Annotated in this window: 45 protein-coding genes and 2 pseudogenes (1 of these 47 only partly in view); 19 read left to right on the top strand and 28 right to left on the bottom strand. The window is 70.4% G+C overall.

Annotation, left to right across the window (positions count from 1 at the left end):
* From HP507_RS10795 to HP507_RS10825, 7 genes are all read left to right on the top strand, one after another.
* Positions 1–2365 carry the 3' portion of a collagen binding domain-containing protein gene (locus HP507_RS10795; protein ID WP_175351792.1) on the top strand. It extends 404 nt beyond the left edge of the window, so the window shows 2365 of its 2769 coding nt (coding positions 405–2769); its start codon lies off the left edge, out of view; it ends in the stop codon at positions 2363–2365.
* 99 nt (positions 2366–2464) lie between these two features.
* Complete coding sequence (locus HP507_RS10800; RefSeq protein ID WP_175351793.1) at positions 2465–2887, top strand: DUF3060 domain-containing protein; 423 nt, start codon at positions 2465–2467, stop codon at positions 2885–2887.
* A 133-nt stretch (positions 2888–3020) separates the two neighbouring features.
* Positions 3021–4397 carry a tyrosine-protein kinase domain-containing protein gene (locus HP507_RS10805; protein ID WP_175351794.1) on the top strand — a complete coding sequence of 459 codons (1377 nt, stop codon included), beginning with the start codon at positions 3021–3023 and terminating at the stop codon, positions 4395–4397.
* A 31-nt stretch (positions 4398–4428) separates the two neighbouring features.
* Entirely contained in the window at positions 4429–5070 is a 642-nt protein-coding gene (locus tag HP507_RS10810) for a sugar transferase (protein ID WP_175351795.1), read from the top strand.
* Positions 5067–6332: a glycosyltransferase family 4 protein gene (locus HP507_RS10815; RefSeq protein WP_175351796.1), complete on the top strand. Its 1266-nt coding sequence runs from the start codon at positions 5067–5069 to the stop codon at positions 6330–6332. Before HP507_RS10810 ends, HP507_RS10815 begins: the two co-directional genes overlap by 4 nt.
* 28 nt (positions 6333–6360) lie before the next feature.
* The gene (locus HP507_RS10820; RefSeq protein WP_175351797.1) at positions 6361–7491 is read left to right on the top strand and encodes a glycosyltransferase; all 1131 of its coding nucleotides are present in this window, start codon (positions 6361–6363) and stop codon (positions 7489–7491) included.
* Entirely contained in the window at positions 7488–8957 is a 1470-nt protein-coding gene (locus tag HP507_RS10825; RefSeq protein ID WP_175351798.1) for an O-antigen polymerase, read from the top strand. Before HP507_RS10820 ends, HP507_RS10825 begins: the two co-directional genes overlap by 4 nt.
* Positions 8958–9416: 459 nt before the next feature.
* Here HP507_RS10825 and HP507_RS10830 read toward each other — a convergent pair whose 3' ends face one another.
* From HP507_RS10830 to HP507_RS10855, 6 genes are all read right to left on the bottom strand, one after another.
* On the bottom strand, positions 9417–10682 hold the full coding sequence (locus tag HP507_RS10830; protein ID WP_175351799.1) for a lipopolysaccharide biosynthesis protein: 1266 nt from the start codon (positions 10680–10682) through the stop codon (positions 9417–9419).
* Positions 10683–10754: 72 nt separating this feature from the next.
* Positions 10755–11936 carry a glycosyltransferase gene (locus HP507_RS10835; protein ID WP_175351800.1) on the bottom strand — a complete coding sequence of 394 codons (1182 nt, stop codon included), beginning with the start codon at positions 11934–11936 and terminating at the stop codon, positions 10755–10757.
* 41 nt (positions 11937–11977) lie between these two features.
* On the bottom strand, positions 11978–13282 hold the full coding sequence (locus tag HP507_RS10840; RefSeq protein WP_175351801.1) for a nucleotide sugar dehydrogenase: 1305 nt from the start codon (positions 13280–13282) through the stop codon (positions 11978–11980).
* A 60-nt stretch (positions 13283–13342) separates the two neighbouring features.
* Entirely contained in the window at positions 13343–14350 is a 1008-nt protein-coding gene (locus tag HP507_RS10845; RefSeq protein WP_175351802.1) for a Gfo/Idh/MocA family protein, read from the bottom strand.
* Positions 14347–15468 (bottom strand): DegT/DnrJ/EryC1/StrS family aminotransferase, encoded by a 1122-nt coding sequence (locus HP507_RS10850; protein ID WP_175351803.1) that lies wholly within the window; start codon positions 15466–15468, stop codon positions 14347–14349. The genes HP507_RS10845 and HP507_RS10850 overlap by 4 nt, the downstream gene beginning before the upstream one ends.
* On the bottom strand, positions 15465–16088 hold the full coding sequence (locus tag HP507_RS10855; protein ID WP_175351804.1) for an acyltransferase: 624 nt from the start codon (positions 16086–16088) through the stop codon (positions 15465–15467). Before HP507_RS10855 ends, HP507_RS10850 begins: the two co-directional genes overlap by 4 nt.
* Before the next feature lie 117 nt (positions 16089–16205).
* On the opposite strand from HP507_RS10855, the gene HP507_RS10860 reads away from it, so the two are divergent.
* Complete coding sequence (locus HP507_RS10860; RefSeq protein ID WP_175351805.1) at positions 16206–17114, top strand: ankyrin repeat domain-containing protein; 909 nt, start codon at positions 16206–16208, stop codon at positions 17112–17114.
* Positions 17115–17178: 64 nt separating this feature from the next.
* Here HP507_RS10860 and HP507_RS10865 read toward each other — a convergent pair whose 3' ends face one another.
* The 7 genes from HP507_RS10865 to HP507_RS10895 form a co-directional block, all read right to left on the bottom strand.
* Entirely contained in the window at positions 17179–18363 is a 1185-nt protein-coding gene (locus HP507_RS10865) for a glycoside hydrolase family 1 protein (RefSeq protein WP_175351837.1), read from the bottom strand.
* Between the two features lie 11 nt (positions 18364–18374).
* Positions 18375–19244: an alpha/beta fold hydrolase gene (locus HP507_RS10870; RefSeq protein WP_175351806.1), complete on the bottom strand. Its 870-nt coding sequence runs from the start codon at positions 19242–19244 to the stop codon at positions 18375–18377.
* Entirely contained in the window at positions 19241–21028 is a 1788-nt protein-coding gene (locus HP507_RS10875) for an ABC transporter ATP-binding protein (protein WP_254701060.1), read from the bottom strand. The genes HP507_RS10870 and HP507_RS10875 overlap by 4 nt, the downstream gene beginning before the upstream one ends.
* Positions 21025–21960 carry an ABC transporter permease gene (locus tag HP507_RS10880; RefSeq protein WP_175351807.1) on the bottom strand — a complete coding sequence of 312 codons (936 nt, stop codon included), beginning with the start codon at positions 21958–21960 and terminating at the stop codon, positions 21025–21027. The genes HP507_RS10875 and HP507_RS10880 overlap by 4 nt, the downstream gene beginning before the upstream one ends.
* Entirely contained in the window at positions 21957–22937 is a 981-nt protein-coding gene (locus HP507_RS10885; RefSeq protein ID WP_175351808.1) for an ABC transporter permease, read from the bottom strand. Before HP507_RS10885 ends, HP507_RS10880 begins: the two co-directional genes overlap by 4 nt.
* Entirely contained in the window at positions 22934–24685 is a 1752-nt protein-coding gene (locus HP507_RS10890; protein WP_217508701.1) for an ABC transporter substrate-binding protein, read from the bottom strand. The genes HP507_RS10885 and HP507_RS10890 overlap by 4 nt, the downstream gene beginning before the upstream one ends.
* A gap of 302 nt (positions 24686–24987) precedes the next feature.
* A complete protein-coding gene (locus tag HP507_RS10895) occupies positions 24988–26091 on the bottom strand; it encodes a LacI family DNA-binding transcriptional regulator (protein ID WP_254701061.1) in 1104 nt (367 codons plus the stop codon).
* Positions 26092–26320: 229 nt separating this feature from the next.
* On the opposite strand from HP507_RS10895, the gene HP507_RS10900 reads away from it, so the two are divergent.
* Entirely contained in the window at positions 26321–26473 is a 153-nt protein-coding gene (locus tag HP507_RS10900; RefSeq protein ID WP_175351810.1) for a hypothetical protein, read from the top strand.
* A 98-nt stretch (positions 26474–26571) separates the two neighbouring features.
* On the opposite strand, the gene HP507_RS10905 is transcribed toward HP507_RS10900, so the two are convergent.
* Positions 26572–27273 carry a GntR family transcriptional regulator gene (locus HP507_RS10905; protein ID WP_175351811.1) on the bottom strand — a complete coding sequence of 234 codons (702 nt, stop codon included), beginning with the start codon at positions 27271–27273 and terminating at the stop codon, positions 26572–26574.
* Positions 27274–27390: 117 nt separating this feature from the next.
* Between HP507_RS10905 and HP507_RS10910 the strand changes: the two genes are divergently transcribed.
* Complete coding sequence (locus HP507_RS10910; protein ID WP_175351840.1) at positions 27391–28536, top strand: MFS transporter; 1146 nt, start codon at positions 27391–27393, stop codon at positions 28534–28536.
* Positions 28537–28600: 64 nt separating this feature from the next.
* Complete coding sequence (locus HP507_RS10915; protein WP_175351812.1) at positions 28601–29641, top strand: NAD-dependent epimerase/dehydratase family protein; 1041 nt, start codon at positions 28601–28603, stop codon at positions 29639–29641.
* Between the two features lie 99 nt (positions 29642–29740).
* Here the strand turns inward: HP507_RS10915 and HP507_RS10920 are convergent, their stop codons facing one another.
* Positions 29741–30898 (bottom strand): baeRF2 domain-containing protein, encoded by a 1158-nt coding sequence (locus HP507_RS10920; protein ID WP_175351813.1) that lies wholly within the window; start codon positions 30896–30898, stop codon positions 29741–29743.
* A 188-nt stretch (positions 30899–31086) separates the two neighbouring features.
* On the opposite strand from HP507_RS10920, the gene HP507_RS10925 reads away from it, so the two are divergent.
* The 4 genes and pseudogenes from HP507_RS10925 (at position 31087) to HP507_RS10940 (ending at position 37535) form a co-directional block, all read left to right on the top strand.
* The gene (locus tag HP507_RS10925) at positions 31087–32451 is read left to right on the top strand and encodes an ABC transporter substrate-binding protein (RefSeq protein ID WP_175351814.1); all 1365 of its coding nucleotides are present in this window, start codon (positions 31087–31089) and stop codon (positions 32449–32451) included.
* Positions 32448–33365: pseudogene (locus tag HP507_RS10930) on the top strand (carbohydrate ABC transporter permease); the annotation flags it as partial. The gene HP507_RS10925 and the pseudogene HP507_RS10930, both read left to right, overlap by 4 nt.
* 249 nt (positions 33366–33614) lie before the next feature.
* On the top strand, positions 33615–34523 hold the full coding sequence (locus HP507_RS10935; protein WP_175351841.1) for a carbohydrate ABC transporter permease: 909 nt from the start codon (positions 33615–33617) through the stop codon (positions 34521–34523).
* Positions 34520–37535 (top strand): annotated as a pseudogene (locus HP507_RS10940) (glycoside hydrolase family 2 TIM barrel-domain containing protein). Before HP507_RS10935 ends, HP507_RS10940 begins: the two are co-directional and overlap by 4 nt.
* Before the next feature lie 25 nt (positions 37536–37560).
* Here HP507_RS10940 and HP507_RS10945 read toward each other — a convergent pair.
* Positions 37561–37983 (bottom strand): DUF3151 domain-containing protein, encoded by a 423-nt coding sequence (locus HP507_RS10945; protein WP_175351816.1) that lies wholly within the window; start codon positions 37981–37983, stop codon positions 37561–37563.
* A 275-nt stretch (positions 37984–38258) separates the two neighbouring features.
* Between HP507_RS10945 and HP507_RS10950 the strand changes: the two genes are divergently transcribed.
* On the top strand, positions 38259–39836 hold the full coding sequence (locus HP507_RS10950) for an ABC-F family ATP-binding cassette domain-containing protein (protein ID WP_175351817.1): 1578 nt from the start codon (positions 38259–38261) through the stop codon (positions 39834–39836).
* A gap of 8 nt (positions 39837–39844) precedes the next feature.
* Here HP507_RS10950 and HP507_RS10955 read toward each other — a convergent pair whose 3' ends face one another.
* Positions 39845–40534: an SDR family oxidoreductase gene (locus tag HP507_RS10955; protein WP_175351818.1), complete on the bottom strand. Its 690-nt coding sequence runs from the start codon at positions 40532–40534 to the stop codon at positions 39845–39847.
* Between the two features lie 134 nt (positions 40535–40668).
* On the opposite strand from HP507_RS10955, the gene HP507_RS10960 reads away from it, so the two are divergent.
* On the top strand, positions 40669–41388 hold the full coding sequence (locus tag HP507_RS10960) for an RNA polymerase sigma factor (protein ID WP_175351819.1): 720 nt from the start codon (positions 40669–40671) through the stop codon (positions 41386–41388).
* Positions 41389–41424: 36 nt separating this feature from the next.
* Here HP507_RS10960 and HP507_RS10965 read toward each other — a convergent pair whose 3' ends face one another.
* From HP507_RS10965 to HP507_RS10975, 3 genes are read right to left on the bottom strand one after another with little or no spacing between them, the layout of a single operon-like run.
* Positions 41425–41907: a DedA family protein gene (locus HP507_RS10965; RefSeq protein ID WP_175351820.1), complete on the bottom strand. Its 483-nt coding sequence runs from the start codon at positions 41905–41907 to the stop codon at positions 41425–41427.
* 47 nt (positions 41908–41954) lie between these two features.
* Positions 41955–42986, bottom strand: coding sequence for a YihY/virulence factor BrkB family protein (locus HP507_RS10970; protein ID WP_175351821.1), 1032 nt, complete (start codon positions 42984–42986; stop codon positions 41955–41957).
* A gap of 3 nt (positions 42987–42989) precedes the next feature.
* Positions 42990–43454: a hypothetical protein gene (locus HP507_RS10975; RefSeq protein ID WP_175351822.1), complete on the bottom strand. Its 465-nt coding sequence runs from the start codon at positions 43452–43454 to the stop codon at positions 42990–42992.
* A gap of 63 nt (positions 43455–43517) precedes the next feature.
* Here HP507_RS10975 and HP507_RS10980 point away from each other — a divergent pair, with 63 nt between their 5' ends.
* Positions 43518–44258, top strand: coding sequence for an MBL fold metallo-hydrolase (locus HP507_RS10980; RefSeq protein ID WP_175351823.1), 741 nt, complete (start codon positions 43518–43520; stop codon positions 44256–44258).
* A 161-nt stretch (positions 44259–44419) separates the two neighbouring features.
* On the opposite strand, the gene HP507_RS10985 is transcribed toward HP507_RS10980, so the two are convergent.
* From HP507_RS10985 to HP507_RS11015, 7 genes are all read right to left on the bottom strand, one after another.
* Positions 44420–45463, bottom strand: coding sequence for a Gfo/Idh/MocA family protein (locus tag HP507_RS10985; protein WP_175351824.1), 1044 nt, complete (start codon positions 45461–45463; stop codon positions 44420–44422).
* 112 nt (positions 45464–45575) lie between these two features.
* Positions 45576–46487: a prenyltransferase gene (locus HP507_RS10990; protein WP_175351825.1), complete on the bottom strand. Its 912-nt coding sequence runs from the start codon at positions 46485–46487 to the stop codon at positions 45576–45578.
* The gene (locus tag HP507_RS10995) at positions 46484–46858 is read right to left on the bottom strand and encodes a lycopene cyclase domain-containing protein (RefSeq protein WP_175351826.1); all 375 of its coding nucleotides are present in this window, start codon (positions 46856–46858) and stop codon (positions 46484–46486) included. Before HP507_RS10995 ends, HP507_RS10990 begins: the two co-directional genes overlap by 4 nt.
* Entirely contained in the window at positions 46855–47196 is a 342-nt protein-coding gene (locus tag HP507_RS11000) for a lycopene cyclase domain-containing protein (protein ID WP_175351827.1), read from the bottom strand. The genes HP507_RS10995 and HP507_RS11000 overlap by 4 nt, the downstream gene beginning before the upstream one ends.
* On the bottom strand, positions 47196–48818 hold the full coding sequence (gene crtI / locus HP507_RS11005; RefSeq protein WP_271207302.1) for a phytoene desaturase family protein: 1623 nt from the start codon (positions 48816–48818) through the stop codon (positions 47196–47198). Before crtI ends, HP507_RS11000 begins: the two co-directional genes overlap by 1 nt.
* On the bottom strand, positions 48815–49741 hold the full coding sequence (locus HP507_RS11010) for a phytoene/squalene synthase family protein (protein WP_175351828.1): 927 nt from the start codon (positions 49739–49741) through the stop codon (positions 48815–48817). The genes crtI and HP507_RS11010 overlap by 4 nt, the downstream gene beginning before the upstream one ends.
* Positions 49738–50796, bottom strand: a complete 1059-nt coding sequence (locus tag HP507_RS11015; RefSeq protein WP_175351829.1) for a polyprenyl synthetase family protein — start codon at positions 50794–50796, stop codon at positions 49738–49740. The genes HP507_RS11010 and HP507_RS11015 overlap by 4 nt, the downstream gene beginning before the upstream one ends.
* 21 nt (positions 50797–50817) lie before the next feature.
* On the opposite strand from HP507_RS11015, the gene idi reads away from it, so the two are divergent.
* Complete coding sequence (idi, locus tag HP507_RS11020; protein WP_175351830.1) at positions 50818–51360, top strand: isopentenyl-diphosphate Delta-isomerase; 543 nt, start codon at positions 50818–50820, stop codon at positions 51358–51360.
* Between the two features lie 59 nt (positions 51361–51419).
* On the opposite strand, the gene HP507_RS11025 is transcribed toward idi, so the two are convergent.
* Positions 51420–52064: hypothetical protein (locus HP507_RS11025; RefSeq protein WP_175351831.1), on the bottom strand; the 645-nt coding region annotated here is incomplete at its 5' end.

Here is a 52064-nt window from a genome sequence, read left to right on the forward strand (position 1 = left end):
AAAGTTTGGGGTTCTTTACCATTACAAGAAGTGCGATAACAACAACGCTGAAAGCCCTCGCCAGTTCAGGATTAACGAAGCCGGGGAGATCGAGAACCGCGCGTACCCGAAGCTGCGGTTCACGCACATCCAAGAGAAGGACGGTATCAACTACCTCGCCAACTCGACGGGCGTGCAGGCCGACCTTGGGGGCGAGTTCGCGCGGAACAAGCTGACGGCGCAGGGTGCGTTCGATGCGGACGTGACGAAGAAGGGGATGATCTCGGGTATTGCCGAGAAGGGTGCCACGGTCGTCATCAAGAACGGCATGAACGAGGCCGGGCGCGTCACGGCCGATGCCACGACGGGCGCGTACTCGATCGAGGTCGCTGCGCCGGACGCCGCTGGCACCGTGAACTACACTGTGTCGCAGATCGTCAACGGCACCGAATCCGGTGACGTCAAGGTCGCGATGAACTACGGTTCCGCGGTCAAGGTCACCTCCCCCGCCGACCAGTCATCGGCGCAGCCGGGTCAGACCACGATCTCGGGCACCGGTGAGAACGGCGGCAAGGTCGAGGTCAAGGTCAACGGGCAGGCGCTGCCCGAGCAGACCGTCGCCTCGGGCAAGTGGTCCGTGAGCGCCGAGCTCCGTCGCGGCGAGAACACCATCACCGCCAAGCAGCTGTCGAAGGGTGCGAACACCACCACCTCGACGGTCACCGTGAACCCGGGCCAGAGCTCCCTCGACCCGGCGACGGTCACCACGGACGAGTACGTCCCGGGTGAGCGGACCACGTTCGAGGGCACCGCGACGGCGGGTTCGACGCTCCGCATCCAGGACACCAACGGCACCGATCTGCTCGGCCGGGACGTGCAGACCAACGCCCAGGGCAAGTGGTCGTTCGAGTACGCTCCTGCAGCAGACTCGACGAAGTTCACCTTCAAGACGGTCCAGAGCCTGGCCGGTGACACCCGCACCGACGGTCCGTTCACCGTCGACGCGAAGCCGGACGCTTTCTCGCCGGTCACCGTCACGCGTCCGGAGACGGTCACGCCCGGTGTCGAGAACGTCTTCACCGGCACCGCCACGCCGAACGCCACCTACCGGGTCCTCAACGCCTCGGGCACCCAGATCGTCCCCGGCACCTTCACGATCGACGCCAACGGCAACTGGACCTTCAACCGTGTGGTGTCCACCGGCGCCTCGAAGCTCGACTTCATCATCGAGCAGACGCTGAACGGCGAGACCCGCAAGTCGCAGCTGTTCAGCATTAAGGCGAACGCCGGCTACGCGCCGATCACGAACGCCACGCAGAGCGTCCGCCCCGGCGTGCAGAACACGTTCACGGGCACCGGTCCCGCCGGTGCGAGCTACCGGGTCCTGAACTCGGCGGGTAACCAGATCGTCGATGGCAGCTTCAAGATCGACGGGAACGGCAACTGGACCTTCGATCGCCTGGTGTCCGCCAACGCGACCGACTTCAGGTTCCGCCTCGAAGTGACCACCACGGACGGCGCGAAGTTCGTCTCGAAGGTCTTCACCGTTCAGGCCGAGATGCTCGAGCCGGTGACCGTGAGCACCACCGAGGTGTTCCCCGGCATCGAGAACACCTTCAGCGGTACTGGCCACAAGGGCGCCACGTACACGGTGCTCAACGCGTCCGGCACCGTCCTCGACCCGAGCATCATCAGCGACTTCCGCGTCGACTCCCAGGGCAACTGGACGTTCAAGCGAGTCGTGTCGAACGGGGCCACGGAGTTCAGGTTCAAGATCAAGCAGACGCTCAACGGTCAGAGCCGCACGAGCGAACTGTTCACGATCAACGCCGCGACGTTCCGCCCGGTCACGGTCGAGAACGACGGCCTGAACGTCGGCATCTGGAACACGATCTCCGGGACCGCGACCCCCGGCTCGACGATCCGTGTGCTCACGGGCGCTGGAGCCGAGCTCCCGAAGATCAAGGACCTGACGATCGACGCCAAGGGCAAGTGGTCGTTCAAGCGCATCGCCTCGGCCAACGCGAACGATGTACTCGCGTTCAAGATCGAACAGAGCAAGGACGGGAAGACCAGCGTCAGCAACATGATCAACCTCGCGGCGGCCGAGTACGCGGACGTCACGATCGACAACGCCACTGTCATCCCGGGCAAGCCCAACACCTTCACCGGGAAGGCCACCCCCGGCGCGGCGTTCGAGGTGTTCACCCCGAGCAACGTCGGCGACAACGCGCTCGCCGCGGGCACCGTGAACGCTGACGGCACGTTCTCCTTCGACCGCACCGTCGGTACGGGCGCCACCCAGTACGCGTTCAAGGTCGTCCTCACCAAGGACGGCGAGCAGAGCGTCAGCAAGGTGTTCACCATCCCGGCCAGCACCAAGTAACACCGGCACCACGGCGACGGCGCCCCTGGAGCATCACCGCTCCAGGGGCGCCGTCCCACATCCGCACGATCCGCTCGCCCCGAACCAAGGACCCCTACGATGACCTCCATCCTGACCCGCAGCATCGCCGCGACCGGCCTCGCCGTCATCGCCGCCTTCTGCGTCACGGCGTGCTCGCAGTCCGACGCCGACACCGCTCCCGAGCCGTCCCCCACCGCGACCGTCGCGCAGACGCAGTACAACGAGTGCATCGACGGCTCACTGCAGATCTTCGACGACAGCGACAACGCCAAGCCGGCCACGTTCGGCGACTGCGACGGCGCGAGCATCATCTCCTCCGAGCGCACCATCACGCTCGGGACCGTCCCGACGCTCACCGTCGAGGGCCAGAAGAACACGATCACCGTTGCGGGCGTGAAGACCCTCGCGGTCCTGGGCGACGGCAACACGATCACGTACCAGGGCGACGCCCCGAAGGTCGACGACCAGGGCGAGGGCAACACGATCCAGCCCGTCGGCTGACGACTATCCAGAGACCCCCGAGTGCCACCGCTCGGGGGTCTCTGCACATCTACCGCATGTCGGTATTGTCATGCGACATGTTATGTATTACAGTGGGAGAGCAAGCCCGAAACGGAGGACTCCCATGAACGTCATGACGATCACCCACGCCCTGCTCCGCGGGTGGTGGATCCTCGCGGCGTGCACGGCGCTCGGCGGTACCGCAGCCGCGCTTGTCACCTCGACCACCGCCCCGACCTACCGCGCCACGACCTCGTACTACGTGTCGGTCGCGGGTCAGGACACCGCGAGCGCCGTCGACATCGCCCAGGGCTCCGCTGCCGCGCAGCAGAAGATCAAGTCGTACACGGAGCTCGCCTCGGCCCCCCGGGTCCTCCAGACGGTCATCACGGACCTCGACCTCGACGTCACCCCCGCCGAACTCGCGCGCCAGGTCACCGCCACCGTCCGAACCGGCACGGTCATCATCTCCATCGCCGTCACCGAGTCCGACGCGGCCAAGTCCGCGAAGATCGCCGAGTCCGTCGGCACCACGCTCGCCGCGGTCGTCTCGCAGATCGAACCGGCGTCGGTCGACGGCGCGCCCTCGGTCAAGCTCGAGGAAGTCACCCCCGCCGTCACCCCGCAGACACCGATCGGGCCGAAGACGATCATGAACATCGTGCTCGGCATCGGCGGCGGTGCTGCTGTGGGAACCGCTCTCGCCCTCCTGCGCGCCGCGCTCGACACCCGGATCCGAACCACCACCGACGTCGCGGACCTCGGGATCGCCCTGGTCGGGGACATCGCCTTCGACGCTGAGGCTGATCGCCGGCCCCTCATCGTCCGCGACGAGGCGAACAGCCCGCGTACAGAAGCCTTCCGCAGCCTGCGCACGAACATCCAGTTCCTCCGCACCGGCGGGCCGCGTTCGATAGCGGTGACGAGCGCCCGTCCCTCGGAGGGCAAGACGACGACCACGGCGAACCTCGCGATCGCGCTGAGCCAGAGCGGCATGCGCACCATCGTGATCGATGCGGACCTGCGCCGACCCAACCTGGCGAAGACGATGGGCATCGAGGGTGCCGTCGGTCTGACCGACCTGCTCGTCGGACGCGCCGAGTTGGACGATGTCCTCCAGCCGTGGGGCACCGACTCCCTCACGATCCTCCCCGCCGGCACGATTCCCCCGAACCCGAGCGAACTCATCGGCTCCGAGGCCATGGAACACGTCCTCGAAGAGCTCACGGCACGTTTCGACGTCGTCCTCATCGACACGCCTCCGTTGCTCGCGGTCACCGACGCCACCCTGATCAGCACGCTCGTCTCGACGACCCTGCTGGTCAGCGCGGCGAACCAGACGAAGCGCTCCGAGCTCCGACTCGCCGTCGACGCACTGGAACGTGTCGGTCAGCACGCGGACGGCCTCGTCCTCACGAAGACGAAGCACAAGATCTCCGGCTACGGCTACTACCGCTCCGAGTACACGAACTCTCCGACCGGCACGGCCGGCACGGCCGACGCCCCCTGACGGAACCGATCACGAGAACAGGAGTCACCCGATGCAGACCACCATCCCGCGGAGCACACTCCGCACCAAGCGCGTCCTCGACGTCGTCGGTGCCGCACTCGGCCTCGTGCTCACCGCACCGCTCCTGCTGGTCATCGCGCTACTTGTCGCAGTCGGTCTCGGGCGCCCGGTCATCTTTCGGCAGGAGCGCCCCGGGCTGCACGGCGAGGTCTTCACCATCCTGAAGTTCCGCACCATGCGCGAGGTCGACGAGGCCAAGGGGCAGGTGACGGACGCGCAGCGCCTCACCCGATTCGGGAAGTTCCTGCGCTCGACGAGCATCGACGAACTCCCCAGCCTGTGGAACATCCTCCGCGGCGACATGAGCATCGTGGGCCCGCGTCCGAGTCTCGTTCGCTACCTCGAGCTCTACACCCCTGAGGAGTCCCGCCGGCACGATGTGCGACCGGGCCTCACCGGGCTCGCACAGGTCCGCGGACGCAATGCGCTGCCCTGGCCGGAGCGTCTCCGCTCGGACGTCGAGTACGTCGACTCCCTCTCGATCGGGCTCGACCTCCGCATCCTCCTCCGCACGGTCGTGGTCGTCCTCAGTCGAGAGGGGATCAACGCCCCGGGACACGTCAGCTCGGACGTATTCACCGGCACCGAAGCGATGAGTGGGAGCCACGCATGAAGACCGTGTGGATCGTGAACCACTACGCCCACCACCGTGCACGCGACGGGCGTGCGACGCGCCACGAGTACCTGGCCGAAGCCCTGGTGGCGAACGGCTGGCGCACCATCGTGATCGCAGCGGGCACCGACCACCCGACGGGCCGCTCGCACCTGAACGGCCGCAAGCTAACGGAGCAGTGGAACGGCGAGGGCTACGGCTTCCTGTGGCTCCGCGGGGTCGACTACCGCGGTGCGGGGATGGGCCGGGCAGTTCGCCGCATCGCTGACATCCTCCTGTTCACGATCCTCCTGCTGCTCCCCGGCACGGTTCGGCGGCTTCCCCGCCCGGACGTGATCATCGGCGGTTCGTTCCACCCACTCGCCGCTTGGGGGGCTTCCGTCCTCGCGAGACGGCTCGGCGTCCCGTTCGTGTTCGAGCCGCGGGACCTCTGGCCGGAGTCGGCCGTGGGCCTTGCCGGCCTGACCGAGCGTCATCCGGCGATCCGCGTCCTCCGTGTCCTCGAGCGCACCATCGTGGCGCGGGCGGCGCACATCGTCTCCCCGCTCGACGGCGTCGGCCGCTACTACGCGGACCGCGGGTACACCGGGGACTTCACGTGGGTGCCGAACGGCGTCGCGGTCGACCAGCTCGCCGAGGACCAGGCGGAGCCCGATGTGACGGTGTCCGACAACGAGGGATTCACCATCACCTACATCGGCTCCATGGGCCCGGCGAACGCCCTCGAATCCGTCATCGACGCCTTCGAGGTGGCGACCTCTCGAGCCGCAGAACGCTGCCTCGGTCCGCTCTCGCTCCGTATGGTCGGGGACGGTTCGGACGTGACGGCGCTTCGTGAACGCGCGTCGCGCCTCCAGTCCGCCGCTTCGATCACGTGGGACGGCCGCGTCTCGCAGGCTCAGGCACGCATGATCGGCCGTCAGGCCGGTTGCCTCGTCGTGAACATGCACGACCTGCCGCTGTACCGACACGGGGTCTCGATGAACAAGCAGTACGAGTACATGCTGCTGGCCCGTCCGTTGCTCGTCGGCGCTCCGGTCGCTCTCGAGCCCGTCGTGGCTTCCCGGAGCGGCGTGCACGTCGGCGCCGATGACGTGGACGCCCTCGCCGAGGGGATGCTCGCCCTCGCGGCGATGCCCGCTGCGGAACGCGACGCCATGGGCGCCCGCGGGCGCGCGCACGTCCTCCGACACCACGATTACCGCAACCTGGCGGCCGTCCTCGCCGACGCACTCGACTCCACGCTCTCCGCCGTCCGCTGAGACCGCGCCCACCCGAAGGGAACCGACCATGCAGCTCGACATCGTCCACGTCTCGTCAGCCCACCCCTGGGTCGACAACCGCGTGCACCTGCGCGAGGCCGCTGCCGCGGCTGCTGCCGGGTACCGCGTCCGTCTCATCGCCGTCGAGAGCGAGCTGACCGCCCCGGCCACGGGCGTGGACGTCGTGCTGATCCCTCGGCGCCGGCGCGTGCGACGCATGGTGCTGTCCACCGCGCAGGCACTCCTGCTCGCACTCCGATCGCGGGCGCGGGTCGTGCACCTCCACGACCCGGAGCTGATCTGGACCATCCCGGTCCTGCGTCTCGCCGGGCGGACCGTGGTCTACGACGCACACGAGGACCTCCCTGACCAGGTCTGGGGCAAGGACTACCTGTCACACCGGCAGCGCGCCGTCTTCGCCGCACTGTCGCACGTGCTGCTCCGCATCGCTGGGACGGCGAACCGCGTCGTCGCCGCGACCGCGTGGACCGGCCGCAGGTTCCCGGCCGCGCGTACCCTCGCGATCCACAACTTCCCCCTCGCGCGTCCGGAAGACGCATCACAGCGCGACCTGGAGGCACGCCCCGCCGTGGTCGCGCACGTCGGCCTCTTGAGCAAGGACCGTGGCATCGACGTCATCAGCGCGGTCGGCGACGAGGCTGCGTTCCCCGACGACTGGCGGATCGAGATGGTCGGGTCGATCGACAGCGCGACCTCGACGGATCGGCTGCGTACAGCGGAGGCGAACGGCCGCGTGCGACACCGCGGCGTCGTCGGTCCGATGGAGGCGCGTGATCTGCTCCTCGACGCACGGATCGGTGTCGTGCCGTTCCGCCGCACCCCCGTCACCGACCAGATCTTCCCGACCAAGCTGTTCGAGTACCTCGCCGCGGGGCTCGCCGTCATCGCCACCGACGTTCCGCTCTGGCGCCGTCTGCTCGAGGGCGTCGAGTGTGTCACCTTCGTCCCTGCCGACGATCCCGCGGCGATCGCTGCGGCGGTCCGACGATACGCTGACGACCCAGAGCTGCTGCGCGTGCACGGGGCCGAAGCGCGCCGAGCCGCAGAGCGGTTCACCTGGGCGCCGGAAGCAGCGCGTCTCGTCGCGATGTACGACGAGCTGCTGCCGGGCGTGCGTCACGAGGACGGTGCACGGTGAGCGCGGTCATCACTCCAGGCTCGGCGCGGTCGATCGACGGACTCGCGCTGCTCCGCCCGGTCCGGACCGTCGCGGTCGTCCTCGGCCTCGTTTCGACGCTCGCACTGACGACGAACTGGATCTCCCAGCACCTCGTCGCCCCGCTGTTCTCCTACAGCGGCTTCACGTACGTGCCGGCCGACCCGCAGTCGATCCTGCTCGCCGTGCTCATGACGACCGGCGTCGCGCTGAGCCTGCCAGGCCGCATCACTCGGCCGTCCCATGTCGTCCTGTGGACGCTGTTCGTCGTGTGCGTGAGCCCGACGATGCTCATGAGCGTTTCGACGGGGTACCTCGACGCTCGGACCGCACTCCTCCTGACGGCCGCTGTCGGAAGCTCCTTCGCGCTGGTCTGCCTCGGAGTCCCCCGCTCCGCCGTCCGGACGCCGAAGAGTGCTGACGCGAGCGACACGCTCACCCTGGGCCGGTTCACGGTGACCCGGAGCCCGCTGACGTGGACGGTCTGCACCGTCTACTCTCTCCTCACGTACGGCATCATGGCTGCGACTGTGGGCGTCCACGTGCGCTTCCTCGCGCTCGACGACATCTACGACGTACGCGCCGACTACACCGCTGACGTCGGGACCGGCGGCACACTCGGCTACCTCCTCACCGGCCAGGCGTACGTGGTGAACCCGCTCATCCTCGCGCGCGGACTGTTCCGTCGCCGGCCGTCGCTGATCGTCCTCGCGATCGTCGGACAGTTCCTGCTGTACTCGAGCACCGGGTTCAAGGCCGTGCTCTTCTCGTTCATCGCGGTGCTCGGCATGGCGGTGCTCTTCCGAGGTCGAGCGGTCCGCAGCTCGCTCCCGTTCCTCATCGCGCCGCTCACCATCATGGTGGTGTCGGCCGCTGCGGACGAACTGCAGGGTGGGATCACCTGGACCTCCGTGTTCACTCGCCGGTTCATGCTCACTCCGGGGCTGCTCACGTCCGTCTACACGGACTACTTCAGCCAGAACCCGGTCGCGATGTACGGCTACTCGTTCCTCGACACCTGGGTCGACTACCCGTACGATCTCCCGCCGCCCAAGCGGATCGCGGACTACCTGATGCCGGGATCGACGGGCTACGCGAACGCCAACCTGTTCGCCGACGGCTTCGCGAACTTCGGCTGGATCGGCATCTTCGTCGCGGCCGGTGCGCTGTTCGTCTGGCTGCGCTGCGTCGACATCGCGACCCGGGGCCTCCCGATGCGTGTCGCAGCCATGGCCCTCGTGATGCCGAGCATCATGCTGTCGAACACATCGATCTTCACCGCGATGCTCTCGCACGGCCTGCTGTTGGGCACGCTCGTCCTGCTGATCGCGCCGCGGACCGGGTGGGAACGCCGCGGCGTCGTGAAGAGCCGCACGGACGCGGAGACGCCGCACGTCCGTCGCCTTACCGACCTGCGCCGCCACGGGAAGCGTGCGCGGAGCGTCTGATCCGCGGTCCCCCGATCCCGGCAGCCCAGGGGCGGCCGCACGAAGCGTCTCTCGTCACGTGGGCGGGCGCAGCTTCGATGTTGCGACCGCCCTGCGGACGCGGCTGATCGGCTGCTTTCCGAATGTGACCCCGCAGGGATGCGGGCAACGCGCAAGCCGCCCGGGACGTGCCTCGGCCATCGCGATTATCCAGCGTCGCGTCGCGGTCGGAGGGTCACGCAGGCGGTCGCGCGTCGGAGTGCACTCACGTGGCCACCTGTGCGCGATGAGCCGCCACGTCAGCGAGGCGGTGACGTCCAGTCGGTCGCCGGCGTGCGTCAGGAACCACGCATAGCCGCCCGGAATGCGGACGGCCGCGAATGGCCTACCACCGAGTCCCACGATGCGGACGCGGTAGCAGCGACTCGACGTGCCCAGTCGATCGGATCCGCTCCCGTCGGCGACGACCAGCGGCGGCGTTCACACGGAAAGCGTCTCCTGCGCGCCGGCGGGGATGTCCGAGGCTGCCGGGGTGGCGCGCCGCACTGCGGTGAACACCAGTACCAGGACAGTGCCGTAGGCGAGGATCATCGCGGCTGCGAGCGCCGTCACGGCGACCATCGGTTCGTAGCTGACGAGTGTCGCAAGCAACACGGAGCCCGACGTCAGGACGAGACGCCCGACGTCCCAGCCGAGTTGCAACGTCTGCCGACCGAGCAGTGACAGCAGCTGTGTCACTGGCGAGGCGACGACCTGCAACGCGAAAGCCGGTGCGAGCACTTGGGCGTACTTCCCCGCGTCGGCCCACTGTTCACCGAACACGGTGGTGAACGTGGGCGGTGCGAGTCCGACGACGAGGAGCGCCGCGACCAGCGCGCCGAGTGCAGATCGTACGACCGTCCGGCGAACGAGCGTCGCCAGTGGCGCCCCGGTACGGATCCGGTGCCCCATCGCACCGGCCGACCACTGCGCCACCGCATCGGCGATCATCCCCACGGGAGCGCCGAGTACCCGCATCGTGAGTGCGACGAACCCGGCCGCGGTGCTTCCGAGGGACATCGCCAGGATGATGCTCGGTGCCTGCTGGCCGAGCACGTTCACCGCGGCGGACCATGGAGTCACGAGCAGGAAGCGACGGTGGTCCCGAAGCGTCGTCGCGAGCCGGACCGAGTGTTCCTCCGGCACCGGCCGCGACGCCCCTCGAACGAGACCGAGCACTCCGGCCAAGCGTCCGGCCAGGAGGCCGCCCAGGAGACCGATCGGACCGAGCGGGGCGAGCAGGACGTTGCACAGCGACTGCGAAGCGCCCTGCAGGCCGTTCCGGACCGCGATCGATCGGTAGCGACGCTGTCGGGTGATCGCGGCCGAGAAGATCCGTTGCAGGCTGATGGCGAACGAGGTGGACGGGAAGAGCCACCAGAGCTCGCCGAGCGACGGCGCCGCGAAGAGATCGGCGAGCCACGCTCGGCCGGCCCAGACGACGACGCCCATCAACAGGGCGATCAAGGCGGCGCCCGTAGCGCCGACCCTGATCAGATGCCGGACCGCACCGCTCGTCCGAGCGACGATCACCGCACGGTCGACTCCGAACGTCGCGAAGGCTCCGACGACCGACGACACCGCGGTCAGTACCGCGAGCGCTCCGAAGTCCGACGGACCGTACATCCGCGTCAGGAGCGGTGAGATGGCGATGACGAGGCCTTGGCCGCTGACCGTGCCGATGAGGATCGTGCCCACGGCGGGCATGCGTCGTCTCTGCCGAGTCCCCTCGCCCATACGGATGCCCTCCAGCACTGTCCTCAAGCCAAAATAAGAATATCACATTCTAGTAGTATTCCGGAAGACAGCCGGGTCGGGCAGGCCGAGCACGCGGTACACAGCGACGAGTCGTCGCTGCTCGTACTCCCAGCGAAACCGTTCACGGACCGCGGCCCGACCTGCCGTCGCGTGTTGGTCGAGGAGCACCGGGTCGCTTGCGTACGACCGGAGCGCACGCGTGATCGCCTCCGGGTCTCCCGGCGGCACCCAGGTGACGCATTCCACACCCGAGAGCAACCGTCGCCAGAACGGGATGTCCGTCGCGATGACCGCGAGCCCCGCAGCCATGTACTCGAACAGCTTGGTCGGGATGGATGTCGAGTAGGCCGGTGTCGGCAGCAGCGGAACGAGACCGACGCGGCAGTCGAGCAGGAGGTCCCGCGCGGCACCGGGATCGAGCACGCCCCGATGGTCGACGGCACCCCGGTCGACCAACGCGTCGAACCGTTGCCGATCAACGGCGCCGTCGATGGGCCCGGCCGTCACCAGGTCCCACCCCGGAGCCTGCGCCCGGCTCGCAGCGACGGCGCACAGCACCTCGAGCCCGCGGTCACGGCTCATCGCGCCGAGGTACACCGCGCGCATCGCACGCGCACCGACGTCGGCAGCCGTGTCGTCACCGATGCGGATCCGTGGCAGGTTGCGCACCACGGTGGTCCGACGCGGGTCGAAACGACGTGCGATGTCCGGAGTCGCGGCGACGACGACAGACGCACGTCCCGCGAGGATGACTGCACCCCATGCAAGCAGACGGAAGAGCGAGCGTGCGACCGGGCGGAGGTACTCCTTGCCGAGGACCTGGGCGGGAAGGTCCTCATGCGCGTCGTACACCACCTTGCGCCCGAGGAGCGCGAGCAGCGGAAGGGCCCAGAGGAGTTCTGGGTCGTGCAAGTGCACGACCCGTGCTCGCGATGAGATCGCCCCATGGATCGCCTCGGCAGTGGACACGCTCATTCGAGCGATCCGCCTTCGCCGACGGAGCCGACGGACGTACACCCCCGTCACCGGGTCCGGATCGGACCAGTCTCCGTCACTCACGTCCTCGGTCGAGACGGCGACGAGCGCAGTGCGGTAGCCGAACGCGGCTGCGGTCGCGGCGGCTCGGAGGTGTACTCGGTTGTCCGTCCACGGGTGCGCGCTCGACACGTGGACGATGTCGAAGGGCCGGGGTTTGCAGTGCATGTACCGACGCTATGCACCGCGAGCCCCGGCCCTGAAGTTGTTCACATGTTGCATTCCGCCGGTGCGCCGATCGCGACCACGGTGCAGGTGGGCCAACGCGACGCATCGAGGATGCGACGGCCGTCCACCACGGTCCGTACGCCGGGCAGGTCACCTTCGTGCGCCTGGGCGTACTCGGCGTGGTCCGCTTGGACGACCGCCGCGTCGACGGGGTCCCCCGCCCGGGCCGCGGTGAACCCCAGCTGCTCGAGCTCCTCCGCGGAGTACATCGGATCCGAGACGGTCACGAGCGCACCGCGGGAACGGAGGGCCTCGACCGTGCCGAACACGCCCGAGAACGCGGTTTCCTTCACACCGCCTCGGTACGCCGCTCCCAGCACGACGACCCGCTGACCGCGGAGGTCGCCGTGCAGCCGCTCGAGCAGGTCGACGGCGTGCGCGGGCATCGCGGCATTCCGGCTCCGCGCAGCCCGGACAACCGTCGCGTCGGGGTCGTTCCACAGGTAGAGCTGGGGGTAGACGGGGATGCAGTGCCCTCCGACGGCGATGCCGGGCTGGTGGATGTGGCTGTAGGGCTGGGAGTTGCACGCTTCGATGACCTTGGCGACGTCGATGCCGGACGTGCCCGCGAACACCGCGAACTCGTTGGCAAGCGCGATGTTCACGTCTCGGTAGGTCGTCTCGGCCAGCTTCGCCATCTCAGCCGCTTCTGCGGTGCCGAGGTCCCACACCCCGTTCGGCCTCGGGAGGTCGGGGCGCTCGTCGAACTGGAGCACGGACTCGTAGAAGCCGCGCGCGAGCTCGGAGCCCCGTGCGGAGAGCGCACCGATGAGCTTCGGGTACCGACGGAGGTCCGCGAACACCCGGCCCGTGAGCACGCGCTCCGGCGAGAACGCGACGTGGAAGTCACGCCCTTCGACGAGACCGGAACCCGCCTCGAGACGAGGAGCCCACCGGTCGCGGGTGGTGCCGACGGGAAGGGTGGTCTCGTACGCGACAAGAGTTCCGGGGCGCAGGTGCGCCGCGATCGCGTCGGTGGCAGAGTCCATCCACCCGAAGTCCGGCGTGCCGTCCTGCCCGACGAACAGCGGGACGACCACCACGACCACGTCCGCTGAGGGGATGGCGTCGGACGCATCGATCGTCGCACGGAGGCGACCTGCGGGCACGACCTCGCCAAGTCCGGCAGCCAGGTCGTGCTCGCCGGGAAACGGCTCGATCGCCGCGTTGACCGACTCGACGACGGCCGGGGCCACGTCGAGTCCGATCACGTTGGCGCCCGAGCGGGCGTACTGCACGGCGAGGGGAAGACCGATCTTGCCGAGTCCGACGACGACGACGTTCATGATGTGCTGCTCTCTCCGGCGCAGGGGCCGGCGGGTTGACGGGTACGGGTACGGGTACGTTCAGTGGGTGGGTGTCGCGAGTGCGACCGAGGTGCGCGTCTGCGCCGAGCGGATCACCGCGTCGGCGACCGCGACCGTGCGCATGCCGTCGGCGAGGGTGACGATGTCGGTGCCGCGGCCGAGGACGGCGTCGCGGAAGGCCTCGTGCTCGACGAGGAGCGGCTCGCGCTTCGGGATGGCGAACCGTGTGCTCGCGCCCTCGGCAACGCCGCGGAACGCAGCGACCTGGTCCCAGGTCGTGGCCACGGTGCCGTTCTCGTGGAAGGTGAGGTCGGCGTTGAGCGTGTCCGCGACGAACGCACCGCGCTCGCCGGTCACCACGAACAGACGCTCCTTGAACGGCGTGAGCCAGTTGACGAGGTGGGAGGTGACGGTGCCGTCGGCGAGCTGCCCCGTCACCGTGACGAGGTCCTCGTGGGGTCGACCGCTCTTCGTGCAGGCGAGTGCGCCGACGTGCACGAACGGCGACCGGGCGATCCACGCCGTCGCGTCGATGTCGTGCGTCGCGAGGTCCTTCACGACTCCGACGTCCGCGATCCGCGCCGGGAACGGGCCCTGCCGGCGGGTCGCGATCTGGAAGACCTCGCCGAGCTCACCCGCGTCGAGTCGCGTGCGGAGTGCCTGCAGAGCAGGGTTGTACCGCTCGATGTGTCCGACCGCACCGACGAGCCCTGCCGCGTCGAACGCCGACACGAGCCGCGCCGCTGCCGATTCGTCGACCGCGACCGGCTTCTCGATGAGTGCGTGGACGCCCGCCGCGGCGAGTTCGAGGCCCACCGACTCGTGGAAGGCGGTGGGCACTGCGACGACCGCGATGTCGATGCCGATCTCGAGGAGCTCCTGCACGGATCCGACGACGGGGACGCCGTTCGCCACACCGTGCTGGTCGCCCATCGCGTCCGCGAGAGCGACGAGTTCGACGCCCTCGACCGCGCGGAGCACGCGAGCGTGGTGCCGGCCCATCATCCCGAGACCGATCACTCCGGCTCGCAGCACGACCGCGTTCATCGTCCGGCTCCCGCGAGGGTGTTGACGCCCTCGACGATGCGGTCGAGCTGGGCGAGGGTGAGGGTGGGGTACACGGGCAGGGCGAGGACCTCGCCCGCGGCACGCTCCGTCTCGGGCAGGTCGAGCTCGAGTCCGAACGAGGGCAGGCGGTGCACCGGCGTCGGGTAGTAGACCCCGGACCCGACCGCGAACTCGGCACGGAGCGCCTCGGCGAAGCCGTCCCGGTCCTCGGGGACGCGGACGACGAACTGGTGGAACACGTGCTCCGCCGCCGCGTGCACCGTCGGCGTGACCACGCCACGGAGTTCACGGGTGAGGTACGCGGCGTTCGCCTGACGCTGCGCCGTCCAGCTGAGCACCTTGCCCAGCTGCACGCGACCGATCGCGGCGTGGATGTCGGACATGCGAGCGTTGAAGCCGATGACCTCGTTCGCGTATCGCTGCTCCATCCCCTGGTTCCGGAGCAGGCGGAGCGTCCGGTCGACCCCGGCAGAGGCCGTCGAGATCATCCCACCTTCGCCCGCCGTCATGTTCTTCGTCGGGTAGAGGCTGAACGCCGCAGCGTCGGACGTGCTGCCGACGCGAGCGCCGGCCCACCGGGCACCGTGCGCCTGCGCGGCGTCCTCGATCACGAGCAGCCCGTGCTCGGCGGCGATGGCCGACAGCGCGGTCATGTCCGCAGGGTGCCCGTAGAGGTGCACCGGCATGAGCGCGCGGGTGGCCGGGGTGACCGCCCGGCGGACGGCCGCGGGGTCCACGCAGTACGTGATCGGGTCGATGTCGACGAACACCGGCGTCGCGCCGACCAACCGCACGGCGTTCGCGGTCGCGGCGAAGGTGAAGGACGGGACGATGACCTCGTCCCCGGGGCCGACCCCGAGTGCGACGAGTGCCAGGTGCAGAGCGGCGGTCCCGCTGTTCACCGCGACGACCGGACGGCCGTCGACGAGGACGTCGCCGAACTCGTGCTCGAACGCCGCGACCTCGGGCCCCTGGGCGAGCCCCCCGCTGGCGAGGACGGCGTCGACCGCGCGGCGCTCGTCCTGCCCGATGAGCGGCTTGGCTGCGGGGATGAGCTCGAGCTCCGGGTGAGTGGTCTCGGTGGTCTGCGTGGTCATCGGGTCACCTCGATCTGGTCGCCGGCCTCGGTGAGCCGGAAGCGGTCGCCCGTGTCAGGGCAGGTCAGTGCGTCGCCGTCCATCCGGACGAGACGGGCGCCGGTTCGTCCGACCCAGCCGACCCGGCGGGCCGGGACGCCGGCGACGAGCGCGTGGTCCGGTACATCGCGGGTGACCACTGCACCGGCGGCGACCATCGCCCACCGGCCGATGCGCACCGGGGCGACACAGGTCGCGCCGGCACCGATCGAGGCGCCCTCTTCCACGATCACCGGAGCGGGCTTCCAGTCCGTGGTCCCCTTCACGGTGCCGTCCGGGTTGACGGCGCGTGGGACGTTGTCGTTGGTGAGGATCGCCCCGGGTCCGACGAAGACCCCGGCACCGATGACGGCGGGACCGTAGACGAGTGCGGCGTTCTGGATCTTGCATCGCCGCCCGACGGCGACGCCGGCGCCGATCGTGACGCCGCGACCGACGAGCGTCTCCGGGCCGACGACCGCGTCGGCTTCGACGTGCGAGCCGTCCCAGACGCGCACCCCGGCGGCGAGGGTGGCGCTCGATGCGACCACGGCCGCAGGCGACACGAAGGCGTCCTGGTTCGGTTTGGGATTCGAGGGCATGTGATGCTCCTGTCTGATCGCGGGTCATCCGCTGCCGTCTCAGATTACATATTGACGTTTGAAATATCAAGCGTTGGCATTACAACTGCAAGGGCAACGCTCCGCTAAGGTCGGACCGTGCGATGGAGTCGAGTGGGCTGGCCCGCAGTCGGGTACGTCTCACTCGAGGACGTCGACGGCTACCCCGAGCACCTCGCACGCCTGCTCTCGGACGCTCCGCCGACCGTGGCGGCACTGGCCTCGGTCACCTGGAGCGAAGCCCGCGTCCAGACCTGGCGCATCGAGGAGGTGCCCCGTCACGCGGACACCTCGGGTGCCGCCGCCACGCCGGTGCACACCGTCCACGCGGCGTTCGTCGTCCGCAACGACGAGGTCCTCGACACCCCGGACGGCCTCTGGAAGCGGTGGAACCACGCCCGGGTCACGCTGCGGTTCGACCGCGCGGTGCTCGACCCGCCGGACACCGAGCCCCTCGACCTGCTCGCCGGGGACGTCCACGTCTCCCGGGGCGAACTCGCTCACGTCGACGCGGACGTGTGGGAGCTCCGCCTGCTGCTCTCCCCCACCGGCGAGCTCGCCGTCCACTTCCGCGACGTGGTGATCGAGGTCCGTCCGGTCGACGAAGCGGACTGGTCCGGCCTGGAGGCACGCCCCGCCCACGGCTGGTACGGCCCGGTGCCGGACGGCTGGGTCGAGTGGGCCACACCCGCGGTCCGCGCGGCGGCTCACGGGGACGTCGGCGGGCTCTCGCTGGCGCTCGACGGCATCGGCACGGATCCGGCCGGGATCGACGAGATCGACCCGCGCTGGGGCTTCGCCCCGCTGCACGCCGCCGCCTGGTTCGACCGGCGCGGCACCACGGAGGCGCTCCTCGAGCGGGGCGCAGACGTCTCCGTCGAGGATTCGGAGGGTCGGACCGCGATGGACCTCGCGCGGGAGCGCGGGTCGCGGAAGGCGGAGGAGGTCCTGCTCGCCTGGTACGACGCTCCGGCGGCGACCGGCACGCCGGAGCGGCCGGAGGGTTGAGACGGAACGACCTGGAGGCGCGACCCGCGTCGATCACGCGGGTCGCGCCTCCAGGTCGGAGCGCTCAGACCGTGAGCGCGTTGGCGGCGGCGACCCGTCCGTACCAGCGCGCCGAGTCCTTCGGCGTGCGGGCGAACGTCACCGGGTCCCAGGAGACCAGGCCGAAGGTGGGCCGGAAACCGGACGCCCACTCGTAGTTGTCGAGCAGGGACCAGTGCTGGTACCCGAGGACCTCGATGCCGTCCTCGATGCAGGCGTGGATGCCTTCGAGGGCGCCCCGGGTGTAGGCGATGCGACGGATGTCGTCGGCGGTGGCGATGCCGTTCTCGGTGATCATCAGCGGGACGTGACCGGAGAGCTCCCACGCGCTGCGGAGTCCGTCGGCGGAGGCGCCCGGGTAGAACTCCCACCCGGTGAGGGTCGTCTCGACGTCGTCCGCGACCGGCAGCGGACCGTTCGGCCCGATGAAGGTCCGCGTGTACGCCTGCACGCCGAGGAAGTCGTCGCCGGCGGCCTGCTCGAGGTACCAGTCGTCACGCGGGTACCCGTAGGTCCTGAGCATCTCGTCGGCTCCGGGCTCCCCGTTCGACTTGAACGCCTGCGTGGCGATGGTCCAGCCGGACTGCAGCCCTGCGACCTGGGAGAGGACCTCGCGGGAGCGCTTGTGCGACGCGAGCAGGGCGTCGGCCACGCCGAGGTCCGGGTTCGGCAGCCCGTAGGCCACCAGGTTGGAGGCGTCCTCGCCGCCCGCGAGCATCGCCGCGATGTTCGGCTCGTTGATCGTGCAGACGTAGCGGACGCCGTCCTGGACGACGGGGAGCGCGAGTTCCGTGTAGCGGGCGAACAGATCGGCGGCGTCGGGGGCGCGCCAGAAGCCGTCGCGCTCGAACCAGCGCGGCACGGTGAAGTGCATGAGCGTGACGATCGGCTCGACGCCGAACTCGTGGCAGGTCTCGACCATGCGGCGGTAGTGGTCGATCTCCGCACGGCTGACGAATCCGCGCTCGGGCTCGATGCGGGCCCACTCGATGCTGAACCGGTACGAGTTCAGGCCGAGGTCGGCGGCGATGCGGATGTCCTCGCGGTACCGGTGGTAGCTGTCCGCGGCATCGCCCGAGGGCTCGACGATGGTGGTGTCCGGCTCGTGCTCGTGCACCCACCAGTTGCTGTTGACGTTGTTGCCCTCGATCTGGTGGGCGGCGGTGGCGGCGCCCCAGAGGAAGCCCTTCGGAAAGTCGAGCGTGGTGATGACAGGTCCTTTCAGTGCGCGTTCATGAACGCATCGAAGACGGCGAGCGTGCCGAGCGGGTTCTCGACCTGCGGGCCGTGGTAGCTCTCGGGGATGACCTCGTAGTCGGCACCGAGGCGCGACGCCATGTCCCGCTGCCACGGGATCGGCCAGGCGCCGTCCCAGACGCCGTGCGCCACGAGCGTCGGCAGCCCGGTGTCGCGCAGGGCCTCGGTGGTGTCGGTCGGGTCCTCGAGGATGGCTGCGCCGCCGAGGATGCTGAGCACGCTCGTGTGGTCGAACCGGAAGCGGGCGAACCGGGGGTCGTCGGGCAGCTCGTCGTCCGGGCGGCCGGCCCAGAGCGGGTTCTGCGCGTCGAAGAGCGCCCGGTTGGTGCGCGTCTCGGCGACGATGCCCTTCTCGGCGAACTTGCGGTTCGGCCAGCCGTACGGCCCGGAGCAGAACAGTGTGACGTCGCGGAAGGACGCCGGCGAGGCGATCGCGGCGGCGCGGACGATCACGCCGCCGAGCGAGTGTCCGATGAGGTGCACGGGGGCACCGTCGTCGAGGAGTCCGGCGACGCGGACCACGTCGGCGGCCTCCTGCTCGAGCGTGTACGCCCCGCGGCCGTCCGGCGCTGCCGAGTCGGCCTGCCCCCGGCGACTGATGGCCACCGCTGTCCAGCCGGCGTCGCGCAGGAGCGGCATGAACGTGCGCCAGTCCTCCTTCGAACCGGTGTACCCGGGGACGACGAGGACGATGCCCTTCGACGGACCGGAGGGAACGACGCGGTAGGCGGTGAGCCGTCCGACGGGCACGTCGATGCCGACGACGTCGACACCCGCCGGGGTGGGGAGGTGCCCGAAGGGAGGGACGGGAGCGAAGTCGTGGAGCGTGGTCACAGGCGTCCCTCCGCGAGTGCGCGCCGCGGGTTGGGCACGGCGTCGAGCAGGTCGATCGTGTACGGGTCCTGCGGGTTCTGCAGCACCTCGGCCGTGCGACCGCGCTCGACCACGGCGCCGTCGTGCAGCACCATGATGTCGTCCGTGATGAGCCGGGCGCTCAGCAGGTCGTGCGTGATGTAGAGCAGCGAGACGCCCCACTGCTCGCGCAGGTCCTCGAGGAGCGCGAGCACCCCGGCGCGGAGCGTGACGTCGAGCATCGAGACCGGCTCGTCGGCGATGATCACCTGCGGGTCCGACGCCAGCGCCCGGGCGATGACGACGCGCTGCCGCTGCCCGCCGGAGAGCTGGTGCGGGAGCTTCTGCGCGAACTGCTCCACCGGGGTGAGCCCCACGGTCTCGAGGAGCTCGAGCACACGACGGCGGGCGTCGCGGCCTCGCAGCCCGGTGTAGTTCACGACCGGACGGGTGAGGATGTACTCCACCGTGTGCAGCGGGTTGAGGGCCGCGTACGGGTCCTGGAACACCATCTGCACCGCGGAGCGCAGGTCCTTGAGCCCACGCCGGCCGAGCTTCGCCACGTCCGTGTCGCCGAACCGGACGGTCCCGGTGGTCGGCTTCTCGACGCCGGTGAGCATCTTCGCGATCGTCGACTTGCCCGAACCGGACTGGCCGACGAGGGCGAGCGACTGCCCGGGCTCGAGGGTGAACGACACGTCGCGGACCGCCTGGACCGGCTGCTCGCCACGACGAGGGGCCGGGTAGGTCTTCACGAGGTGGTCGACCACGATCGGGTTCTTCGCGGCGCTGCGCTCGCGGGATCCGACGGTGCTGAACGACGAGGTCGTCTCCTGGCGCTTCTCGCCCGCGGCGGCGCGCTCGGACCGGTCCGGGAACCCGGGCAGGCTCACGACCTCCGCGCGGGGGTCCGCGTAGTGCGACAGCAGCATCTTCGTGTACTCGTCCTGCGGGTCGCGCAGGATGTCCTTCGAGCCGCCGTCCTCGACGATGCGACCCTCGTGCATGACGAGCACGCGCTCGGTGGCCTCGAGGACGATGCCGAGGTCGTGGCTGATGAGGATCGCGGTGAAGCCCTCGGACCGCTGCAGCTCGATGATGGTGTCCATCACGGCGTGCTGCACGAGGACGTCGAGTGCGGTCGTCGGCTCGTCGAAGACCATGAGGCGCGGCTCGAGCGAGAGCGCCAGGGCGATCGACACGCGCTGCCGCATGCCGCCGGAGAGCTCCCCCGGGTAGCGCGCGAGCATCGTGGCGGGCAGCTTCACCTTCTCGATGAGCTCCTTCATCCGGGCGTCCCAGCGGTCGCGTGGCACGTGTCCGTGCGCCTTGAAGACGTCGATGAAGTGGTTCCGGATCGTCCGCACCGGGTTGAGCGCGTTCATGCCGGACTGCAGCACCATGGCGAAGCCGCCCTGTCGCTGCTGGCGGAGCTCCTCCTCGCCCAGGTCACGGATGTCGTGGCCGCCGAAGACGATGCTGCCGCCGTTCGTGCGCGCCGGCGGCTTCTGCAGCCGGGTGAGCGCGTAGCCGAGCGTCGACTTCCCGGAGCCGGACTCGCCGACCAGGCCGACGAACTCGCCCTTGCGGAGCTGGAAGGAGACGTGGTCGACGGCCTGGACGGCCGTCTGCCCGGCCGATTCGTACACGACCGACAGGTCGCGCACGTCGAGCAGGACGTCCTGGATGGCGTTCGTCGCGTCGGACGGGAGGCGCGTGGCGGCGCCGTCCCGCGCCTCCAGTCCGTCAGTGGTTGCGCCGCTCATGCGGTGGCCTCCTTGCGCTTGCGGCGCGCGCCCTCGCGCAGCCGCGGGTTGGACACGGCGTCGACGCCGAAGTTGATCAGGGTCAGGCTCATCGCCAGCAGGGCGATGCAGAGACCCGGGGCGAACAGCAGGATCCACTGGCCGGTGAGCAGCGCGTTCGAGTTCTGCGCCCAGTAGAGGATCGTGCCCCAGCTGACGATCGACGAGTCACCGAGTCCGAGGAACTCGAGGCCCGCCTCGGCCAGGATCGCGCTCGTGGCCGCTCCGAAGAACGAGCCGACGATGAGCGACGTCATGTTCGGCAGGATCTCCCGGAACACGATGCGGGTTGCACCGTCACCGGAGAACTGCGCGGCGGTCACGAAGTCGCGTCCGCGGAGCGACTGCGTCTGACTGCGGAGGACGCGTGCGCCCCACGCCCAGCCGGTGACCACGATGACCGCGATGATCACCGCGATGCCGCCGTTCTGCAGGTAGGCCGCGATGACGATCATGAGCGGCAGACCCGGGATGACGAGGAAGAGGTTCACGATGAACCCGATGACCTCGGCGATCCAGCCGCGGACGTAGCCCCAGCTGAGGCCGATCGCGACGGCGACCAGGGTGGACAGGAAGCCCGCGACGGCACCGACCAGCACCGAGATCCGAGCGCCGTAGATGATCTGGGAGAGGACGTCCTCGCCCGCGGCGGTCGTGCCCATCCAGTGTGCGGCGGTGGCGTCGGCGCTTCGGGGGAAGCCGTTCTGGCTCGCGCCGTACGGAGCGAGGAGCGGGGCTGCGATCGCGGTGATCACGAACACCGCGAGGATGATGATGCCGATCCGGGCCTTCGTGTTCGACCAGACGACGCCGAACTGGCGGGCGACGGAGCGCCACTTGGACGGCGCCGTCTGTTCTTGGGTGCGTACTGCGATGGTGGCGTTGTTCGTCATCGACGCGTCCTCGGGTCCAGGACGCCGTACAGGACGTCCACGATGAAGTTGGCGATGAGCACCGACACGGTGATCATCAGGAAGAGGGCCTGCATGAGCGGGTAGTCCTGCCCGATCACGGCGTTGAACAGCAGGTAGCCGATGCCGGGGTAGCCGAACACCTGCTCGACCAGGACCGACCCGCCGACCACGCCGCCGAGCGCCAGACCGAAGCCGGTCAGGTTCGGCAGGATCGCGTTCCGCGCCGCGTACCGGATCGCCACCGTGCGACCACGGAGACCGTTCGCCTCGGCGAAGGTCACGTAGTCGTCGCCGAGGGTGTTGATCATCGCGTTCCGCATGCCGATGATCCAGCCACCGAGACTCGTCACCAGGATCGTGACCGCCGGCAGGACCGCGTGCTGCAGGGCGTCCCCGAGGAACGCACCGCTCAGCCCCGGCGTCGACGTCGCCGAGTAGGCGCCCGTCGTGGGGAACCAGTGCAGGACGTAGCCGAGGAAGAACAGCAGGAGCAGCGCCGTCCAGAAGTACGGGAACGTCGACATGAAGGAGCCGCTCAGCGTCGGCAGGGAGTCGAGCCAGGTGCCGCGCTTCCACGCCGAAGCGACACCGATGAGCGTGCCGAGGACGAAGGCGAGGATCGTGACGAGTCCGACGAGGATCAGCGTGTACGGCAGCGCCTTCGACACGAGGTCGCCGACGGGTTGCGGGTAGAACGTGTAGCTCGTCCCGAAGTCGAGGGTGATGACCTGGTGCAGGTAGCTGACGTACTGGTCCCAGAGGTTGCCGGTCGGGACGCCGAGCTGCGCCTCGATGGCCTTCTTCGTGGCGTCGGTGACCGGTCCGTTCTGGCTGAGCTTCGCCAGGGCGGCGTCCGTCGGGCTGCCCGGCATGAGACGCGGGAGCACGAAGTTCAGCGTGACCGCGGCCCAGAGGGTCAGGACGAAGAGGACGAGTTTCTGGAGGATGTACTTCACTGGTTCGTCCCCTGTGTCTTCTGCTCTTCGAGGATCTTCTTGCCGGCGGCGCTGTCGCGGAGCCGGAGCTTCGAGAAGATCAGCAGCGGGGCCGAGTCGTAGTTCTGCGGTGCCATGTACGGGTCGTCCGCGCTGGGCCAGCCGACGAACTTGCTGGTGTTGAACAGACCCCAGAGCCCGCCGTAGTACATGCCGATGACCGGCAGGTCGTCGTACACGACCTCCTGCAGCTGGTCGAGGATCTCCTGCTGCCTCGCGGTGTCGGTCGTCGCCTTGTACTCGTCGAGGAGCTTCTGCGTGTCGGCGTTCCGGTACCGCTCGTAGTTGTTCACCGTCGACTTGCCGACCGGCTGGTAGAAGTCGCTCGACAGGAGACTGTTGAACGCCTGGTAGACGTCGCCGTTGCCCATGCCGCCCATCGCCATGTCGAACTGGCCGTTGTTGATGTTCTGCTGGTAGCCGGCGGGCTGCGGTGCCTGGATCGTGACCTTGATGCCGATCGCGGTCAGGTTCCGCTGGACCTCCTGTGCGGCGCGGAGCCAGTCGGAGTAGCCGTTCGCGGTCATGATCTTGATCTCGAGCTGCTTGCCGTCCTTGACGAGCTTGCCGCCCTGCGTCTCGTAGCCCGACTTCGCGAAGCTGGCCAGCGCCGCCTTGGTGTCCTGCGTCACGACGCCCTTGTCCGGGATGTCGTCGTTCACGTACCGCTCCTGGTTCGGCAGGATCAGCCCGGTCTGCGCCGCGGCCTTGAGGTTGCCCTCGGTCGCGGTCTCGGCGATGTCGTCGCGGTTCAGGGCGAGCGAGATGCCTCGTCGCACGTTGACGTCGTTGTACGGCGCCTTCGTGAGGTTCGGGATGAGGCCGATCACGCCGCCCGGCGGGAACCAGTACGTGTTGGTCTTCGAGGCGGCTCCCCACGTGCCCTCGACGTCGGAGATGAACGAGTACGCCCAGTCGTAGCCGCGCGTGACGGTGTCGAGCTGCGTGTTCGTCGCCGGCAGGATGAGGTGCTTGATGGCGATCTTGTCGGCCTGCCAGTACCGCTTGTTCTTGTCCATCGAGTACTGCTGGTCGGTGTAGTTGCCGAGCACGAACGGCCCGGTGCCGACCGGGTTCGGGTCGCGCCAGGTCGTCGGGTCCTTGACCCCGCCCCAGTGCTGCTCGCCGAGGATGTAGGTCTGCCCGATGATCGTGAGGCTCGGGACGTCCTCGGACTTCAGGTGGAAGACGACGTGATCGCCCTTGCGGTCGATCGTGTCGATGTGCTGCCAGGCGCCCTTGACGTCCATCGCGGGGAACTTCTTCAGCAGGTCGAACGTGAAGACGACGTCCTTCGCGGTGAAGGCCGAGCCGTCGGACCACTCGACACCGCTGCGGATCGTCATGTCGATCGTCTTCGCATCAGGCTGCGTCCACGAGCTCGCCAGCCAGGGGTTGCGCTTGCCGTCGAGGGGGTTCACCTCGATGAGCGGCTCGTACATCCACTTGCTCGCGGTGCGGGCGTTGGCGATGTAGGGGTTGAAGTTGCGGTCGAACAGCGGGTTGCCGTGGTCCGCGTTGATGAGCATCGTGTCCTTGCCGATGCTCGGGTCCGGTTGGGAACGGACCTGGATGCTGCAGCCGGTGGCCGCGAGGGCCACGACCGCGATGCCGGCGATGGCCGCGATGAGACGGCCACGCCGGCCCCGGCGGGTGCCGGGGGTGCGCGCGTCATCGTGCCCGCGCGTGCGCTGTGGGGGAAGCGTCATTGCTCGGTCGACCTCCGTGTCGAGTCGGTACGGAGACAATGTATGCGCTTACATCGCGTCGCGCAACCGCGTGCTTTGTTTCGCGGGGCGGCAGGCGCCATGGACTCTCCAAGGCCCAGGAGGCGCGGCTCGGCCCCGCACCGCCGGTCCGCCCGGTGTGGACCGCGCCGGCCGCGGCGAGTGGACGCGACATGCCGCTCAGGTCCGCCGAGCGGGCAGAGGGCGTCGCCTGCGTACGCCGAGCACGACGTATTTCGCCCGCTCGGGGAACCGGGGAACCGGCCGACCGGCGCGGCAGCCGCCTAGAGCGTCGGCGGGCAGCTCTCGCGCAGCAGCACCTCGACCGGCAGCCGTGTCGCCCGCGGCGGCCCCTCGCGGCGCTCCAGCCGGTCGACGATCGCTCGCACCGCCGCTCGTCCGAGCTCCCCCATCGGCTGGTGCACGGTCGTGAGCCGCGGCGACGAGAACCGCCCCGCGTCGATGCCGTCGAACCCGGTGACGACGAGGTCCTCCGGTACCCGGACCCCGCGCGCCCCGGCAGCGTCGAGCACCCCGAGCGCCGACTGGTCGTTCGAGCAGACGATCGCCCTCGGGACGGACTCCCCGTCGAGCAGCTGCGCCGCGAGTTCCCGCGCGCGGGCCCGACCGAAGTCGCCGTGCACGACCCGCACCGACGACACCGGGACCCCGTGGTCGTCGAGCGCCTGGCGGAACCCGGCCGATCGTTCCATGTCGTCCGGCGAGTCGATCGGCCCCGCGAGGTACGCGAGCGATCGGATGCCGAGCCGTCCGATGACGTGCGAGCCGAGCGTCCGCATGCCTGCCGCGTTGTCGACGCTCACCGAGTCGAACCCGTGCGAGCGCCGGTCGTCCGCGAGCACGACGACGGGGATCCGACGCGCGACGTGTTCGAGCAGGTCGTCGGGCACCGTCTGCGCGAGCACCGCGAGTCCGTCGACACGGCCGGCGACGTCGTTGACGATGACGTCCCGGGAGGACCCGCGCCCCGCCGCGACCATCAGCGCGAGGCCCCGCTGCCAGGCCTCGGTCTCGGCACCGCGGAGGACCTCGTCGAAGTACAGGTTCGACGAGAACGGCTGCGTCACGTGCCGCCGGTCGTCGACCACCCGGACCCCACCATCGGTCACGAGGTCGGGTCGCTCGTCCGGCACGACGTCGAACCCGGGCAGCAGGAGCCCGACCACACCGGTCCGCTTGCCCGCGAGCGCTCGGGCATTGCCGGACGGCACGTACCCGAGGGTCCGGATCGCCGCCTGGACACGGTCGCGAGTGCCCTCGCGGACGGCGTCGGGCGTGCGGAGCACGCGGGAGACCGTGGCGATCGAGACGCCCGCAGCGGAGGCCACGTCGTAGACCGTGGGAGGTGCGGTGCGCTGCTCGGCCAAGCCGTGCCTCCCGTCCGACGTCCGCTGCATGCGTGCCGCGAGCCGTGCGGCCGGACCATCCTAGGCATGGTGCACGTCGCGGCTTTTCCACATGCTGCGAATGGCCCTTGCGCAATGCGGACAAGCGGGGCCACACTGTCACGACCTCAGTACGTCCCGTGAGGAAGCGCACCGGCGGGCCGGGTGCCCGCGTTCGATCACGATGCCCACGCAGGGGAAGGACGACATCATGTCGCAGTCGACTCGTTCCGGGAGCAAGTCCGCGCAGAAGCTGTCGCACGACGAGCAAGAGGTCAAGGACGCGCTGCTCGACCGTTCCAACGGCAGCGCGCCGTGGATCTTCGACCAACTCGACGCCGCCGAGGACCGCGCGACGCCGTAGGTCGCGTCCGGTACGGCCCTCGACCTGGAGGCACGGTGCGGCCCCGCCCCGCGCCGTGCCCCGTCGGGACGGTCGCGTCGCGGTCCGGTCGAGACGCCTCAGCGCTCGGTGCTGCCCACGATCGCCATCCCGGCACCGCGGAGCCGCCGGCGCTCCTGCGCGATCCACGCCAGCAGCCGGTCGTTCGTCCCGGCGACGTGTGCCGCGAGCAGCTCGGCCGCGCGGTCGGCGTCCCCGGCACGGACGGCGTCGATGATGGCGCTGTGCTCCTCCCACGCGGCGTCGCGGGCCTCGGGCGTGCGCACCTCGATCCAGCGGGTCCGCTCCAGGCGGGTGAGCGCGTCGGCGATGGCGTCGGTGATGAACCGGTTGCCGCCGAGCGCGGCGAGGTCGAGGTGGAACGTCGACCCCATCCGGATGCCCGCCTGCTGATCGGGCGTGGGCCGGAGGGTGTCGAGGTGCGCGCGGACCTCGGCCAGCTGTTCCTCGGAGGCGCGGGTGACGGCGAGCCGTGCGGCGGCGGGTTCGAGCACGCCGCGGAGTTCGGCGAGGGAGGCGATCTCGTCGAGGTCGATCGGGGTGACCGTCCACGAGCGACCCTCGTGCAGGATGAGCCCCTCGCGTTCGAGTCGCGAGAGCGCGGCGCGGACCGGCGTCCGCGACGCGTGGAACCGCGCCTCGAGCCCCCGTTCGGAAATCCGCTCCCCGGGAGCGATCTCGAGCGTCAGGATCGCGGCGCGCAGGTTGTCGTAGAGCTGGGTCGTCTGCGACACGGGCGCTGCTTCGGTCGTCTCGGTCACGGCGAATCAGCCTAGTAGCGGAAGTGCTGCGATGGTATACCGTTTTGGTATACCAAGCAGTTCCACCGCTGAACGAATCGGGACGGCCCAGTGCACACACCCACCCGCGCCTGGACGATGCTGACCCTCGGCGTCGCCGCCCAGGCCGCCGGCACCCTCGTGGTGTCCGCCCCCGCGCTGCTCATCCCGTACCTGCACGCGGAGGGTACGCCGCTCACCCTCGCCGGCTTGCTCGCCGCCACCCCGACCTTCGGCATGGTGCTCACGCTCATCGCCTGGGGAGCGATCACCGATCGCGTCGGCGAACGCGTCGTCATCGCCGGCGGACTCGTGCTCACGACGCTCGCGGTCGTCGGCGCGTGGGCGGCCGCGGGCGACCCGGTGCTGCTCGGTCTCGCGTTCGTCGCCGGCGGCATGACGAGCGCCTCGACGAACGCCGCGAGCGGCCGGGTCGTCGTGGGGTGGTTCCCGAAGGAGCGGCGGGGGCTCGCGATGGGCATCCGGCAGATGTCGCAGCCGCTCGGCGTGACGCTCGCAGCCGCCACCGTGCCCCAGCTCGCCGAATCGGACGGCATCCGGGCTGCGCTCGTGCTGCCGGTCGTCCTCTGCGCGGTGCTCGCCGTGCTGTGCGCCATCGGCATCGTCAACCCGCCGCGTCCCGCCCGAGCCGACGCCCCGGCGGAGCACGTCGCGAACCCGTACCGGGCGAACGGGTTCCTCTGGCGGATCCACGCGGTGTCGATCCTGCTCGTGGTGCCGCAGTTCACGCTGTCCACGTACGGCCTGGTGTGGCTCGTGGGGCTCGGGTGGTCGACGCCGGCGGCGGGACTGCTGGTCGGAGCGTCGCAGTTCGTCGGGGCGATCGGCCGGATCCTCGTCGGCGCGTGGAGCGACCGCGCGGGCTCCCGGGTCGGACCGCTGCGGATCGTCGCGGTGAGCGCTGCCGTCGTGATGGGACTGCTCGCACTCGTCGACACGACGCACTTCGCGGCCGCCGCGGTGTTCCTGGTCGTCGCGACGAGCGTCACGGTCGCGGACAACGGGCTCGCGTACACCTCGGTGGCCGAGGCTGCTGGACCGTTCTGGTCGGGTCGGGCGCTGGGCGCGCAGAACACGGGGCAGTTCATCGCGGCGAGCGCCGTCGGCCCGGGCGTCGGCGCGCTGGTGGGCGCGCTCGGCTTCGCAGCGTCGTTCTCGATCGTCGGCGTCCTGCCGCTCCTGGCGCTGCCCCTGGTCCCGCGCCGCGACCGCTCCCACGACTGACCCCGATATCGTTCCTCGGCATATCTTCAGTCTTATATTCTGTATTTCACCTACCATGTTGTATATGAACCGCGGATTGATCGGCATCACCGGGCGGGGCGGCCTCATCGGGTGGCACCTGCGCGCGCTGCTCTACGCCCGGGGGGTGGCCTGGGTCGACATCGATCTGAGGCGAGACGACCCGCTCGACGACGCACACAGAGCGATCGACCATCTCGTGCACGTCGCAGGGATCACGCACGCAAGCCCGGAGGCGGTGCGCGAAGGCAACATCGCGATGACCGAAAAGCTCATCGGGGTCATCGACGCTGCGAGTCCTCGGCTCGCTTCGGTCACCTTCGCGAACTCCGTTCAGTCGCGGGTCGACTCGCCGTACGGCGTCGGAAAGTCCGTCTCCGGAGAGCTCCTTCGAGCCGCGTCGGAGCGCTGGGGAGCCGATTACGTCGATGTCATGATCGAGAACGCGTTCGGGGAGCGAGGTCTCCCTCACCACAACACCGTCACTTCGACCTTCTGCCACCGCGTCGTCCGTGACGAGCCGTTGACCGTGGCGACGTCCGACGAGCGCGTGTTCGTGCACGCGCAGGACATCGCTGAGGCGCTCGCGGGGTCGATCTCCCACGAGGTTCTGCACGGTCGCGGTACGCGATTGGCGCTCCCCGACCTGGCCGGCCGCATCCGCTCGTTCGAGCGGCATCGACGCTCCGGCACCGTCCCGCCGCTTCCGACCCGGTACGACGTCGATCTCTGGAACACGCTCGTCTCGTTCGCGTTCGGCGCGGACGGTGGGCACGCTCCCGGCAGCGCCGAGATGACCGATGGAGAACTCCTGTCGCTCGGTCCGGACGACTCGGTCCAGCTCGGATTCCGACGTCGAGCGTCGCAGCGTGTCGTCCTGACGTCCGGCCGCGCCCGCCTCGATGCGCGGTGCGTGTTGTCGGACGAGCAACGAACCATCGACCTCGGTGGAGCGGAGCCGACGGTGGTCGACGTTCCGGCACTCTGGACATGGTCACTCACGAACGCCGGGGATGCCCCCGCGAGCGCGCTCGTGACCGCCATCGGCTCACGTTCGTCCGAGGAGGCGATGACGGTGGGCGTCTGATCCGCACGCTGTCTCCACCATGCCTCGAACCGGGCGCGACGGACTGGAGGCGCGGCGCCAGCCGGCACCGCGCCTCCAGTCCGTCAGCCGGTCACCGCATCAGGCGGGTACGGCCGGTCCCACCGGCCACCGCAGCAGCGCCGCCGCGGCCGCGCCACCGGGGAGCGACGCCGCGTTGACGAGCACGAGCTCCGCGTCCGTCAGCACCGCCGCCCGGACGAGCGCGCACACGGCCGGCACGGCGCCGATCACGGGCGTCCCGGCGGCCTGCTCCGGCGCGGTCGCCACCCACGGAGCACCGGCGAGCGCCAGGAGCGTGCGCTCCCCGACCGCCACGGCGTCGAGCGCGACGACGGCCCCCTGAGCCTGCTGCAGTGCCGCGACCACGGCACCGAGTCCGGTGACCGCGAGGTTGTCGCCACGCCCGACGTGGGTGCGGAGCAGGTCCTCGAGGTCGTGGCGCCGGGTGGCGACGACGCGGGCCAGCGCGGTCTCGACGTGCTCGACGAACGCCTGCTTCGACGCGGTGTCGGCGCGCGGATCGCCGGGGAACACCGAGGTCAGCGCCCGGGTCTCGGCGGCGAGTGCCTTCACCAGCAGCTCGCGAGCGGTGACGTCACCGGCGACCACGACGAGCCCGGGACGGAGGGTCCGGACGGCCTCGTCCACGGCGGCGGCGACCTCGGAGGAGTTCTGCTTCCAGATCTCCTCGGTGTGCTGCTGCCAGTGCGGCTGCTTCCACCCGGTTCCGGCCTTGGCGTAGTGCAGCGTGTCGTTGCGTCCCTGGACCTGCTGCTCCTCCGGCGAGAGCGGCGCGTGCCCGAGCCGGTAGGCGCGGAACGCCCCGCCCTCCTTGCCGGCGTGCACGACCAGGAACGGCAGGTCGACCGGTCGGTGGGCGACGAGCGGCACGAGGTCGGGGACGGCTCCGACACCGACGGACTCGGGTCCGTGCAGCTGGCCCGGCAGGACCTCGCTCAGGACCAGTGCGCCGTCGTGGACGAGCACGTAGCGCGCGACGGGCGACGGGACGCCGGGTTCCTGTTCGAACTCGCCGGCGATCACGTCGACGACGTCGTCGGCGGCCCCCTGTGCGCGGAGCGACTCCTCCACGGCACGGAGCTTGAGCGCCGCCTGCCGTCGGGGGTCTTCCACGTTGCCGGAGACGTCGGCGTAGGCCCATGCCCACGAGCCGTCGCCCTCCAGCCGCTGTCCCAGGATCCCGTGCAGTTCGCTCGTCGCGTTGGTCGACGTCATGGCAGCTCCTCTCGGACGGTCGCCGGGGCTGTCACGGACCCCGACGTTTCGTGTGCGCCCACACTTCACCTGCTCGTCGGTCCACGTTCTCAGTCCGGAGGGAACGCCCAGGCCCTGAGGCCCACCGGTGCTCGGTCTTGTGGTTGGGTGGAGCGAACCCCGCTCGACGACGAACCGGAGTCCAGGCGATGACGCCACCCCCGAACCGACCGTCCATCTCCAGACGACGACTGCTGGGCTTCGGCATCGGCGCCGCCGCGAGCGGACTGCTCGCCGGCTGTGCGGTACCGGGTTCCACGAACGTCAACAAGGCGGCGCTCATCCCCGCGGCATCGAGCGGGCAGAAGGTCGAGCTGACCTACTGGGCGTGGCTGAAGGACCTGCAGAAGGTCTGCGACGTGTGGAACGAGACGCACCCGGACATCCGGGTGAACGCCAACTGGATCCCCGGTGGCACTGCCGGCGGGTACCAGAAGATGTACTCCGCGCTCGCGGCCGGGGGCGGCCCGGACATCGGGCAGGTCGAGCTCCGGCAGATCCCCGAGTTCATGCTGGCGAACGGCCTGGTCGACCTCGCCCGCTACGGCGCGAAGGACTGGGAGGCGAAGTACGACGACGCCGCCTGGGCGCAGGTGTCGTTCGTGGACGGCGTCTACGGCATCCCGCAGGACACCGGTCCGATGGGCTTCTACTACCAGACCGCGCTCCTCGAGCAGGCCGGCGGTGAACCGCCGAAGACCTGGGACGAGTGGCGCGACCTCGCCGAGAAGGTCCGGAAGACCGGGTCGCAGAACTACCTCGAGGTGTTCCCCGTGTCCGACGCCTCGCCCTTCGCCGCGTACGCGCAGCAGGCCGGGGCTCGCTGGTTCAGGACTGACGGCGACGAGTGGGTCGTGGACATGACCGACGACAAGACGCTCATGGTGGCGGACTTCTTCGACGGGGTGATCGACGCGAAGCTCGTCGACACGAGCGCGGGTGCCTACTCCCCCGGCTGGTACGCCTCGGCGGCGAGCGGCAGGATCGCGGCCGTCACGAGCGCGAGCTGGGGCGACGCCCTGATCGAGTCCGTGCAGGGCGGCGAGGGCAAGTGGAAGGTCGCCCCGATGCAGACCTGGGGCGACACGGGCTTCGGCTCGAGCGCGATCGGCGGCTCGACGGCGGCGGTCCTCGCCAACTCGAAGCACCCGAAGGAGGCGCTCGAGTTCATCACGTGGATGACCACGTCGAAGGAGGGCATCGACGCGATGATCAAGTACTGCGGCATCGGGTGGTCTCCGGCGAAGGACTACATCGGCGCGCAGCGCGAGAAGCCGAGCCACTGGTTCTCCGGGCAGAACTACAACGAGGAGGTGTTCGTGCCCGCCGCGAAGGAGCAGAACGTCGACTGGTCGTGGTCGCCGGTCACCCAGTCGGCCTTCACGAGCCTGCAGAACCAGTTCCGCCGCAAGCTCACGAGCGGCCTGAAGCTCACCGACGCGGTCGAGCTCGCGCAGCGGGAGATCGTCCAGTCCTTCACGGACAAGGGCCTGAGCGTCAGGACGGCACGATGAGCGCCACGCAGCCGAAGAACGGCTTCCGCACCTCCACGAAGGCCACGAGCGCCCAGAAGCGCGCCCCGTGGATCCTCCTCGCACCGTTCCTGGCCCTGTTCCTGCTGACGTTCGTCATCCCGATCATCAGCGCGCTCTTCCAGTCGTTCACCACGGTCGACCGCAAGGGGCTCTTCGGCGAGGACGGCGTCGTCGGCCGGTTCGCCGGCTTCGACAACTACGTCACCGCTCTCAACGACAACGGCTTCGTCGCGTCGATCGGCCGCATGCTGCTGTTCGGCGTCGTGCAGGTCCCGGTGATGATCATCGCCTGCACGATCCTGGCGCTGCTGCTCGAGTCGGCGAGCGCCCGCTGGCCCGGGTTCTTCCGCGCGGTCTACTTCATGCCGTACGGGGTCCCGGGCGTGATCGCGACGATCCTCTGGTCGTTCCTGTACGTCCCCGGCCTGTCGCCGATCGTGTCGCTGCTGCAGTCGATGGGACTGCAGCCGGACTTCCTCGGCGCGAACAGTGTGCTCTGGTCGATCGCGAACATCGTCACGTGGACCTACACCGGCTACAACATGCTCATCATCGTGGCGCAGCTGAAGTCCATCCCCGGCGAGGTGTACGAGGCCGCGAAGGTGGACGGCGCCGGACCCTTCCAGGTCGCATGGCGGATCCAGATCCCGCTCATCGCGCCGGCCCTGGTGCTCACCACGGTGTTCTCGATCATCGGCACGCTGCAGCTCTTCGCCGAGCCGCAGATCCTGTCGACGGTCGCCCCGGCCATCGACACGGAGTACACGCCGAACTACGCCGCGTACACGAACGCGTTCGCGTTCAACGAGTACGGCGTCGCCAGTGCGCAGGCCGTGATCATCGCGTTGGCCGCCTTCATCCTGTCGTTCGCGTTCCTCGCGCTCACGAACCGTCCGCCGAAGGACGAACGCGACCGGAAGAAGCGTGCGAAGCGGGACGGTCTGGGCCCACGCCGCCGGTACCGGACCGACGCGCCAGCGGCGGGCCGGCCGAGCCGGTGGGGAGAGGCACGGCGTGCGCTCCAGACGCGCGCATCTGCTGTCCGCGCGGTCACGTCCAAAGCCGACCCGGGCCTCCAGTCCGGTCACGCCGCGACCGCGGAAGGGGACTGACCGATGACCAGCGAAGCCATCGAGGCGCCCGTGACCAAGCAGGCCGCCGAGCCCGTCGACACCACGTCGATCTCGGCGCACCAGCGCCGCAAGCTCGACCGCTCGCCCGGCTCGCAGATCGTCGTGACCGGCATCCTGGTGATCGTCGCGATCTACTTCCTCGTGCCGCTGTACTGGGTCGTCATCGCCGCGACGAAGACCACCGGGGCGCTCTTCGCCACGAACGGGTTCTGGTTCGGCGGGGAGTTCTCCCTGTTCAGCAACATCCAGCAGGTGTTCACGTACGACGGCGGCATCTTCGTCCGCTGGATCCTGAACAGCGTGCTGTACTCGGGCGTCGGCGCCGTCCTCGCGACGTACTTCGCCGCGGCCGGTGGGTACGCGCTCGCGAAGTACGAGTTCCGCGGACGACAGCTCGTGTTCGGGACGATCCTCGGCGGCGTGCTCGTGCCGGGGACCGCGACGGCGCTCCCGCTGTTCCTGCTGTTCTCGACGCTGGGGCTGACCGACACGTACTGGAGCGTGCTCATCCCGAGCCTCGTCTCACCGTTCGGCCTGTTCCTCTGCCGCGTGTACGCGCAGGCGTCGGTGGACACGGCGCTCCTCGAACAGGCCCGCATCGACGGTGCCGGTGAGCTCCGGATCTTCCACACGATCGTGCTCCGCCAGATGACGCCGGCGCTCGTCACGGTGTTCCTGTTCCAGGTCGTGGGCATCTGGAACAACTTCTTCCTGCCGCTCATCATGCTGGCCGACCAGAAGCTCTACCCGATCACACTGGGACTGAACAACTGGCGCTCGCAGGTGGACCGGCTGCCGGAGTTCTACCAGCTCACCACCGGCGGAGTGCTCGTCTCGGTCATCCCGCTCGTCATCGCCATCATCGTCCTGCAGCGCTTCTGGCGCGGGGGCCTCACGGAAGGATCGGTCAAGGGTTGACCAGTTCTGCAATCTCCTCCACCGCCCCTGGTTCGGACACCCGGCTCGCCCCGCGGGCCTGGCTGCACACCGACGCCCCGTCGCTGTCGCTGAACGGGGAGTGGGACTTCCGGTGGTCGCCGGTGGCTTCCGTTCCCGAGCCGTCGCCGGACGACGAGTGGGGGCTCGATCCCGGTGCCGGCGCACTGGGTCCTGCACGGACACGGCGCGCCGAGCTACACCAACCTGCAGTACCCGTTCCCGATCGACCCGCCGCACCCGCCCGAGGAGAACCCGACGGGCGACTACCGGCGCACGTTCGAGGTGCCGCCGTCGTTCGACGCGGCCGCCCGCGTCCTGCTCCGGTTCGACGGGGTCGAGTCGCACTTCCGGGTGTGGGTGAACGGGTCCCTCGTGGGGTGGTCCACCGGGTCCCGGCTGGCGACGGAGTTCGACGTGACGTCGCTCATCGTCGCCGGGCCGAACGAGATCCGGGTCCGCGTGCACCAGTGGTCGGCGGCCTCGTACCTGGAGGACCAGGACCAGTGGTGGCTTCCGGGCATCTTCCGCGACGTCACGCTGCTGGCCCGTCCGACCGCCGCGATCGACGACGTGTTCGTCCGCGCGGGGTGGTCGTCGACGCTCGGGGACGCGGCGACCGCCGGGACCGCCGCCTCCGGACGGCCGTCGACCGGCACGGGGACGATCTCGTTCCCGACGCTCGACGCGGTGTTCCCGGTGCGGTTCACCGTGCCCGACCTCGGCGTCGACGTGGTGTGGCACTCCGCTTCCGACGTCGTGCCCGTCGACATCGGGGGTGTCGAACCGTGGAGCGCCGAGCTCCCGAAGCTGTACGACGCCGTCCTCGCGTCCGGGACCGCTGCCGGTGGCTCCGCGGGCGGGGAGACCGTGTCGCTCCGGCTCGGGTTCCGCACCGTCGAGATCGTGGGCGACCGGTTCCTGGTCAACGGCGAGCGCGTGGTGTTCCACGGCGTCAACCGGCACGAGACCCACCCTGCCCGCGGCCGCGTCTTCGACGAGGAGCACGCCCGCGCGGACATGGCGCTCATGAAACGGAACAACGTCAACGCGATCCGGACGTCGCACTACCCGCCGCACCCGCGCGTGCTCGACCTCGCGGACGAACTCGGCTTCTGGGTGATCCTGGAGTGCGACCTCGAGACGCACGGGTTCATCTTCACCGACTGGGTCGGGAACCCCTCCGACGACCCGGCGTGGCGGGACGCCTACCTCGACCGCATCGCCCGGACCGTCGAGCGGGACAAGAACCACGCCTCGATCGTCATGTGGTCACTCGGCAACGAGTCCGGGACCGGCCGGAACCTCGCGGCGATGTCCCAGTGGGTGCACGACCGCGACGCCGAGCGCCCGGTGCACTACGAGGGCGACTACACCGGCGACTACACGGACGTGTACTCGCGGATGTACCCGACACTGCAGGAGACCGAGTCGATCGGCGGCGGCCCGGCGACGCCCCTGCTCGGCTGCGGACCGGCCGAGGCGGCACGGCAGCGCTCGAAGCCGTTCATCCACTGCGAGTACGTGCACGCGATGGGCAACGGCCCCGGACAGATCGCCGAGTACGAGGCGCTCGTCGACAGGTACCCGCGCCTGCACGGCGGCTTCGTGTGGGAGTGGCGGGACCACGGCCTGCTGGCGAAGACGGCGTCCGGCGAGGACTACTACGCGTACGGCGGCGACTTCGGCGAGGTCGTCCACGACGGCAACTTCGTGATGGACGGCCTCGTGCTGCCGGACGACACCCCCACCCCGGGACTCGCGGAGTTCGCCGCGGTGGTGGCGCCGATCCGCCTGTCGATCTCCGACCGCACCGTGCTCATCGAGAACCGGTTCCACTCGGCCTCGACCGCCGGACTCCGGTTCCGCTGGACGCTGGCGCGGAACGGCGTCGTCGAGCAGGACGGCCGGTTCACGCCGGGCGTCGTCGCCGCGCGATCGTCCGCGACCGTCCCGGTACCGGACGCCGTCCTCGAGGCGGCCGCGTCGACGCCCGCACCCGGCGAGGAACTGTGGTTCGACGTCACCGCGGAACTGGCGGGCCCGACCGCGTGGGCGGACACCGGCCACGTCGTCGCACGCACCCAGACGCTCGTCGCGAGCCGGACGGCGGAGGCACCACGCGCCTCCCGGCAGACCTGGGACGGCGACCGTCTCGGGGACGCGACCTTCAGTGCACGCGGCGACCTGGTCGGCTTCAAGGGTCACGAGGTCGCCGGTCCGCGGCTCGAGCTCTGGCGGGCGCCGACCGACAACGACCGGCTGGCGTCACAGGGCGGCTACGAGACGGCCGACCCGGTGCTCACGCACGGTGTCGGCGACCCGTCCGCACCGGCGTCGGCCGTGCGGTGGGCGTTGCGCGGGCTGGACCGGCTGACGCACCGGCTCGTCTCCGTCGACCGGTCGGAGCACGGCCTCGTGCAGCGGGTGCGCGTCGCCGCGGCGAACAGCGGGTGGGGCGTCGACGTCACACACCGCTGGACCCTGACGTCGGACGGGTTGCTGCTGCAGACCGACGCCGTTCCGTTCGGCGCCTGGGACGTCACGTGGCCGCGGATCGGCGTGCGGTTCGACCTGCCGACGTCGTTCGCGTCCGGGGAGGCCACCTGGTTCGGCACCGGGCCGCTCGAGTCCTACGCGGACTCGTCGCACGCGGCGACGGTCGGGCGCTTCTCCGTCCCGGTGTCCTCGCTCGCCGTCGAGTACTCGCGGCCGCAGGAGACCGGCCACCGACCCGGGCTGCGGACGCTGTCGGTCGGGGACCTCACCGTGTCGACCGTGGGCGCGCACCGCGCGGGGTTCACGCTCTCGCGGTGGACGGCCCAGGAGATCGGCCGGGCCGGGCACCCGTACGAGCTGCCGACGCCCGCGGCGACGTACCTGTACCTCGACGCCGCGCAGCACGGCCTCGGATCGCGTGCGTGCGGCCTCGACGTGCTGCCGGAGCACCAGCTGTGGCCGCAGGCGTTCTCGTGGAGCGTGATGCTCGCGTAGTGGTCGGGCGGCGTCCGCTCCTGCGCTACTCCGCTGAAAGGGCGCGCAGCGCCTCCTGGTCGGACGCGTTCAGGAAGTCCGTCAGGCGCTCCGGCTCGCCGGCCTCATCGATCGCTTCGGCCGCCCGGCGCAGCGCGAACAGGGCACGCAGCACGCCACGGTTCGGCTCGTGCGACCACGGCACGGGTCCGGCACCGCGCCACCCCGCCTTCCGCAGCGCGTCGAGCCCGCGGTGGTACCCGACCCGGGCGTAGGCGTACGACTCGAGGGTCGCACCCCGCGCCCAGGCCTCGTCGGCGAGGAGCGCCCACGCCAGACTCGACGACGGGTGCGACACCACGACGCTCGAGACGGGGGCATCGGCCGCGAGGGCCGCGGTCACCTCCGGCTCGGCGGGGAGCAGCGTCTCGGGGTTCGGCGTCGGGTTCGGCAGCAGGTTCTCCGGCATGCCTCCACCCTGTCACCTCTTGCGCCGTGCGGACAGTCGGCCTACCGTGGAGGCCACCCCGTCGTCATCGCGGGGCCGCGGTGCGGGACGACCGGCCGGCGGCACGGATGGCGGTCACGGGGGTTCCCCGACGGAAGAGACGCCTTGCTGGCCATCACCGGTTCTGCTCAGTCCCTGCGCTGACACCGTGATGCGCGCCCCGTCGGGCGCTCCGCCGCCGCGAGCGGCGGGTCCGGTGTCGTGCGCTCAGCATCGACCACCGGGGAGGCACCCGCATGCCCATCAGTCCGTCCGTCGTCCTGAACGACGTCAGCTTCACCTGGCCCGACGGCACCGTCGCGCTCAGTCACCTCACCACCGCCTTCGGCCGGGGCCGGACCGGCCTGGTCGGGAGGAACGGGGCCGGCAAGTCCACGCTCGTCCGTCTGGTCACGGGGCAGCTCCACCCCTCGTCCGGCACCGTGACGACGTCCGGTCGCGTCGACCTCCTCCCCCAGCGACTCACCGCCGACCCGACGGCGAGCGTCACGGACCTGCTCGGCATCCGCCCCACCGTCACCGCGCTCCGCGCGGTCCTCGTCGGCGACGTCTCCCCCGAGGTGTACGACGCCGTCGGAGACGACTGGGACATCGAGGAGCGTGCCGCCGCCGCACTGTCCGGCATCGGGCTCGGGCTCGACGCCGACGACCTCGACCGCCCCGTCGCGACCCTCTCCGGCGGCCAGGCGGTGCTCGTGGCGGTCGCCGGCATCCGGATGCGTCGGGCGCCGGTCGTGTTCCTGGACGAGCCGACGAACAACCTCGACCGTCGCGCGCGCGCCGTCCTGCTCGACATGGTCGACGCGTGGACGGGGGCCCTCGTCGTCGTCAGCCACGACCGGGAGCTGCTCGAACACGTCGACGAGGTGGCCGAGCTCCGCGCGGGCGCGATGACCGTGTTCGGCGGGACGTTCGGCGCCTTCGAGGAGCACCTCGCGGTCCAGCAGGCCGCGGTCGAGCGCGAGGTGCGCGTCGCCGAGCAGCGTCACCGCACCGAGAAGCGGCAGCGCATCGAGGCAGAGACGAAGATCGCCCGTCGAGCACGGTCCGGCAAGAAAGCGGCGGAGGGCATGCCGAAGATCTTCGCGAACGAGATGCGGAAGCGCGGCGAACAGACCGCCGGGCGACTGCGCACCGGGTACGCGGAGGACGAGGCCGCCGCACGCGCGGCGATCAACGAGGCCGAGTCACGGCTCCGGGTCGACGAGTCGATCCACGTGACGCTCCCCGACCCGGACGTCCCCGCGTCACGGCAGATCGCCACGATCAGCGTGCGCGGACGGACGACCGTCGTGCAGGGGCCGGAACGAGTCGCCGTCGCCGGGGACAACGGCGTCGGCAAGACGACCCTGCTCGAACAGCTCGTCGGGCTGGCCGGAGCCCGGGAGCACCCGCTGCCGGACACCGACGCCGTCCCGCACGTGGAACGGATCGGGTACCTGCCGCAGCGCAAGGACTCGCTCGACGACGACGCCTCGGTGTTCGACAACGTCCGGCGGCACGCCCCGCACGCGTCGGACGCCGAGGTGAAGAACCGGCTCGCGCGGTTCCTCGTCCGCGGGGACGCCCTCGAACGGCCGGCACGTGCGCTCTCCGGGGGCGAACGGTTTCGCGTGGCGCTGGCGAGCCTCGTGCTGGCGGACCCGCCCCCGCAGCTGCTGGTCCTCGACGAGCCGACGAACGACCTCGACCTGACGAGCATCGACCAGCTCGTGGACGCGCTCCGGGCGTACCGGGGTGCGCTCGTGGTGGTCAGCCACGACGAGACGTTCCTGGAGCGCCTCGACCTGACGACGCGGCTCGAGCTGCGGTAGCGCGGGCGTCAGCGCCGTCGGGTCGGCCGGATCGCGAGCGACTCGACGGTGCCGCGCTCCGGCAGGTCGACGACCGTGCGGACGGCGGCGGCGACGTCCTCCGGAGCGAGGTAGTAGGCAGTGTCGTACTCCTCGCCGAGCTTCTCGGTGAGCGCGCGCTGCATGTCCGAGTCCGTCCGCCCCGGGTGCACGCTCGACACCCGCACGCCGTTCGGTCGTTCCTCTTCGCGGAGGGCGTCCGCGAAGGCCCGCAGCGCGAACTTCGACGCCGCGTACACGCCGCCGCCGGGGCCGGAGTGGAACCCGGAGCCGCTGTTGATCGGCACGACGATGCCCCTCGCGGCTCGGAGGGCCGGCAGCGCCAGGCGGGTGAGCTCGGCGACGGCGAAGAGGTTCGTCGCGAAGACCTCCTCCCACACGCCGCGCGGGGTGTCCGCGACGGTCGTGCCCCGCTCGACACCGGCGGAGTGCACGAGGACGTCGAGCCGATCCGGGAGCGCTGGGACCTCTCCCGCGCCGAGGTCGCCGACGAACGGCGAGGCGTTCGGCAGTTCTGCGACGAGGGCCTCGACCGCCCCGGCTGTCCGCCCGCCGACGAGCACGTGGTGGGTGCGTCCCAGGTCGAGCGCGATGGCCCGACCGATCCCACGGGTCGCGCCCGTCACGAGGGCGATGGGGAGGGGTGCGGCGTCGGTCATGCGCAACAGCCTACGGACAGCCGGGAATCGCCGGACGGCATATCCAAACAGGTGCGATTCCAACGGACGCTCGGTCCTCAGTAATCTCGGGTCGCTCACGCCGCCGTGAGCCGATCTCCCGAGGAGGAACAAGGGTGCAGGAGCTCCGCTGCGCGACCGATCAGGTGCTCGTCGACGTCGTCCGGTCCGGCGACGGAACGGGTTTCACCGAGCTGTGGCGACGGTACGGTCCGGTCGTCCGCGAGCTCACGCTGGGAGCCGAGGCACGTCACCGGGACGACGTCGAGAGCGAGGTCTTCGTCCGGTCGCACCACCTCATGCGGGCCGACGCCGTCCCCGCCAGCGCGCAGGGCCTCATCGTCGCGACCGCTTACCGGACCCTGGACCTCTGGCGACGGCCGCGTCCCGACGTCCCGCTCGACGAGGTCTCGAGCATCCTCTCCGATGCCGACCGCGAAGCGTGGACGGGGTTCCACCACGACGAGCTGTGGCTCGGGGCGGTCGCGTTCGACTCCCTCTCGGAGCGGTGGCGTGCCGTCCTGCTGCTGGCCGACGTCGAGGGTCACAAACCGCAGGCGGTCGCGCCGGGCCTCGGGATGAGCACGGGCAGCTTCAGCGCACTGGCCCACCGCGCTCGTGACGGCCTGCACCAGGCGTGGATCCGCGAGCACCGGGCGCGGCACCCCACGGCGGAGGGCGAGCACCGTTGGGCGCGCGCGAACCTCGCCCGGTACCTGCGCCACCGCGATGCGCGGGCGCCTCGCGCTCGGGTCGGCGAGCACCTCGGCCGCTGCAGCACGTGTCGTTCGACCGTCGCCGCTGCGACGGGCTTCGTCCGCACGCGCGCGACGTGACGGACGCGGCGGACCGGCACCGCGCCTCCAGGCCGCTCAGACCGACGAGTCCGGAGCGGGACGGCGTCGACGCCGCACCCACCACACGACGACGCCGACGGCGACCGACGCACCCAGGGCGACGACACCCCACGGCGAGCCGGCGAACGCGGCGACGACCGCCCAGAACAGGGCGATCCCGACGGTCGCGGACACGAACGCCCACGCGACGCACCCCGGCACCATCGCGACCGTGTACCGCCACCACGGCACCCGCGCGACACCGGCGGCCGCGTTCACGATCGTCTGCATCCCCACCGTCAGGAAGCTCACCGTGACGACCGGCAGCCCCCAGCGGGCGAGCAACGCCGAACCCCGCCGGACCGCCGCCGACTCGAGCCAGCGCCCCCACCGCGACCGGGACGCACCCGCGACCGCACCGCGCGCCAGCCAGTACGTCCCCTGGGCGCGGCAGAACACCACGACGAAGAGCGCGAGGACGAGCCACCGGAACGGGAGGCCCTCGAGGAAGGACGGCACGCGCGAACCGTAGCCGCGCCGCCCGGGAATCCGCCCCCAGCGGGCCGTCAGTCGCGGTCGGCGTCCTGACGGATCCGGATGCCCTCCATCACGTCCTTCGCGCGCTTCTCGTCCTGCTTGTCGATCTGACGCGTGTCACGCTCGGGGAGCTGGATGTCCTCCTCGGCCCGGATCCCCGCCTGCAGCTCACGGCCACGTTCGATCTCGGCGTCGAACTCGGCGCCGAACAGCAGCGCGTTGTTCGTGATCCAGATCCACAGCAGGAAGACGATGACCCCGCCGAGCGACCCGTACGTGGCGTTGTAGTTCGAGAAGTTGCCGACGTAGAACCCGAACCCGACGCTCGCGATGATCCAGATGAGGAGCGCCAGGATCGACCCGCCGCTGACCCAGGTGAACTTCGGCTGCTTGACGTTCGGGGACCAGTAGTAGAGGACCGCGACGACGACGATCGCGATGACGAGCAGGATCGGCCACTGCACGATCGAGAGCACGGTCACCGCGACGTCGCCGAGACCGATCACGTCACCGAAGCTCTGGGCGAGCGGCCCGGACACGAGCACGAGCAGGCCGATGACGAGCAGGATCACCGTCGCGAGCGTGACGCCGAGCATCGTCGGACGGAGCTTCCAGATCGGACGGCCCTCCCGCACGTTGTAGATGCGGTTCATCGCCCGGCCGAAGGCACCGACGTACCCGGACGCGGACCAGAGCGCACCGAGGATACCGACGATGAACGTGACCGGCGCCGCGGGCGACCGGACGAGGTTCTCCACCGGCCCGCGGATGAGCTTCACGACCTGCTCCGAACCGATGTTCCCGATGATGTCGAGCAGGGTCTTGATCGTCGCGTCCGCCTGACCGACGAGCCCGAGGATCGACACCACGGCCAGCAGGCCGGGGAAGAGCGCGAGGACCGAGTAGTAGGTCAGGCTCGCGGCGAGGTCGGTGCACTGGTCGCTGGAGAACTCGCGCAGCGTCTTCTTCAGGGTGTAGACGAACGTCGGCTTCCGGAGGTCCGTCGGGCTGTCCGGCTTCCGCGCGTCGTCGGGAGCGGGCTTCTGGTCGTCGCTGTCCATCGGTCAGATCCTCTTCGCTCGCTTGGCCGCCTGCTTGCGGGCCTTCTTCGCCTGCTTCGCGACCTTCGCCCACCGCTTGTCGCGGGCCTTGCGCTCCTGCAGGACCGGGTTGCCCTTGTCCTCCTTGCGGGCGAACGCGGGGACGCCCTTGGTCTTCCCGTCCTTGCCCGGCTTCACCGGCTTGAAGACGGGGACCGGCGCCGGCGTCAGGAGCGCATCGAGGCGAGCCGCCGGCGAGTTCCGGATGCGGATGCCAACCACGATCGCGGCGATCCCGGTCGCCGCGGTGATGCCGAGGGCGACCAGGGGCGTCGGGTCCCGGTGCCAGCGCTGCCTCGCCCTCGCGATCGCGAGTCGTGTGCGCGCCGGCACGTCCGCGCGCCGCCGGATCTCGGTCACGGTGTCGGTCATGTGCTCACGCGTGCGGACGTTCGCGAGTTCGAGCTCGGGGAGACTGTCCTTGGCCATGCATCGTGCCTACCAGGAGGAGACCGTTCCTGCGTCCAGCCGAGGACGCCTACGCTGCGCCCCATGCTCTTCCGGGACGTCGCCGAGGGGATCCACCGCCTCGAGATCGCACACACCAACACCTACTTCGTCGAGACCGGCGACCAGCTGCTCGTCGTCGACGCGGGGCTCCCCGCCGCGTGGCCGCACCTGCTCCTCGCGGTGCACGACCTCGGGTACTCCCCGGCGCGGGTCGAGGGACTCCTGCTCACGCACGGACACTTCGACCACGTCGGGACCGCTGCCCGGATGCACCGGGAGTGGGGCACGCCGGTGTACGTCCACCCCGGCGACCGGGAACTCGCCGCGCACCCGTACTCGTACCGTCCGCAGACGAACCGCTTCGGCTTCGTCGCGCTGCACCCTGGCGGGCTGCTGCCCCTCGGCCGGATGCTGGTCGCCGGCGCCGCGACCGTCGGCGGCATCGCGGACACCGAGCCGCTGGAGTCGCGGGCGGACGTCCCCGGGTCCCCGTGGATCATCGAGACGCCCGGGCACACCGACGGGCACGTGGCGCTGCACTTCGCCGCTCGCGATGCCGTCATCGTCGGGGACGCCCTCGTGACGTTCGACCCATACACCGGTGGGATCGGGCCGCGGGTCGTCGCGCCCGCCGCCACGGCGGACGTCGACACCGCGGTCGCGTCGCTCGACCGGCTCGTCGACACGGAGGCGAAGCACGTGCTGCCGGGCCACGGCCCCGGCTGGTCGCTCGGTGTCCGGTCCGCGGTCGCGCAGGCACGCCGCGCCGCAGGCGCCGCGTAGCCGCCGCGGGCGCCGCCGCGAGTTCTCTCCCGCGAAAGCGACAGTGTGCCGCCGGACTCCGGCGGGACACTGTCGCTTTCGCGGCACGAGTCGCGCCCGTCTCGGGCCGCGACGCGACGGACGGGAGGCGCGGGGCGGGCCCGACCCGCGCCTCCGGTCCGTCAGACGGGGACGACGACGTCCTCGGGCAGACCCGAGACGGCGGAACGCCCGGCAGCCTCCATGAGCGCGAGGCTCCGCAGGTTGTCCCGACCACTCGTCTCCGGAGCCGCACCGCCCTCGACGGAGCGCGCGAACGCCTGCAGCCCGCCCTGCCGATCGGTGTGGGGCAGCGCCGGCAGTTCGACGGCCTCGGCCTCGTCGTCCTGCGTGCGGCGGACCGTCACCCGGTCACCCGCGACGGCGTTCGGCGCACCCGAGCGGCTCGTGAACCACAGTTCGCCGTCCTCGCCCTGGATGCTCCACTCCCCGGCCCAGGCGGTGCGCGGGCCCCGGCTCAGCCAGCTGCCGCGGTAGCTCACGACGAGGCCGCCCTCGAGCTCGATGATCATCGACGCGACCGCTTCGTCCTGGTACTTGCTGTACGACGGGTACGACGCCTTCGCGTACACGCGCACCGCTTCGCGACCCGTGACCATCCGGACGAGGTCGAAGTGGTGGATGGCCATGTCGTTGATCATGGCGTGCGGGAACCGGTAGTGCGGGTGCTCCTCGAACGCGAGGTCGTTGTCCCACTGCCGGAAGTCGATGTCGATCGCGGAGAGCTCGCCGACGGCGTCCTTCGCGAGCAGGTCCTTGACGACCCGGGGCGCCGGGTACCAGCGGTAGTTCTGGCTGACCTGCAGGACGAGCCCGAGCTCCTCGGCACGGCGGACCGCGGTCACGGCCTCGTCCGTGCTGTTGGCGAACGGCTTCTCGACGAGGACGTGCTTGCCGGCCTCGAGCGCCTCGAGCGCGAGCGGCACGTGGGTGACGGCCGGGGCGGTGATGACGACCGCGTCGGCCTCGACGGCGGCGAGCGCCTCGGTGAGGGACGCGAACGCGGCGGACTGCGGCAGCCCCAGATCCTCCTGCACGGCGAGCAGGGTCGCCGGGACCGGGTCGACGAGCCCGACCACCTCCACTTCGGTGACCTCCGGGATGGCGGTGCGGGCCCAGTTGCCGCCCCACCCTCCGAGACCGACGTGGATGATCCGGACCGTCATGCGTGCACTCCCTCGTGGCTGCCGCGCCACGACTGCCGCGGCGCGTGCCTCCAGTCTGTCAGTCCCCCTCCGACAGCCGGACGGCGACGCGCGCGGCCCGACCGGTGCACGCTCAGTGGGTGGAGGCGAAGGCGATGAGTGCCATCGTGACGAGGAACCCCGCGAGGTAGTTGATCCAGAGGAACCGCTTCCACCCCGCGTTCGCCGCTTCGGCCCCGTCGTCCGTGACGTTCCACCACGGCAGCACGTTGAGGGCGTACGGGACGACGACGATCGCGGCGATCGGGCCCGGGAACGCCGAGAACAGCAGCGCGACCCCGGCCACGAGGTACGCCACGAACGCGAGACGGACGGTCGCCCGGGCACCGATGACGGTCGCCACGGAGCCGATGCCCCCCGCGCGGTCGGCCAGCACGTCCTGCACGGCGCCGAACGCGTGCGAGGCCACGCCCCAGAGGAAGAACGCGACGCACACCGCGACGAGCTGCCCGGTCCAGTGCGGACCCGCGAGCGCGAGACCGTAGATCGCCGGGGACACGAAGTGGGTGCTCGACGTCACCGAGTCGAGGAACGGCTTCTCCTTGAAGCGCAGCCCGGGCGCCGAGTACGCGATGACGGCGAACACGCTGATCGCGAGGACCAGCCACGACCACGTGTTGCCCAGCAGCACCAACGCGATGAGGAACGGCACGTTCGTGACGACGACCGCCCGGAGCGTGGCGCGGTGCACGCTCTTGTCGAGCAGGGCACCCTCGACGCCGCCCTTCCGCGGGTTCCGCAGGTCGGACTCGTAGTCGAAGACGTCGTTGATGCCGTACATCGCCAGGTTGTACGGCACGAGGAAGTACACGACGCCGACGAGGAAGGCCACGAGCGAGAACCCACCGCCGCCCTCGACGCCGACGCCGCTGCCGAGCAGGTAGGCGGCACCGAACGGGTAGGCGGTGTTGACCCAGCTGATCGGGCGCGACGACACGAACAGGGCGCGCAGGGTCGACGGTCTGGAGGCGGTGCTCGCGTTCACCGGGAGGGCTCTTCTTCCTGGGATGGCCGGGCGGGACGGTCGAACAGGACCCACAGGCTGGGCAGCAGCACGATCGCGGCGATCGAGTACGCGAGGTCCTCCACGGGGATCGCCCCGATCTTCGCCCCGCTGATCAGCGCCGGGTCGTACGCGACGATCCGCAGCGTGACGATGACGTTGTCGAACACGATCGTCATCAGGAGGAGGACGACGCCGGCGACGAGTGCGGTGACGAGCGCGAGCCGCCGGCCGACCGACACCCGGCGCCCCAGAGCACGGGCACGGCGGGCCGCCACGACCCCGGCGAGGACGGCCACCACCGCGACGGCCGCGAAGAACGGCAGCGCGAGCAGGGCGTAGGTGCCGCTCATCGTCGACTCCGCTCCGCCCGGCGCAGGCCGCGGGCCACGACGGGTTGCACGAAGCCGACCAGGTTCATGGTCGTGTAGCAGAGCAGCAGCAGGAAGAAGAGCTCCTCGAGCGGGACGTCGGGAGCGAGGAACACCCCCGTCAGCAGCGTCTGCGGCCCGACGAAGAAGACGCCGAGCGCGACGCCGAGCACGTCCCACAGCAGGAAGAACGCCAGCCCGACCACCATGACCGCTGTCGCACGCCACGGCCCCCGCCAGAAGAACAGGTGGAAGCGCGCGTCGAGCACGGTCATGCCGACGAGCGACACGACCAGACCGGCGAGGTACAGCCCCGGCATCAGACCGTGGCCCCCGTCGGCAGCGGCGTCGGCAGCGGCTCGGTGGTCGTGTCGCCGTGGATGCGCTTGAGGAGCACCTCGGCACTGATGAGGCACATCGGCAGCCCGATGCCCGGGATCGTCGACGCCCCGGCGTAGTACAGCCCGTCGACCTTCGTGGAAGCGTTCTTCTCGCGGAAGAAGGCGCTCTGCTTCAGGGTGTGCGCCGGCCCGAGCATCGAACCGTTCCAGGCGTTGTAGTCGTCGGCGAAGTCCCGCGGGCCGATCGTCCGGCGCACCCGGATCCGGTCGCGGAGGTCCGGGACACCGGCCCGCTCGGCGACGACGTCGATCGCACGGTCGGCGATCCGCTCGACCTCGTAGTCGCCGGCTCCGTCGATGCCGCCCTTCCCGATGGAGGGGTCGGCGGGGATGGGCACGAGGAGGAACAGGTTGCTCGCGCCCGGCGGGGCGACGGTCGGATCGGTCTCCGACGGTGCGCAGACGTAGATCGACGCCGGGTCGGGGACGTGCCGGTCGGCGCCGAAGATCGCGCCGAAGTTCGCCTTCCAGTCCTCGGTGAAGACCAGGGTGTGGTGGAGCAGCCCGGGCACGGGACCGTCGACGCCGAGGTACACGAGCACGGCGCTCGGCCCGGGGTCCCGTTTCGCCCAGTGCGCCGCCGGGTACGTCCGGTGCTCCTTGTCGAGGAGCTGCAGCTCGGTGTGCCGGAGATCGGCGGCGCTCACGACGAGGTCGGCGGGCGCTGTGTGCTGCACGCCCCGGCGGTCCCGGTGGACGACGCCCGTGACGTGACCGTCCTCGACGAGGATCCGCTCGACCTTCGCGCCGGCGATGATCTTCGCGCCCTCACGACGGGCGACCCGTTCGACGGCGGCGATGACCGCGGTGATGCCTCCCTTCGGGTAGAGCACCCCGTCCGCGAGGTCGAGGTGGCTCATGAGGTGGTACATGCTCGGCGCCGCGTACGGACTCGTTCCGAGGAACACCGCCGGGTAGCCGAGGACCTGCCACAGCCTGCGGTCGCGCACGGCGGACTCCGCGAACGTCGAGAGCGGTTCGATGAGCAGGCGCGCGAGCTTCGGCAGCCGGCGGAGGACGTCCGGCGCGGCGAGCGTCCGGAGGTCCTGGAACGACGTGTAGAGGAACCGGCGGACCGCCATGTCGTAGGTGTCCTCGGCCGAGGCGAGGTACTTCCGCATCTTCTTGCCCGCGCCCGGCTCGATCGACTCGAAGAGCGCGATGTTCGCCTCGCGGTCGGCGCGCAGGTCGATGGGCTCGTCGTGCCCCTCGCTGTAGACGCGGTACCCGGGGTCGAGCTCCACGAGGTCGAGCTCGGCGTCCGCGGAGGTGCCCAGCAGCCGGAAGAAGTGGTCGAACACGTCGGGCATGAGGTACCACGACGGTCCGGTGTCGAACCGGAACCCGTCCCGCTCCCACGACCCGGCACGGCCGCCGAGCTGCTTCCGCTGCTCGAGCACGGTCACCGAGAACCCGTCGCGCGCGAGCAGGGCGGCGGACGCGAGTCCGCTGATGCCACCGCCGATCACGACGGCGCGACGGGCGGGCACCTTGCGCTTCGACGTGGGTGCCTTCTGGCGGGAGGCGCGGGGCGGGGTCACGCCGCGCCTCCCGACTGTCGGTGGGTCGCGCGCGACCGCAGCGGCGCACGTCCGGCGAGCACCTGCGCGACCAACCGCGCCTTCACAGCGTTCGGTACGCGCACACGCGTGGTGATGAGGCGGTGCGCCGGCGTGACCGCGATGCGGTCGTTGAGCTCCTGGAACAGGGCGTGCGCGAGACCGACGGCGTTCCGGGCTTCGGCGGGCAGCAGGCGGACGGTGCGGGCGGCACGGTCGAGATCCGCCTGCACGTCGGCGACCAGGCGGTCCTTCGTCGCCTCGTCGAAGGTGCGGACCTCGACGCCCGGGAAGTACGAGCGCCCGAGGACCTCGAAGTCGGCGTGCAGGTCGCGCAGGAAGTTGACCTTCTGGAAGGCGGAGCCCAGCGCACGAGCGCCGTCGACGAGCACGGACTCGTCGAACGTCGGCCGTCCGGCGCGGTACACGAAAGCGCGGAGGCACATCAGCCCCACGACCTCGGCCGAGCCGTACACGTACGTCGCGAACGAGGCGTCGTCGTGCTCCGTCCGCTCGAGGTCCATCCGCATCGACGCGAAGAACGGCTTCGTCAGCTCCGGACCGAAGCCCGTCACCCGAGCGGTGCGGGCGAACGCGTGCACCACCGGGTTCACCGAGAACCCCAGGGCGATCGCACGCTCGGTGTCGGCCTCGAGCTCGTCCAGGACCGTCCGGGCGAGGTCCCGACCCAGCCCCGCCTCGGTCGCGGGACCGTCGACGACCTCGTCGGCGACCCGGACGAGGGCGTACACGTTCCGGATGTGCTCACGGGTGTCCCGCGCGAGCAACCGGCTCGCGAGACCGAACGACGTCGAGTACCGGTCGATCACGACACCCGACGCCGCTTCGGCGGTCGCGTCGTACAGCGGGAGCCGAGCGGCTCCCGTGGTGGGGCTGTGTGTCAACGGGCGCGCTCCACGAGTTCGGTCACGAGGCCCTCCAGGCGGTCGGCGAGGTCGTACGGCAGTCCCGCGAGCTCGGCACGGGCGAGTGCGGCGTGCTCCGCGATCCGCGTCTCCGCGGCGGCTCGGGCACCGCAGGTGACCAGGGTCGCACGGAGTTCGGCCGCGCGCTCCTCGGAGAGTGTCGGGTCCCCGAGGTGCGGGGCGATGTCCGGCCAGCGGTCGGTGGTCGCCGCGTGGGCGATGAGCATGGTCCGCTTGCCCTCGCGCAGGTCCCCGAGCACGGACTTGCCCGTCGTGGCCTCGTCGCCGAACACCCCGAGCAGGTCGTCCACGATCTGGTACGCGATGCCGACCTCACGGCCGAAGGCGCCGAGCGCCGCGACCACCGGCTCCGGCGCACCGGCCAGCACGGCACCGGACTGCAGCGGGGACTCGAAGGAGTACACGCTCGTCTTCGCCCGCTCCATCCCGAGCACCTCGTCCACCGTCGGCATCACCCCGAGGGCGAAGTCGACGTCGGTCATCTCGCCCGCGGCGCTGGCGAACACGGCCTCGTCGAGCAGTTCGAGCAGTCGGGCGCGACGGTCGCCGGTGACGCCCGACGCGTCGATGAACCGCGGGGCGGCAGCGAGCGCGAGGTCCCCGGCGATGACGGCGGCGCTCATGCCCCGGTGCTCGGCGGTCGGCAGCGGCAGTCCGCCGGTCGTGCCGGTGTCGCGGAAGGACCCGGCGACGTTCGGCTGTCCGCGGCGGGACCAGTCGCGATCGATGACGTCGTCGTGCACGACCAGCGCCGTGTGCAGGAGTTCGTACGCGGCGCCGACGTTCGCCGCGGCGTGCGCATCGGCGCCGCCGAGCCCGGCGTACGCGGTCAGGACCATCCGCGGCCGGAAGCGCTTCCCGCCCATGCTCGCCTCGCGGAGCACCCGCCAGAGTTCCTCGGGCGGGCGGCCGTAGCGCGCGGCGCGCGTGGACGACACGGCGAAGAAGCGTTCGAGGCACTCGTCGACGAGCGCGAGGTCGATGTGCGCCACGGTGGCCGCTTCCTCGCTCATTGGCCTAACCTATCGAGGCAGATGAGCGCATTCCCGGAAACCGTGGTGCTTCTGGCCGACGACCGTACCCCGATCGGCACAGCGGACAAGTTCACGGTGCACACAGACCACACGCCCCTCCACCTGGCCTTCTCGTGCCACGTGCGGAACACCGACGGCGAGGTCCTGGTGACCCGTCGAGCGCTGTCGAAGAAGACCTGGCCGGGGGTGTGGACGAACACGTTCTGCGGGCATCCCGGTCCGGACGAGTCGTTCGAGGACGCCATCGCCCGTCGGGCCTCGCGCGAGCTGGGCATCGGCGTCCGCGACGTCGAGCTCGTCCTGCCCGACTTCCGGTACCGCGCCGTCGATGCCTCGGGCATCGTCGAGAACGAGGTGTGCCCGGTGTACCGCGCGATCACGGACGACGTGCCGGCGCCCGCGGACGACGAGGTCGCCGAGTACGCGTGGGTGTCCGAGGACGCGCTCCGCGAGTCGGTCGCCGGCGCGCCGTTCGCCTGGAGTCCCTGGCTCGGGTGGCAGCTCGCCGAGCTGGCATCGACGGGTCTCCGAATCACGGCTTGATCGCGGAGCGGCTCCCGCTCCTCGTCGGGAGCGGGAGCCGCCGCATGGACAGGGCCGACTCAGCCGCGCGAGGCCTGTCCCTGCCGTGCCTCGGAACCGACACCGCTCGGCGCACCGGCGCCGCCCGCGGGTACGAGGGTGGTTCCGGTTGCGAAGTGACCTGCGCCGAGGATGAGGACGTTGATCTCACCGGGTTCCTCGGGCCTCGGCGTCTGAGCGCTCCAGCGGCCCTCAGAGTCGATGGTGATCGTCTGCCAGTCGTCGACATTCGTGACGTCCGTGTTCCGGGTCGCGATCAGGAAGTGCTTCCCGGCGGTTCCGGTGCCGCTGATGACCGCTCGCTCACCAGGCGTGTACGTCGGGGCGCTCGTGATCTCGACCGCATCCGCGAAGTCCGCAGCCACGAGCCGGATCTCGGTTCGGCCGTGCACCCCGAGGTAGGCAGTGGCTGTGTAGACCGAGTACATACCCGCGGGCTTGGCGCTTCGCCACGTCCACCGGCCCTGATCGTCGACACGGATGTTGGTCTCAGCGCCCGTCGGGAAGATTGAGTCGTACATGACGAACCCGGAGTTCGGGGTGGCGGTACCACTGAGTTCGGCGTGCTCGCCCGGAGTGAACTTCGTGTCGGAAGTGACCTCGATCTCGGTCGGGTACGGCGTCACCCGGACCGGCACCGTCTGCTCGACCGGCTGCGCAGACCC

This window comes from Curtobacterium pusillum (assembly GCF_013359865.1).
In the GTDB taxonomy this organism is placed as follows: domain Bacteria; phylum Actinomycetota; class Actinomycetes; order Actinomycetales; family Microbacteriaceae; genus Curtobacterium; species Curtobacterium pusillum.

Excerpts from the sequence above, each read along its gene's own strand:
- HP507_RS10890 (WP_217508701.1), bottom strand. The coding sequence starts at position 24,685 with ATGACGCTTCCCCCACAGCGCACGCGCGGGCACGATGACGCGCGCACC.
- HP507_RS10975 (WP_175351822.1), bottom strand. The coding sequence starts at position 43,454 with ATGGCCAAGGACAGTCTCCCCGAGCTCGAACTCGCGAACGTCCGCACG.
- HP507_RS10845 (WP_175351802.1), bottom strand. The coding sequence starts at position 14,350 with ATGAACGCGGTCGTGCTGCGAGCCGGAGTGATCGGTCTCGGGATGATG.
- HP507_RS10855 (WP_175351804.1), bottom strand. The coding sequence starts at position 16,088 with ATGCCCTCGAATCCCAAACCGAACCAGGACGCCTTCGTGTCGCCTGCG.
- HP507_RS11015 (WP_175351829.1), bottom strand. The coding sequence starts at position 50,796 with ATGAGCGAGGAAGCGGCCACCGTGGCGCACATCGACCTCGCGCTCGTC.
- HP507_RS10985 (WP_175351824.1), bottom strand. The coding sequence starts at position 45,463 with ATGACGGTCCGGATCATCCACGTCGGTCTCGGAGGGTGGGGCGGCAAC.
- HP507_RS10915 (WP_175351812.1), top strand. The coding sequence starts at position 28,601 with ATGAACCGCGGATTGATCGGCATCACCGGGCGGGGCGGCCTCATCGGG.
- HP507_RS10800 (WP_175351793.1), top strand. The coding sequence starts at position 2,465 with ATGACCTCCATCCTGACCCGCAGCATCGCCGCGACCGGCCTCGCCGTC.
- HP507_RS10900 (WP_175351810.1), top strand. The coding sequence starts at position 26,321 with ATGTCGCAGTCGACTCGTTCCGGGAGCAAGTCCGCGCAGAAGCTGTCG.
- HP507_RS10830 (WP_175351799.1), bottom strand. The coding sequence starts at position 10,682 with ATGCCCGCCGTGGGCACGATCCTCATCGGCACGGTCAGCGGCCAAGGC.
- HP507_RS10810 (WP_175351795.1), top strand. The coding sequence starts at position 4,429 with ATGCAGACCACCATCCCGCGGAGCACACTCCGCACCAAGCGCGTCCTC.
- HP507_RS10880 (WP_175351807.1), bottom strand. The coding sequence starts at position 21,960 with ATGACGAACAACGCCACCATCGCAGTACGCACCCAAGAACAGACGGCG.
- HP507_RS10835 (WP_175351800.1), bottom strand. The coding sequence starts at position 11,936 with ATGCACTGCAAACCCCGGCCCTTCGACATCGTCCACGTGTCGAGCGCG.
- HP507_RS10925 (WP_175351814.1), top strand. The coding sequence starts at position 31,087 with ATGACGCCACCCCCGAACCGACCGTCCATCTCCAGACGACGACTGCTG.
- HP507_RS10850 (WP_175351803.1), bottom strand. The coding sequence starts at position 15,468 with ATGACCACGCAGACCACCGAGACCACTCACCCGGAGCTCGAGCTCATC.
- HP507_RS10995 (WP_175351826.1), bottom strand. The coding sequence starts at position 46,858 with ATGAGCGGCACCTACGCCCTGCTCGCGCTGCCGTTCTTCGCGGCCGTC.
- HP507_RS10875 (WP_254701060.1), bottom strand. The coding sequence starts at position 21,028 with ATGAGCGGCGCAACCACTGACGGACTGGAGGCGCGGGACGGCGCCGCC.
- HP507_RS10815 (WP_175351796.1), top strand. The coding sequence starts at position 5,067 with ATGAAGACCGTGTGGATCGTGAACCACTACGCCCACCACCGTGCACGC.
- HP507_RS10950 (WP_175351817.1), top strand. The coding sequence starts at position 38,259 with ATGCCCATCAGTCCGTCCGTCGTCCTGAACGACGTCAGCTTCACCTGG.
- HP507_RS10820 (WP_175351797.1), top strand. The coding sequence starts at position 6,361 with ATGCAGCTCGACATCGTCCACGTCTCGTCAGCCCACCCCTGGGTCGAC.
- HP507_RS10840 (WP_175351801.1), bottom strand. The coding sequence starts at position 13,282 with ATGAACGTCGTCGTCGTCGGACTCGGCAAGATCGGTCTTCCCCTCGCC.
- HP507_RS10980 (WP_175351823.1), top strand. The coding sequence starts at position 43,518 with ATGCTCTTCCGGGACGTCGCCGAGGGGATCCACCGCCTCGAGATCGCA.
- HP507_RS10970 (WP_175351821.1), bottom strand. The coding sequence starts at position 42,986 with ATGGACAGCGACGACCAGAAGCCCGCTCCCGACGACGCGCGGAAGCCG.
- idi (WP_175351830.1), top strand. The coding sequence starts at position 50,818 with ATGAGCGCATTCCCGGAAACCGTGGTGCTTCTGGCCGACGACCGTACC.
- HP507_RS10955 (WP_175351818.1), bottom strand. The coding sequence starts at position 40,534 with ATGACCGACGCCGCACCCCTCCCCATCGCCCTCGTGACGGGCGCGACC.
- HP507_RS10910 (WP_175351840.1), top strand. The coding sequence starts at position 27,391 with ATGCTGACCCTCGGCGTCGCCGCCCAGGCCGCCGGCACCCTCGTGGTG.
- HP507_RS10805 (WP_175351794.1), top strand. The coding sequence starts at position 3,021 with ATGACGATCACCCACGCCCTGCTCCGCGGGTGGTGGATCCTCGCGGCG.
- HP507_RS11000 (WP_175351827.1), bottom strand. The coding sequence starts at position 47,196 with ATGCCGGGGCTGTACCTCGCCGGTCTGGTCGTGTCGCTCGTCGGCATG.
- HP507_RS10920 (WP_175351813.1), bottom strand. The coding sequence starts at position 30,898 with ATGACGTCGACCAACGCGACGAGCGAACTGCACGGGATCCTGGGACAG.
- HP507_RS10945 (WP_175351816.1), bottom strand. The coding sequence starts at position 37,983 with ATGCCGGAGAACCTGCTGCCGAACCCGACGCCGAACCCCGAGACGCTG.